This window comes from Pectobacterium brasiliense (assembly GCF_013449685.1).
GTDB lineage: Bacteria > Pseudomonadota > Gammaproteobacteria > Enterobacterales > Enterobacteriaceae > Pectobacterium > Pectobacterium brasiliense_A.
This window is the reverse complement of record NZ_JACDSF010000004.1, coordinates 530-58,025: the sequence shown is the minus strand read 5'-3', so window position 1 is coordinate 58,025 and position 57,496 is coordinate 530. Positions and strand designations below refer to the sequence as shown.

Genomic DNA, 57,496 nt, shown 5'->3' with positions numbered 1-57,496 from the left:
CTCGTTAGTGACGACCATGTCTGCAGGCAGACGGTGGGCGAACGTGCCGACCTCACGCGCGGTGCCGCAGGCAGACGGTTGACCGGTTAATGAGAACGGCCCGCAGCCCGGCTGAGAGATCTTGCCCGTCAGCAGGTGGATGTTATAAACCAGATTGTTCGCCCAGACGCCGCGTGTATGTTGGTTAAAGCCCATCGTCCAGTAGGAGATCACTTTCTTCTTTGGATCGGCGTAGAGTTTTGCCAGCGCTTCTAACTGATCGGCGGGAACGCCGCTGATCGCGACCGTTTTTTCCAGCGTATAGTCGGCGACAAAGGCTTTGTATTCTTCAAAACTCATCGGCTCAGACGCATCGGAACCCGGATTTTTCGCCGCTTTTTCCAGCGGGTGCGTCGGACGCAGCCCGTAGCCAATATCGGTCACGCCTCGGCGCAGGTTCACGTGGCGGGTAAAGAAGGCCTCGTTCACCGCATTGTTTTGGATAATGTAGTTGGCGATGTAATTGAGAATGGCCAGATCGGTTTGTGGCGTAAACACCATGCCGTTATCCGCCAGCTCAAAACTGCGGTGCTGATAGGTGGACAGCACGGCGACCGTAACATTGCTGTTCGACAGGCGGCGGTCGGTGATGCGTGACCAGAGAATCGGGTGCATCTCCGCCATGTTGGAGCCCCACAGCACAAACGCATCGGTCTGCTCAATGTCGTCGTAGCAACCCATCGGCTCATCCATACCAAAGGTACGCATAAAGCCGACGACCGCTGATGCCATACAGTGGCGCGCGTTGGGGTCAATGTTGTTGGAACGGAAGCCCGCTTTGAACAGTTTGGCGGCCGCATAGCCTTCCCAAATGGTTGATTGTCCAGAGCCAAACATTCCTATCGCGTTCGGGCCTTTTTCCTTCAGTGCGGTTTTGAATTTCTCCGCCATGATGTCAAACGCCTGATCCCAGGAGATCGGAGTAAATTCGCCTTCTTTATCGAATTTTCCGTCACGCATACGCAGTAAAGGCTGGGTCACGCGATCCTGCCCGTACATGATTTTTGGCAGGAAATAGCCCTTGATGCAGTTTAATCCGCGATTAACTGGCGCTTCGGGATCGCCCTGACTGGCGACGATGCGGCCATTTTGTGTTCCCACCAGCACACCGCACCCTACGCCACAGAAGCGGCAAGGCGCTTTATCCCAGTGGATAGCATCGGACTGTTCGGTCACGGCACGAACTGCGGTGGGTATGGTGATGCCTGCGACCGCGGCTGCCGCTGCAACCGCGTTCGCCTTCATAAAGTGTCGTCGACTGAGTTTCATGGTATTTCCTCACCCTGAGCTTGTTGATCAAGAGGTTGTTCATCGAAAGCAAAAGATTGTTCATCACAAGACGGTTCATCAAGCTGGTGATAAACCAGCGAAACCGCCAGTACGCCTGTAAGCTCGCGTATTGACGCTATTTGTTTTAACAGCGTGTCTTCTGAATCTGACTCCAGCACCACGACCATCTTTCCGGTATCGCTATCGCTGGCACCCACTTCTACATTGGGCTGCGTCGCTAACGCCTCGCCAACGGCTGCCATCTGCGCCGTGTTGACGTGAACCACTACACTGCAAACATGCCAGACTGTGCTCATCGGTTTTCCTGTTGCGTCGGCAGACGCGCTGGCGCGGTGTGATATCCCGCGGTGATTTTTTTCATCGACATGGCACCGACAGGGCACCCGGAAATGCATGCACCACAGGTAGTACAGGCGTCGTCATCGATGGACGGTGCGGCAACGCGCCCAATAGTGGGGCGGAATCGTATCGCGCCTGTTTCACAGGCATCCTGACAGCTGCGGCATTCCACCTGATGTAGCGATAAACAGACATCCTGAATCGTCAGGAGGTATTCCCACGGCGTGGTGTGACTCTCCGCGAACAGCGCTTGTGGACAGGCACGTGCGCAGTCGTAGCAGAACGTGCATTCGCCGCGCTGAAAATCGATGGTGGGAAAACCGCCCGAACCACGCTGGATAATCCCCGATCCGCAGGCATCTACGCAGACGTGGCAGCGTGTGCACTGGCTCAGGAACTGGCTTTCTGCACCGCTCCACGGCGGACGTAACGCGTTGTCTGCCCGCTGTAGGCCACCAGTCAGTAGGGAACGCCGGGAAAGGTTAGTCATGGCAGTTTTTCGCTCTGGCACGTAATGAAATATCCAATAAAAAACACGCTGTTTTTGTAGGGGTTACACTATTCCTCTTAGGCTGTATGCGATAATCACCCTTTAGAGGTAAATGGTGGTGCCGGATCAAGCTTGTGTGGGATTCGCGTCTCATTGGCTTGCGGGAGCCTGTGGGGATCGTGATAGTACGCTGAAATGCTGAGCTACTTATTTAGAGTAGGTATGACGTTAAAGAGGATTATTCGTTGTGATGGTTAAACGTCCTGTTTCTACCAGCCTAGCTCGCGCGTTTTTCTATATCGCGCTGCTTTCATTTCTGACGACGGGCATTGCGCTACTGACGTTAGCCAGCGGTTTACGCGATGCAGAAGCGATCAACGTTGCCGGTTCCATGCGCATGCAAAGCTATCGCATGGGGTATGACCTACAGGGCGATCGTGCAGAATTAGCATCGCATCGCCGCCTCTATGCGCAAACGCTGAATTCCCCGGTTTTTCACCTGTTGGATCGCTGGTATGTGCCGCGCGATGTGCGCGATCGTTATGCGGCGCTATTGCAGAGCTGGAAAACAATGGATGAGCGTCTGAACGCGGGGGATCGCGTGTGGTATCAGGACAATATTGTCGGCTACGTCACGCAGATCGATCGCTTTGTACTGGCGTTGCAGCATTATTCCGAACGCAAGATGATGATAGTCGTTGTGACATCAATAATTGGCTCGATCACTATCTATATACTGATCTTCTTTACGCTGCGCCGCATTCGCCGCCAGGTGGTGGTGCCGTTGAATAAGCTGATGGCGGCCTGTACGTCCATTGAGAAGGGGCGTTTTACCCATTCGCGGCTGGACGTCAATCTGCCTAACGAATTGGGATTACTGGCGCAAACCTTCAGTAGCATGACGGACGAACTGCAAAAGCTCTATCGTTCTCTGGAAGACAAAGTCCGGCAGAAAACGCTGCGCTTGCAGGAAGTGAACCGCATGCTGAAGGTGCTGTACAACTGCTCTCAGGCGATGAACGTCAGTACGATCGACAGACATTGTTTTCAGCAGATTCTGCAAATTGTTCGCCGCTATGAAACGGTCGGCTGTCTGGAAATGCGGGTCGGGGAGAACTGGCGGTTATGTGAAGGTCAGCCAGATGAACAGACGGCGTGGCAGGCCTTGCCCATCTGTTTGCAAGACGTTGAGTTTGGGCAACTACGGTGGCAGGCATCAACGCAGCAGCCGTCGGCACAGTTGATGGAAAGCGTCGCGAATATGCTGGGTCGCGGCCTCTATTTCAATCAGGCACAAAAGCACTACCAGCAGTTGTTACTGATGGAAGAGCGTGCCACGATTGCGCGTGAACTGCATGATTCGCTGGCTCAGGTGCTTTCTTATCTGAATATCCAGATGACGTTATTAAAACGTGCGGTAGCGGAAGAAAATGCGCAGGCCCGGCAGATCATCACTGATTTCGAGCAGGCGATCAGCGATGCGTATCGTCAGCTACGTGAACTGCTGGGCACATTCCGGCTGACGCTGCAACAGGCCGATTTGCCAGCGGCGATGCAGGAAATGATTGAGCCACTGCGTGCGCAGACCCCGGCGACCATTACAATTGACTGCCGAATTCCTACGCAGGCGTTGGATGCATCACAGCAGGTTCACCTGCTGCAAATCATCCGTGAAGCGGTGCTGAACGCCATTAAACATGCGCAGGCGACGGCGATTACCGTTAATTGCCGGACGCAGCCCGATGGTCGTCATTGTGTTGATATTCGTGATGACGGCTGTGGCATTATCAATCAGGAGGAACCTGCGGGACATTACGGCTTAAATATTATGCAGGAACGCGCCGAACGGTTAGGAGGAAAGCTCTCTATTGGCCTTCACCCTGAAGGGGGGACGCAGGTTAGCGTCTGTTTTTCGACGCCGACGACCGCGCGTGAACGCGATAAAACGAACAATCTCTACCCGGAATAAGTTGAGTGGGAAGCAGGCCGCTTGCAGTATGACGGGGATATATTCTAAATAAAAATAATAAGATCCATATTACATTGGGGCTGGGCATGTCAGAAAAACCATCTTATCGTGTGCTGATCGTTGACGATCATCCGCTTATGCGCCGGGGAATCCGTCAGCTACTGGCAACCGATGCCATTTTTGATGTGATCGGGGAAGCCAGTAATGGCATGGAGGCGCTGAGCCTCGCGAATCGGGATTCACCCGATATTATCTTGCTCGATCTCAACATGAAAGGATTGAGCGGGTTGGATACGCTCCACGCGCTGCGGCACGATGGGATCTGCGCCCGCGTGATTGTGTTGACGGTCTCCGATGCGCCCAGCGATATTTATGCGTTGATGGATGCGGGAGCCGATGGCTATCTGCTTAAAGACAGCGCCCCGGAACATTTGCTGGATGCTATTCGTAACGGTGATGCCTTCAGCGAACAGGTGCGGGACGTGCTGCGCCACCGTATCGCCATACAGGATACGCCGTCGCCCTTTACCGTATTGACGGAACGCGAACTGGATGTGTTGCAGGAAGTGGCCTCTGGGCTATCCAACAAGCAAATCGCGAGTGTGCTGTATATCTCAGAAGAGACGGTAAAAGTGCATATCCGCAACATGCTGCGCAAACTCAACGTACGCTCCCGCGTTGCCGCTACGGTGCTGTATCTGGAGACGCGCGGCCAGTAGTCTGCTGGCCGCTAAAACGGATGTGTGAATTGGGCTTCAGAATCATTGCCAGCCCCGCAGACTGCTATTCACGAAGGCGGGAAAAGGCTCAATATTACAGGGATCGTCAGTCGGAAATGCGCGCTGGAAACTGCTCGGTTTTCCTACTGAAAGGCGTTGGAACAATACAGGTATTGGTGTTCATAGGTTGTTTCCACGTCCGCTCAGCCGATTCTACCTTGTTGCTTCTGGCGATTCGTACGGTGGTATCTGGGGCTGTGTCGATTTGCTGGGCTGATCCAGGGTTGGCTCCTGGCCTAGGCGTTCGGCCATAAAGCTGATGAATGCACTAAGCTTTGGAGCCAGATGCCGTGTGGGGGGATAGAGCACCCAAGCCGCACCACAGTAGTTAGTCTTGAATTCCCAATCAGGAAGCACTTGCACGATCTGACCTTGTTGCAGAGCATACCGTGCAGTGAAATACGGTAAACTGCCAATTCCTAGGTGGTTTAGCACTGCATCAAGCCTCGCTCCTGTGTGATTCACGGCATAGCGTCCATGCACGTTGATACGCACAGACTTCCCATTGCGTTGGAATTTCCATCTGGAATCGCCTGGCTCTTCGCCCAAAAAGATACAGTTGTGTGTTTTTAAATCATGGGGATGGGAAGGCGTTCCGTAACGTGACAGGTACTCAGGCGTTGCACAGATCATGTGGCTGATGTCAATTAACCGCCTTCCCATCAATCCAGGAGATGGGCGATCCGTAATACGAATAGCCAAATCTACATATTCGTCGATCAAATCCACGTAGCGGTCATCTAGTTGCAGTTGCACGTTAATATTGGGATAGCGAACCAGGAAGTCTGCGATATGTGGATGGATCACGAAACGCCCTACAGCTTTCGGAACGCTAACCCGAAGCAGTCCCTGTGGCTCGGAATTGATTTGCCCAGAAATGGCCATCACCGCTTGTGCGGCGTTGACCATATCGACACAGCGTGCATGAACCTCATGCCCGTTTTCGCTTAGCCGCAATTTACGCGTCGTGCGCTGTAAGAGACGTGTGCCCAGCGCTTTTTCCAGACGAGCAACCGAACGACTGATCGCTGAGGGAGTCGCACCCAACTGGCGAGCCGTCTCGGAAAAACTGCCTGTTTCGACTACTTTGACGAAGACCGCCATTTCACCCATCAGGGTGATCATTTTATTTGTGCTCATGAGGAAAAAATTATTTGATTTTATGATGGATTGTGTCATCCAAGGCATATAAATACAATCGCGTTTTATTTAAAGGAATAACTATATGACGCGAAAATTGTATTGGAAAAGTGACATAACAGAGACAGAAGTTGAAGTTCTGGAGTGTAAGCAAGTAGCTGACGGTCGCTACGGTTTGCTCTTAGATGCCACACCTTTGTTTGTCGGCTACCGTGCTCTTGCAATGCCACTGACTTTCTGGAGCTGATATGGCATTTAACTACTTGGGGGAATTCCTTTCGCTTGCGGCTATACACTTTCTTGCTGTTGTCGCTCCAGGCCCTGATTTCGCTGTGACAATCCGTCAGAGCATACGTTATGGCCATAAAGCTGGAATAGGGACCGCAATAGGTATCGGTGCGGGTATCTCGGTACATGTCATCTATACCTTGTTGGGGATGGGGGCATTGATGCATGCCACACCTTGGCTGCTGCTTACAGCTGAGTTAGTTGGTGCAAGCTATTTATTTTACCTCGGTATGGCTTTCATCAGGCAGGCAGGCCAACAAACGCAAGAACCGTCTCCAGATACTGAAACTGGAACCAAGAGTTTTCGTGAGTCTTTTGTGTTGGGGTTCCTGACAAATGCCACCAATCCAAAAGCAACCTTGTTTTTTCTGGCCGTATTTACCACGGTGGTCAGTGCATCTACGCCCTTGAGTATTCAGGTGCTTTATGGCGGCTGGATGTGCCTTGTTAATGCAAGTTGGTTTGTACTGGTTAGCTTGATATTCGCCAATGAGACGATGCGCCAGAGATTTTGGCGTATCGGACATTGGTTTGAACGTTTCGTGGGGATATTGCTTCTCGGATTTTCGATACGTCTTTATTGGGTGGCATTTAGTGAGGTTATGGGGGTAATTAGTTAAAAACGTAATCACACGTCTTGATTGTCGTTATAAAATCAAAGGGCAATACGATGGCCAGTGCTTAAACCACTTCAGTTGAACATGCTGCTTTTTGAACTGCACCCCAAAAGTTGAAAACTCAACTGATTAAGGTGCATTTTTTATGAATAGCCCTTTGACGCTCCTGATTAGACACAGGGCTACATTTGGGTTCTCAATTGTATCGGTTAGCCGAAATAATCTTAACCTGAATCAATCAGTAGGGAGAATAGGTGAAAATATTGAATTTATTTTTATGATTTTACAAGATACGAGTAGGGAGAATTTCAATTCACATTCATTAACCTACGGGCGTAGGATAATATTTACAGAACATGAATTGGTACGACCGAGTGGACTCGAACCACCGACCCCCACCATGTCAAGGTGGTGCTCTAACCAACTGAGCTACGGTCGTACAGTAGATAACATCTTAATCAGTAACGTTTTGATTAGAATGCTTTTCTTCATTCCAGTGTTTGGAATGGGCGCTATTATGGACGGCTCTGGCGCTGGTGGCAAGCGCTTTATTTATCATGTCCTTTCAAGTGTCGAATGTTTAGCCGGATTTGCGTCCTTACTCAGTTCATACTCCGTTCGCCATCGCTGTAGTTTTTAAGGTAGCAAAAGAATCCGCGGCTTCTTGAAAGAGGCCGTGATGACAAGCGGACTCATTATCACAAGCGGTTCTATCGGCGAGATTATTGATGCAGATAGTAAAAATGTGCGATTGAACCGCTTTTCATCAGGTTAAGCTATCGCAGAAGTTAGCATATACAATTATAAATTATAGGGAGACTCTGGCACTGTCTTGCATCAAGAAGAAGGAATTGGTGAAGCGCTCTGTTGCCATAAGGCAAGGCTATCGGAGAACGACCCCACCTTCTTGCGCAGCGATTAAGGCAATGCAACATACTGGGAGATAATGATGGACGAGAATAAAACGAAACCAGCCGGCAAGTGTCCGGTTATGCACGGCGGAAACACTTCTACTGGCTCGTCAAACACGGACTGGTGGCCAAATGCCCTCAATCTCGACATTCTTCATCAGCACGATACCAAGACCAATCCGTTAGGCAGCGATTTCAGCTACCGTGAAGCCCTTAAAACCCTCGATGTCGATGCCCTCAAAAAAGACCTGCATGCACTGATGACCGACAGCCAGGAATGGTGGCCAGCGGACTGGGGTCACTACGGCGGCCTGATGATTCGTATGGCCTGGCACTCGGCAGGCTCCTACCGCACAACCGATGGTCGCGGCGGCGGTGGAACGGGTAACCAGCGCTTCGCACCGCTCAATTCCTGGCCGGATAACGTCAGCCTCGATAAAGCACGCCGTTTACTGTGGCCCATCAAAAGAAAATACGGCAATAAACTCAGTTGGGCGGACCTGATTATTCTGGCGGGTAATATCGCGTATGAATCCATGGGGCTGAAAACATTTGGCTTCGCCTTTGGTCGTGAAGACATCTGGCACCCGGAAAAAGACACCTACTGGGGCTCGGAAAAAGAGTGGCTGGCGAAGAGCACCGGGCGCTATGGCAGCGACGATCGTACCTCGCTGGAAAACCCGCTGGCGGCGGTACAAATGGGGCTGATTTACGTTAACCCAGAAGGCGTTGACGGCAAGTCTGATCCACTGCGTACCGCACAAGACATGCGCGTTACGTTTTCCCGTATGGCGATGAATGATGAAGAAACCGTCGCCCTGACAGCGGGCGGACACACGGTGGGTAAAACCCACGGTAATGGTGATGCCAGCCTGCTGGGCGCGGCACCAGAAAGTGCCGATGTTGAAGAGCAAGGTCTCGGTTGGCATAACCCGACCGGATCGGGCAAAGGGCGCTATACCGTCACCAGCGGGCTGGAAGGAGCCTGGACAACGCATCCGACGAAATGGGATAACGGCTTCTTCCACATGCTGTTGAATCACGAATGGGAACTGAGAAAGAGCCCGGCTGGTGCATCGCAGTGGGAGCCCGTCAGTATTAAAGAAGAAGACAAACCGGTTGACGTTGAAGACCCGTCTATTCGCTACAACCCAATGATGACCGATGCCGACATGGCGCTGAAAGTTGACCCGGAATATCGCAAGATTTCCGAGCGTTTCTATCAGGATCAGGCGTACTTCTCCGAAGTCTTTGCTCGGGCGTGGTTCAAACTGACGCACCGCGATATGGGGCCGAAAGCGCGCTACGTGGGTCCAGATGTGCCGCAGGAAGACTTGCTGTGGCAGGATCCGGTTCCGGCGGGGCGTACCGACTATGATGTTGATGTTGTCAAAGCACGCATTGCAGAAAGTAGCCTTTCCATCAGTGAACTGGTTGCAACCGCCTGGGACAGCGCCCGTACGTTCCGTGGTTCCGATATGCGTGGTGGTGCCAACGGCGCGCGTATTCGCCTCGCCCCGCAGAAAGACTGGGTAGGTAACGAGCCTGAGCGTCTGGCGCGTGTGTTAGTCGTGCTGGAAAGCATTGCCGCTGCAACGGGGGCCAGCGTGGCTGATACCATCGTGCTGGCGGGTAATGTGGGGATTGAGAAAGCGGCGAAAGCGGCTGGCGTACAGGTGACTGTGCCGTTTGCTCCGGGACGTGGCGACACCACCGATGCCTTGACCGACGCTGAATCTTTTGACGTCCTTGAACCTATCCACGATGGCTACCGTAACTGGCTGAAGAAAGACTATGCCGTGAGCGTGGAAGAGCTGATGCTCGATCGCACCCAACTGATGGGGCTGACGGCGAAAGAGATGACGGTGCTGGTTGGCGGCCTGCGTGTGCTGGGGACCAACTACGGTGGCACCAAACACGGCGTATTTACGAATCGTGAAGGCGCACTGACGAATGATTTCTTCGTCAACCTGACCGACATGAAATACACGTGGAAGCCATACCGTAAAGACCTGTATGAAATCCGCGACCGTAAAACGGGCGAAGTCAAATGGACAGCGACGCGCCTGGATCTGGTCTTTGGCTCCAATTCCATTCTGCGCGCCTACGCCGAGGTTTACGCACAGGACGACAGCAAAGAGAAGTTTGTGAATGACTTTGTTGCTGCCTGGGTGAAAGTGATGAATGCGGATCGCTTCGATCTGGCAGAGTAAGACGTCACGCTCCCCGCGCTGGTGTTTTCACGGCGCGGGGAGCATCATTTTTGCTGCGCGATCTTCTCTATCACTGCTTCTTGAGATTAAGCATGAATTCTCTGAACGGGGCGGCGAATTCCTTAAACAGCGGGTGCTTTCTATTCTGCATCATCACTTCACTAAATAGCTTCAAACCCACAATAAAGGCCTGAGTCTGTTCCGGCGTCATGTCCATCTTGCCATCGACTTTTTCCAGAATCTTGAACACATCATCGTGAATTGAGCATTCAAACGACAGCGTGCGCTGCTGGAAAAAATAGCGGCCAGCCGTTCTGCTCGCTAAGCCTTGCATTCGTACCGCCTCGTTGCACTGCCGTGAGGCGTACTCGCTGTGCTACTGCACCGGGATAGCGCGATAGCGGCGAGCTTCCCCGCATAATTCTCCCTATAAACGACAGCCGGACTGGTACTTTCTGTGCTGGCACGCCTTTTGCTTTTCTCTATTCGGGACAGCACCACGCATGGCGCTGAACAACCTGAATAGCTGGCTAGGGTTCCGATCCATATCTTATGGATGTCTGGTCCGAGAGCTGGCGACCTCCAGTTGAGGTTACACGGCGGGACAAAAGCCCGGGAGACAGCAACACCCATGGTGTCGCGCTGTTCCCGCTTTTTTCCTACTCAACCGGAGGTCTGGCATGAACCTATCTCGTTTACTGGGCGTTTGCGTCCTCAGTCTCTCAGCGCTGCTGAGTTTCCCTTCTCAGGCTGCGCCTAAAACGCAATTCAACGTATGCTGGACGATCTATGCCGGATGGATGCCGTGGGGCTTCATCGGCACGCAGGGTATTATCGATAAATGGGCCGACAAGTACGGCATCAAGATTAAGGTCACCCAACTTAACGACTACGTCGAATCGATCAACCAATACACCGCTGGGCAGTTTGACGGTTGCACGATGACCAACATGGATGCCCTGACGATTCCGGCGGCGGGCGGTGTGGATACCACGGCGCTGCTGCTCGGCAGTTTCTCCGCAGGCAACGATGGCATCGTGCTCAAAGGCAAAGGAAAAACGCTGAGCGATTTGCGCGGGATGAAGGTTAACCTGCCTGAACTCTCTGTCTCCCATTACCTGCTGGTACGCGGTCTGGAGACGGCCGGATTGCGGGAGCGGGATGTCACCGTTGTTAACACGTCGGATGCCGATATTGTCGCCGCCTTTGCCACCCGCAGCGTGCAGGCCGCTGTCGCCTGGAACCCCCAGCTCTCTGCCATCAAAAGCCAGCCGGACACCACGGAAGTCTTCCAGTCCGGTCAGATTCCCGGCGAACTGATCGACATGATGGTCGTGAACACGCAAACGCTACAGGACAATCCGGCGTTGGGCAAAGCGCTGGCTGGTGCCTGGTTTGAAATGATGGCGCTGATGAAAGCGGGCGACAAACCGGCGCTGGAGTCCATGGCGGCCGCCTCTGGCACCGATTTGGCCGGCTATCAGGCGCAGTTAAAAACTACCCATCTGTTTTATTCCGCACAGGACAATCTGGCGTTTCTGACCAGCCCGGATCTCCCTAACACCATGAAGCGAGTGGCTGATTTCTCCTTCGATAAAGGGCTGCTCGGCACTGGCGCACAGAGCGCGGATTTTATCGGTATGACGTTCCCCGGACAGGTAACACAGGGTGACAGCGCCAATGTGAAACTGCGCTTTGACGACACCTTCGTGCGTCTGGCCGCAGAGAACAAACTCTGACCCGCAAACTGGAGAGACTATCGTGCGCTTGATCAATCGCTACCCCAGTCGGGGCGGACGGCTGTTGCTGGTCCTGCTGCCGTTTGTTGTGCTGCTGGTGCTGTACCTCATCGGGTCGGCGCTGCGGTTGGAGGCTAACCCCAATGACAAACTCTTGCCGAGTCTTGGGCAAATGGCCGAGGCGATTCAGCGCATGGCATTCACCGAGGATAAACGCAGCGGTGATTACCTGTTCTGGCTGGATACGCAGGCCAGTCTGGTGCGTCTCGCGCTGGGGCTGGGGATCGCCAGCCTGTTGAGCCTGCTGTTCGGGATTGCGGCTGGGGCTTTTCCGCTGTTTCGCGCGTCGCTCTCGCCGCTGATGACGGTGCTGTCGATGATCCCGCCGCTGGCGATTTTGCCCATTCTCTTCATCGTCTTTGGGCTGGATGAACTCTCGAAAGTGATGCTGATCGTGATTGGCGTTACGCCGATGCTGGCGCGCGATCTCGAACAGCGCGCCCGCAACATACCGCAGGAAATGCTGATTAAAGCCCAGACATTGGGAGCGAACAGCTGGGTCGTGGTGCTGCGTGTCATCCTGCCACAGCTGCTGTCGCGACTGCTGATTTCACTACGGCTGCTGCTGGGCGCGGCGTGGCTATTCCTGATTTCTGCCGAAGCAATTTCGGCAACGGCAGGGCTCGGTTACCGCATCTTTCTGGTACGCCGCTATCTGGCGATGGATGTGATTCTGCCTTACGTCGTGTGGATCACGCTGCTGGCATGGCTCATGGATATGGCGCTGCGCTGGCTGCATCGCCGCGTGTTCCCGTGGTCAGAGGAAAGCAAAGCATGAGTTTTATTGAGATCGATAACATCTGGCAGGAATACGGCGACCACGTTGTGCTGGAACGGCTCAACCTGAACGTTGAGGAAGGGGAATTCTGCACGATGGTCGGGGCATCCGGCTGCGGTAAATCTACCTTTCTGCGTCTGCTGCTGGGGCAGGAAACGCCTAGCCGTGGCGAAGTGCGGCTCGAAGGGAAGCGGCTGCCCGCCGAACCGGATGCCAGCCGCGGCGTGGTGTTTCAACGCTATTCGGTTTTCCCACATTTAACCGTGCTGGAAAACGTGGTGATTGGGCTGGAGATACCGCGTTCCCCTTGGCTCGGCAGGCTGTTTGGGCAGCGCAAGCAGGTGGCGCGAGACGATGCCGCGCGGATGCTGGCGCGCGTCGGGCTGGGACACGCCATGCACAAATACCCTAACCAGCTTTCCGGCGGCATGCAGCAGCGGCTCGCTATTGCTCAGGCATTTATTGTCCAGCCACGCATCCTGCTGCTCGATGAACCGTTCGGGGCGCTGGATCCCGGTATTCGCGGCGATATGCACACGCTGCTGCTGGAGCTGTGGCGGGAAACCCGCTTAACGGTCTTTATGGTCACCCACGATTTGCCAGAAGGTTTCCACCTTGGCACGCGCTTGCTGGTGTTCGACAAAGTGCGCATCGACCCGCATGCGCCGGAAGCCTATGGCGCACGCATTACCTATGACATCCCGCTTAATCAGGAGCGTCTTGCCACACGCCAGCGTGCGCTTACGCTGGTGCCTCCTGTAGTCAGCGTGGCGACATCCCCTATTTAAGGAGCTTTCGGTTATGACAGCGATACAGACATCGACAAACACATCGACAGGCCGAACGACGTTTGATGAAGAAATAGTGCCGGGCGGAGGGCATACCTCTTTCATCCTCAAGCGTGGACAGATTCTGCGTATCGAAGATGTGGAAGGCGGCGGCAATGTGGGCCTGCTGCTGTTCAACGTCCACCAGACCAGCGAACGCCTGAACCTGCCGGATACCCTGAAAGGGCAACATACCGCCAGGCTGACGGTCGGGCACTGTCTCTATTCCGATATGGGACGCGTGCTGGCGGCGATTGTTGCCGACACGTGCGGCTGGCACGACAGCTTTGGTGGCGTGCTCAATGCACAGGAAGTGCAGGAGAAATATGGGCAGGGGCGCTATCAGGAATTGCGCAACGGCTTTTTCCGCAACGGCATGGATAACCTGTTGGTCGAAATGGGGAAATGGAACCTCAATCTGCAAGATCTGCTGATGACGATCAACCTGTTCAGCAAAGTCACCGTGGATGCGCAAGGTCAGTTTCACTTTCACGCCAATCATTCTCAGGCGGGAGACTATATCGAGCTGTATGCGCCGATGGATACGCTGGTGGTGCTGACCGCCTTGCAACACCCGATGGATCCTAACCCGACGTATGCGCCGCGCCCGATTGCACTCACCTGGAGCCGGGCGGAAGGCGAGGATGTCGCCGCGTACTGCCGTGCGTTTCGTGAGGAAAATGCACGCGCGTTTCACAATACCGAACGCTTTTGCCTGTAAGGAGGCCGGACATGACGTTAATTGCCAGTAATAAAACGGCCGAGGACGCGGTATTCCGCCATGTGATCCCTGCCGGAGAACCCTATCTGTTTGAGGTCAAGCAGGGGCAGACGCTGCGACTGCTGGATCTGGAAGGCAATCAGGCGGTGGATACGTTGTTCTATCGCGTCGATGACCCACGTGAACGCTACGATCCGCAACGTACGCTGCGTCGCCAAAATAGCGTCTACCTGACGACGGGCAGCGTGTTGTATTCCAACCTTGGTAATCCGTTGCTGACGATAGTCGCCGACACCTGCGGTCGCCATGACACGCTGGGAGGCGCCTGTGCGCAGGAGAGCAATACCGTACGTTATGCGCTTGACCGACGCTACATGCATAGCTGCCGCGATAACTTTCTCTGTGCCTGTCTGCACGATGGCCGCCTGAACAAAAAGGACATCGGCGCGAACATCAACTTCTTCATGAACGTGCCGGTGACGGCGGAAGGCGGACTGACCTTTGAAGACGGTATTTCCGCACCGGGTAAATATGTGGAGCTGCGTGCTGAAACGGACGTCATCGTGCTGATTTCCAACTGTCCGCAGTTGAATAACCCGTGCAACGGTTGGAACCCAACGCCAGCGGAGGTGCTGATATGGAACTGATGCCGCTGGATTGTGAAAAAGGCACGCGCTGGCAGCGGGTGAAAACGTGGCTGGTGAGCGTACTGGAGGCTCGGGCAAACCGCTATTATCTGCCGTCGACGAGTCGTTCTCAGCATGACAAAGCCTGATGATTTCGGTGTGGGGGCATGCCTCTACATCCTTTGACCGTTACCGCGATGGACGACCATCATGCGGATCGCATTTTGGCGGGACGACCCGCCCTTGCATGAGTCTAGCGTATGTTCGACAAACTTCTGATTGCCAACCGTGGCGCGATTGCGTGCCGTATTCTGCGTTCGCTACGTGAGATGAACGTCCGTGGCGTCGCGGTCTATTCTGATGCCGATATCAGTAGCCTGCATATTCAGGATGCCGATGAAGCCATTAGTCTGGGAGAGGGCGCGGCGGCTCATACCTATCTGGATGTAGAAAAAATTCTCTCTGCGGCGCAGCGCAGCGGCGCGCAGGCCATTCATCCCGGCTATGGTTTTCTGTCCGAGAATGCGGCGTTTGCCGAAGCCTGCGAAGCGGCGCAGATTGCCTTTGTCGGGCCGACGCCGCAGCAGCTACGTGTATTTGGTTTAAAGCATACCGCGCGCGCGCTGGCGAAGCAGCACAACGTACCGCTGCTGGAAGGCACCGAGCTGCTGGAAAATATTGATGCGGCCCTCGGTGCGGCGGCGGCAATCGGCTATCCGGTCATGCTTAAAAGCACGGCCGGAGGCGGTGGGATCGGGATGCGCGTCTGCTATAGCGCCACGGAACTGTCCGACGCGTTTGAAACAGTAAAGCGTCTGGGGCAGAACAACTTCAGCGATGCGGGCGTATTCATCGAAAAATATATCGAACGCGCCCGACATCTGGAGGTGCAGATTTTTGGCGATGGGCAGGGCGACGTGCTGGCGCTGGGTGTTCGGGACTGCTCGGTGCAGCGTCGTAACCAGAAAGTGATTGAAGAAACACCCGCGCCCAACCTGCCGGACGGGGTCGCCGATGCGCTGTGTGCGGCGGCGATCAGTCTGGCACAGGCGGTAAATTATCGCAGTGCCGGAACGGTGGAATTCGTTTATGACAGCGCGACGGACCGTTTTTACTTTCTTGAAGTCAATACGCGCCTACAGGTGGAACATGGCGTAACGGAACAGGTCTGGGGCGTGGATCTGGTGCGCTGGATGATCGAATTGGCTGCGGGGGATTTACCACCGCTGCGCGAGCTGTCTGCCGGATTGAAGCCGCAGGGGCATGCGATTCAGGCACGTCTGTACGCGGAAGATCCGGGCAAACAGTTCCAGCCGTCGCCGGGATTACTGACGGAAGTTGCGTTCCCCGCCGCAGAAGGACAGAGCCTGCGTATCGATACCTGGGTGACGGCCGGGTGCGAGATTCCCCCATTTTTCGACCCGATGCTGGCTAAGATCATCGCCTGTGCGTCCACCCGCGAACAGGCGATGGCGGGGCTGGATCGGGCGCTGGCGGACACGCGACTCTACGGTGTGGAGCACAACCGTGACTATCTGCGCCAGATTTTAGCGGCAGATCCGTTTGCCAGCGGTCAGCCGTGGACGCGCTGTCTGGATGCGTTGGTCTACCAGGCGACAACCTGCGAAGTGGTAAGCGCCGGTACGCAGACCACCGTACAGGATTATCCCGGACGTCTCGGCTACTGGGCGGTCGGCGTGCCGCCATCGGGACCGATGGACGATCGCGCGCTGCGTTTAGGCAACCGTCTGGTGGGGAATCCGGCGGGAATGGCGGCGCTGGAAGTCACGATGAACGGGCCGACATTACGTTTTAATACGGACGCTGTAGCGGCAGTCACTGGTGCGGCTATCGCTATCGAGCTGGACGGTCAACCTGTGCCGATGGATCGCGTATTTGCGATACCGGCGGGTGGCACGCTGCGGTTAGGTGCGGCGAGTGCGCAAGGGGTTCGCAGCTATCTTTGCCTGCGTGGCGGTATTGATGTGCCGGACTATCTCGGCAGTAAAAGTACCTTCACGCTGGGGCAATTTGGCGGCCACGCGGGCAGGGCGCTGCGGGCGGGTGACGTCTTGCACCTTGCGCCGCTGGCTGACCGACGTATTGGAGACCGCCTGCCGGACGCATTGCGCACCACATTGTCTGCGGTGCGTGAACTACGTGTGATTTACGGCCCGCATGCGGCACCGGACTATTTCACGCCTGCCTATATGGAAACGTTCCTCACCACCGAGTGGGAAGTCCATTTTAACTCCAGCCGCACGGGTGTGCGCCTGATTGGGCCGAAACCAGAGTGGGTGCGCGACAGCGGTGGAGAAGCCGGGCTACATCCTTCGAATATTCACGACAACCCGTATGCCATTGGCGCGGTGGATTTCACTGGCGATATGCCGGTTATTCTGGGGCCGGACGGCCCGAGCTTGGGTGGTTTCGTCTGTCCGGTGACGATAATCGAAGCCGACCTGTGGGTGCTAGGGCAGCTTAATGCGGGCGACCGTGTGCGCTTTATTCCTGTCGATCTCCCGACGGCGCGCGCATTGGCGCAGGCACGTCATGCAGAGGTGGAACAGCTTGCCCCGATCGCTGTCGAGTGGTCGCCTGCCGCGCTGATTTCTCCGGTAGTGTTGGATACCGGTGAGGAGGATAAACGGCTGATTGCACGGCTGTCCGGCGATACTCATTTGCTGCTGGAAGTGGGGGCGGCGGAACTGGATGTGGCGCTGCGTTTTCGTGTCCATGCGCTGATGCTGGCGCTGGAGCAACAGACGCTCGATGGCATCATTGACGTGACGCCGGGCATTCGCTCGTTGCAGGTGCACTATCGCCCCGAAATGCTTTCGTTACAGCACCTGTTGGATGTGCTTTCTACGCTATGGCAGGACGTTTGCACCCAGCAGAATCTGACAGTGCCATCACGAGTGGTTTATCTGCCGCTGTCCTGGGACGATCCCGCCTGCCAGTTGGCGATCCAAAAATACATGACCACGGTACGCAGCGATGCGCCCTGGTGCCCGAGCAACCTTGAATTTATCCGCCGTATTAACGAATTGGATAATCTTGATGAGGTTTACCGAACGGTCTTTGACGCCAGTTATCTGGTGATGGGGCTGGGCGATGTTTACCTCGGCGCACCGGTGGCAACGCCGCTGGATCCACGCCACCGTTTGGTCACCACCAAATATAACCCGGCGCGTACCTGGACGGCGGAAAACTCGGTGGGCATCGGCGGCGCGTACCTGTGCGTGTACGGCATGGAAGGGCCGGGCGGCTACCAGTTTGTCGGACGCACGTTGCAAATGTGGGATCGCTATCGCGGCGTTGGCGCATTTGACGGTAAGCCGTGGCTGCTGCGCTTCTTTGACCAAATTCGCTTCTATCCGGTGTCGGCCGACGAGTTGTTATCGATCCGACGGGATTTCCCGCTAGGGCGCTACCCGCTACGGATCGAGCAAAGCGAACTGGCGCTAAACGACTATCAGGATTTCCTGTCGCGAGAAGCGGAAGCGATCGAAACATTCCGTGTGCGTCAGCGGGCTGCGTTTGAGGCAGAGCGCGAGCGCTGGCGTATTGCCGGTCAATCAGTGACGGATAGCGTGGACGTGGTGATTGAAGAAGCGAGCGAAGTACCGATCCTGCCGGGACAGGCCGGCGTAGAAAGCCCGATTTCCGGTAATCTCTGGCAAGTGACGACGGAGATCGGCAAAACGGTAGCCGAGGGTGAAACGCTGATGATTCTCGAATCCATGAAAATGGAAATCCCGATTGTGTCGCCGCAGCGTGGCACGGTGCGGGAGATCCGCTGTCAGCCCGGCGCATCCGTTCGCGCGGGGCAATGCGTGGTGGTGATCGAATCACAAGCGGAATAACGGCGGCGCTCTGTCGTATTCATTCACAAATAGTCTAATTAGGTAATCAGCAATTCTGAAAACGCAGGCTGGAGGCATAAATGGCTTCTGGCCTGTTAATACAGACGCTGTGTTAATTAGCAGATATAGAGGGTAGCTACCCTGATAATAGCAGCACTAATCGAATATAAGAGACAATAAAGAAAGGACGTAATCGAAGAAAAAACAAGAAATGGTGCGTTCAATTGGACTCGAACCAACGACCCCCACCATGTCAAGGTGGTGCTCTAACCAACTGAGCTATGAACGCATTAAGATACCGTGCTGCCTGTCTGACAGCGAGGCGAATAGTAGCGAGCAAGGGGAAAACTGGCAAGAGGAAAAATGCAATTTTGTGCTCTTGCCAGTGCGATTGCTGGGGTTGTATCCATTATGTCGTTTTTTTCGACGTAAACTGGATGAAACGTTATCTAGCGAGCGGCGCGCGCTAAAATCCGTGCGGCGGGTTGGCGCTGGAGAAAACGAATCCGCGTCACCATCATCACGGCCGCTGCCGTCAGGCCAATGATGAAACCACACCAGAAGCCCGCAGGCCCCATGCGCGGCACGATAATATCCGTCAACGCCAGCAGATAGCCGCTCGGTAGGCCCAAGACCCAGTACGCCGTGAACGTAATATAGAAAATTGACCGGGTATCTTTATAACCGCGCAGAACACCACTGCCGATCGCCTGAACGGCGTCGGAAATTTGATAAACGGCAGCCAACAGCATGAGCTGAGAAGCCATTGCCACAACCAGCGGATCCTGATTGTAGAGCAGGGCGATAGGCTCACGCAGCAGTGTGGTGAAAATGGCCGTACAGCTGGCTAACGCCACGCCGGCCATGATACCGGTGTGTGCGGCGATACGGGCGTTTTCAACCGAACCTTCCCCTAAGCGGTGTCCGACGCGAATGGTGGTCGCAACGCCAACCGAGAGAGGAAGAACGAACATTAGCGAGCTGAAGTTCAGAGCAATCTGGTGACCCGCCACATCGACGACGCCCAGCGGCAATACCAGCAGTGCCACCACGGCAAACAGTGTTACTTCAAAAAGTAATGCCAGCGCGATAGGTAAACCGAGGCCAAAGAGGCGCTTCAGCACGGCAACGTCCGGGCGGAATGCGGGACGGTGCAGGCGGATATCGCGTAGCCAGGAAGCGCGTCGGGTATAAAGCATCATCAATAGCATCATGATCCAGTAAACCGAGGCGGTAGCCACGCCGCAGCCAACGCCGCCCAGTTCGGGCATGCCAAATTTACCGTGGATAAAGATGTAGTTGATCGGGATGTTGATTAACAGCCCGATGAATCCAATCATCATGCCGGGGTAGGTTTTGGACAGCCCTTCACACTGGCAGCGTAAAACCTGATAGAACAGATAGCCGGGAACGCCCCACAGCAGCGCATGCAGATAGCCGATGGCTTTTGCAGCCAGCTCGGGCGAACTGTCGCTCATCAGGTTAATGGCGTATTCCCCCTGATACAGCACCAGCATCGTAAGCACAGAAATGATGGCGGCGAGGAAGAAGGACTGTCGCACCTGATAAGAGATGCGATCGCGTCGGCCGGAACCGTTGAGCTGTGCGACAACGGGCGTCAGCGCCAACAGCAGGCCATGGCCAAAAAGAATGGCGGGTAGCCAGATAGAGGTTCCCACGGCGACGGCGGCCATATCGGTGGCGCTATAAGCACCGGCCATGACGGTGTCAACCACACCCATCGACGTTTGGGACACTTGCGCAATAATGACAGGAACAGCAAGCGCCGATAATTTACGCGCTTCTGTCAGATACTGTTGCACGGATACCTTCCTTGAATGACTTAATTTTGCTAGCGGGATGAATAATCTGGATATGAAAAACGTCAAGAATAAAATGAGAACGTTATTGTAACGACTTAATAAAAGTAAACCAGCTTGAAAGAGAATATATTCTTTTTGTTACGCTGCGGTTTCGATAACCTCTGACGTACCGTATTCCGGTTTGGTTTTCCGCGGAATATCGGGCACACTGCACAACGTCATTTCTTTGTTTTTAAGAGGCAAACCGCATGTTTACCGGTATTGTTCAGGGCACCGCGCCGGTGGTGTCGATTGAAGAAAAATCCAACTTTCGCACGCACATTGTCCAGCTCCCGCCCGACCTGTTGCCAGGGCTCGTGCCCGGCGCTTCGGTGGCGCACAACGGTTGCTGCCTGACGGTAACCGCCATTGACGGCGATCGTGTCAGTTTTGATCTCATGAAGGAAACGCTGCGGTTAACGAATCTGGGCGATATTCATGAAGGTGATGTCGTCAATATTGAGCGTGCCGCAAAATTCGGTGATGAGATTGGTGGACACGTCATGTCGGGCCACATCATGTGTACGGCGGAAGTGGTGAAGATTCAGGTGTCAGAGAATAATCATCAGATTTGGTTCCGCCTTGCGGATGAAGCGCTGATGAAATACGTGCTGCATAAAGGTTTCGTTGGGATTGACGGTATCAGCCTGACGGTAGGCGAAGTGACCCGTGGACGTTTCTGCGTGCATTTAATTCCAGAAACGCTGAACCGTACCACGTTGGGGCAGAAGCGTCTGGGCAATCGGATTAATATCGAAATCGACCCGCAGACACAGGCCGTGGTCGATACGGTCGAGCGCGTGTTGGCTAGCAAGCAGGCGAGCGAGCTCGGCAAGGAAGAGTAATTCCTACGTTGCACATTCTGGTAAACCGGACGGCGTTGCTACCGTCCGGTTTCTCTTTTCAGTCAGCACACGACTTTCTGTCAACACACAATGCTGTCAGCGCGCAACGCGCAATCCACCGTCGACTCCATCCGTGCTGAACAAGACCTGCCAGAGCTGAAGTTTCCTTGCTCTGAAAGCCCCTGCACAAAAGTTAAGATAGTAGCTGAACATCCGGCGGAAGCGGGCCGTGTAGCGTGTGGAAAGCCGTGGCCAGTTTTGCTGAAAGCGAGCGTGCCAAGCCATTCAGGACAACACTTATCGCCGCTGAGGTATCGGCTGTCACCAGAGAAAATGAAACACGGGATTAAATGTAGAACTGCTTCAGCCAGCATACAAGAGAATTGGCTGAAGCAGAGAGGGGAAGCAGCAGGAATAAAAAAATCGTCGGTACAGAATGGCTGCGGCTAGCGGCGATAGTCGAGGTAGGGGCCGTCTGCAACCGAGCGGCGTTCAATCAACGTCGGGTGCACTTCAATGACGTGTGCATCTTCCCGCTTACTGGTAATGCGATCCAGCAGCATCGCGAAAGCGGACTGTCCCAAACGCTCCTTTGGCTGGTGGATGGTGGTTAGCGCAGGCGTAAAGAAACGCGCGTGGCGCACGTTGTCATAACCGATCACCGAAATATCCTGCGGCACACGCAGACCCAGCTCATCAGCCGCACAGATAGCCCCCATTGCCATAATATCGCCACCGCAGAATACGGCCGTTGGACGCTGTTTCTGTGCGAGGATCTTGTGCATGGCTTTGTAGCCGGATTCCGGTTCGAAATCGCCCCGAACTACCCATTCGTCGCGTATGGTGATGTCGGCTTCCTTCAACGCTTTCAAAAAGCCGAGGTAGCGCCCGCTGCCGGTGTTGCGTTCTTGAGTGCCGGGGATGGCACCGATATCCCGATGGCCGCGTTCAATCAGGTAGCGACCCGCCATATAACCGCCTTCAAAGGCGTTATCGATAATCGTATCGGTAAAATCGCTATGCATCTGTCCCCAGTCCATAACGACCATCGGAATACTGCGATAATCTTCCAACATCGACAACAGCTCTGGTGGGTATTCAGCGCACATTACCAACAGGCCATCGACGCGTTTTTGCGCCAGCATGGAAAGATAGGCTCGCTGTTTGCCGATATCGTTATGCGAATTACACAGCACCAGCGTGTAGCCTTTGGCATAGCAGCTGTTTTCAACGGCTTCAATGATCTCGGCAAAATAGGGGGCTTCGCTGGATGTGGCTAGCAAACCGATAGATTTAGTGTGATTAACTTTGAGGCTGCGGGCGACGGCGCTGGGCGAATAGTGCAATTCTTTGATTGCCGCCCTGACGGCTGCCTTAGTCTCTTCGGCGACGAAACGTGTTTTATTGATCACGTGCGATACGGTTGTGGTGGAAACGCCAGCACGTTTTGCCACATCTTTAATCGTTGCCATCTAAAAATGACTCCTGAATTTACCTGTTGCAGACGTAAGTATATTGTTAATCGTTTGCCTACGTTTAATGTTCTTCTTCTAAGCTAAAAAACAGGATTTCAGAAGGAGAATGCCGAATGTTATACCGAAGGGATCTGGGTTGACGTTTTTCGACTGATACGCAGCGCTTTCATAAACAGCGGATTGTGTCCGATTTATCATGAAAGTTAAAGGGCTAATTTATACTATTAGTGATGCATTCGTCCGAGATTTTTCGCTACAATTATGAAAGAATCGTAATAACCCTATTATTTGTGGCTTTTACTACCTAAACGGGTTTGGCTGTGAATGGTGGTGTCTTTTCAGATGAAGTTTTCAGATAAAATTCGTTCGTTAATAAGGAGTAATTCATGGATACAGATCTGAAGATGTCTTTGCTGACAACTGTGGGTTCGTTGGCTGTGATCATCGCGTTTAGTTTTATTGCGGTGCTGAACTAACCGAACGGTGCCTCTGAGCGGGTTAGGTATTCAGACACGTTGATGATGCATAAAACGTGTCTGAATCACTTTTCTTCACAGCGCTTTTCTCTACTACGTACACCTGTCTCTTAACGAATCGTCTGCGGCGTCACCACGCGACGTGCGCCAACGTAGTGTTCCTGCCAATAATCTTCACTCAGCTTGCTGATACGAATATCTGAGCCTGTACGCGGCGACTGAATAAATTTTCCTTCACCCAGATAAACCCCGACGTGATCGGCTGCGCCACGATTATTGATGCGGAAGAAGACCAGATCGCCACTTTCCAGCTCGCTCTTTTTAATCGGAGCGGCGTCACGCAGGTGATACATTTCGTTTGCGGTGCGTGGGATTTGGATCTTAACGACATCTTTGTAGGCGTAATAAACCAGTCCGCTACAGTCGAATCCGGTAAAGGGAGACGAACCGCCCCAGTGATAAGGCTTACCTATCTGGCTCATCAACTTATTCATTGCGGTCGTTTTGGCATGCTGATAGCGTTTTTTATGTGCTGCACTTAGCGCCATTCCTTTTTCTGTCGGCGCTGGATTTTTATCCGCTTTCCCCTTGAGTGCGCTCTTCTTCAGTCCGGTTTTGACTCTGGCTTGTGCGGTGGTTTGTTTCTCTTCTTCAGGCTTCAGCTTTTTAAGATTTTTTTTCACGAGCGCGGGCGTGCTGCTTTGCGTCCGTGACAGCTTTTTTTCTGTCACTTTGCTCGGGGTGCGGGATTTGGTTTTATTGCTGACGGCGGTAGGTTCTGGTTTTTTGCTTTTGATCGGCGTCGGTGACTTAGCATTACCCTTTGTTTGGCGGCTTTTCTTATTCGTTTCTACCACGGCGCTTTTCTTTGGCGCAGAATGCGGGGTATGCGGCGCAGCCTGAACGATGTTCAGGGATAGATTACTGAAAAATAATATAAAAAGGGTAATAAATAAGCGCATAATAACAGTGACCGAACATAATCCTTAACTCGCTCAATCCGCACAGTATTCCTGAAAACGGCGTCATAAAAAAGTGGGCATGGTCGCTTTATTCATACAGAATAGTGAAAAAACGTTAATAGTTATTTTTTCGATTGATTTATCAGCGTTTTCTGGCGTTGATTTCATCAATGGTGAATATCTTCAAGGGAAAAATAACCCTACAAAAAATGGCGTTTTTTTGTGGCTAGTGGCATCGGTACAATATCCCTGAGTCAATGTCGCTGTCGTAGTACCTCTGACGGCGGCTCATGGCTAGCGTTTTGGACGTTAGCCATCCTATAGAATTAAGGAAGCAAGAAGATGACGACACCGACAATTGAAAAAATTCAGCGCCAAATTGCTGAAAACCCGATTCTGCTGTACATGAAAGGCTCCCCGAAATTGCCAAGCTGCGGCTTTTCCGCACAGACTGTTCAGGCGTTGTCTGCCTGTGGTGAACGTTTTGCGTATGTTGATATTTTGCAGAACCCAGACATTCGTGCTGAGCTGCCGAAATACGCGAACTGGCCGACATTCCCACAGCTGTGGGTTGATGGTGAGCTGATTGGCGGTTGTGATATCGTAGTTGAAATGTTTCAGCGCGGTGAACTACAGCCGCTGATCAAAGAAACTGCAGACAAATACAAAGCGCAGCAGGCTGATCAAGAATAATGCTTTCGCCTAGCGTGATGACGATGTCAAACGTTGTTACGCTGCGAGCGTAAATCCTGCCAACGGGTGCCTTTATGGCACCCGTTTTTTGATCTCGGCCTTTTTAGTCTTCGGCTGACGCGTCTTCCAGCGAATTTTCTTCCAGTGCAATCGGCCATCCGCCCAGACGTTTCCAGCGGTTAACCAACTCACAGAACAGCAATGCCGTCTGGTTGGTGTCATACAGCGCGGAATGCGCCTGGCTGGAATCAAACGCAATACCAGCGGTAATACAGGCTTTAGCAAGGACCGTCTGGCCTAACACCAGTCCGCTAAGTGCTGCGGTATCGAAAGTGGCAAAAGGGTGGAAGGGATTACGTTTCAGGCTACAGCGCTCGGCCGCCGCGGCCATAAAGCTATGATCGAATGTAGCATTATGGGCCACGATAATCGCGCGGTTGCAGCCCTGATCTTTAATGCCTTTACGCACGACTTTGAAAATTTCATGCAGTGCATCATATTCGCTCACGGCACCACGTAGCGGGTTGGTGGGGTCAATGCCGTTAAACGCCAGTGCGGCGGGCTCCAGAATCGCGCCCTCAAAAGGTTCGACATGAAAATGTAGCGTTTCATCTGGCTGTAACCAACCGTCTTGGTCCATTTTTAATGTTACCGCCGCAACTTCCAGCAAGGCATCGGTTTTCGCATTAAATCCGGCGGTTTCAACATCAATCACTACCGGGTAAAACCCACGAAAACGGCCGCTCAGGGCGTTCAGATCACTTTTATCAGCCATTTTTCTCTTAATTGTTAGCAAAACGCAGCGCGCATTATTGCAAATTTTGACCGGAGATGCAGCATGCCTGTGCTGTTTCAAACGGTGGAGATAGCTGAAGAGGGGGGAGAACAGGTGCCGATACAGCACCTGTAGAATACGGAGATTAGTGACCGATGCCGTTACCGGCGTGGGCGTTCTCGATCAATTCGATTTTATAACCGTCTGGATCTTCGATGAATGCGATCACGGTTGTACCGCCTTTGACCGGGCCTGCTTCGCGCGTGACATTGCCACCCGCTTTGCGGATGCGCTCGCAGGTTGCGGCAACATCGTCAACGCCCAGCGCGATATGACCATAGGCGTTGCCCAAATCATAGCTGTCGACGCCCCAGTTGTAGGTCAGTTCGATAACTGCGCCTTCGCTCTCTTCGGTATAACCGACGAAAGCCAACGTGTATTTGTACTCGGTATTCTCGCTGGTGCGCAGCACGCGCATGCCCAGGATTTGGGTATAGAAATCGATAGAACGTTGTAAATCGCCAACACGCAGCATGGTGTGAAGTAAGCGCATAGTGTCCTCGTTAAAAAATGCAACAAAGAGGAAAGTATAGCGTTGTGGCGCTACCGAGTCCAAGCTGTTGGGATGATGCTAAAAATGCGACACTACGGTGAGGTTTGTGTTAAAACGTACTCTCAGGAGGGGTAAATAGCGCGTTGGGGCAATTTTAGGCTGCCTGGCGTGTAAAAAAATCGTCAGTTATTACAATGGTTACCTAATTATTTTCATTGTGACTGTCCGTTTGGGCTTGCCAGCGGTAAAGAACAGGGCTTCAATAAATAGAGTTGTAGTAGGAGGTGTTGTGCCAGAGCAACTTGAACTCTTTGTTGTCCCTAATCCATGCCGTGGTATTTGTCAGGCGGGTGAAAGCGGATATTGTCGCGGTTGCTTTCGCAGTCGTAATGAGCGCTTTAGTTGGGGCCAAATGAGTGATGCGCAGAAACAGGATGTGCTGCGTTTGTGTCGGCAGAGAATGAAACGTTCACAGCGTTCAGAGAAATCCGATACACTAGCAGAGTCCCGTCAGCCATCGTTGTTCTAAGTTATCTTGTCTTAGATGATCTATTTACGTGAAATTTTGTTTAAGTAACGCAGGAGCGTTCGATTGAATAAAATAAGCCTGAGATCATTTTTAAAAGACTTTTATTTGATAGAATCCATTTCATATGGATCTATATTTACAACAAGAAAGTCATTTTTTATTTTTATAAATCAGAGTTGATTGCAATCCAGGGATATAACTTAGCGTGCTAACAATAAGGAGAGGTGATGGAATTGCCATTAGGATCTGATTTAGCCCGTCTGGTGCGCGTATGGCGTGCGCTGGTCGATCATCGATTAAAACCACTTGAACTGACTCAGACGCATTGGGTCACGTTGCATAACATATACCATCTACCTCCTGGGCAGTCGCAGATTCAACTCGCCAAAGCGATAGGTATTGAGCAACCCTCATTAGTCCGAACACTGGATCAGCTTGAGGAAAAAGGGTTAATCACTCGCCACGTTTGTGCGCACGATCGTCGGGCAAAACGTATTATGCTGACCGAATCAGCAGAACCAATCATACAGGCAGTCAATGGGGTAATTAGCCATACACGTAGTGAAGTCTTATTTGGTATTACGCCGGAGCAGGTGGATGAATTAGCGCTGCTGGTTTCGCGTCTTGAGAAAAATATATTGGCATTACATGAGAATCAAGCGTAGCTAAATTTGGGTTATGCAGAGGGAGAATTAAATCCCAGCAAGATTACCGGTATCGATTATTGGTTATTTATTCTGGGAGTTGATTATTCGTTGTGACGATCGCCGCCATCNNGCGATCGTCACACAGCATTAGCGTGGGGAAACGGTAATGCTGCGGCCATTGCTGGCCATGGCAACGCGTTGACCTGCGCTGAATTTCGTATCGCCTTGTTTCTGAACTACCATGATGGTACTGCCATCATCACGACGAATTTCCAATTCTACGCCCTGTGTACGGTTCAGCGCACTCGTAGCACTTTGACCTGCTACCCCACCGGCTACAGCACCCGCTGCCGTCGCCAAGCTACGGCCAGAACCACCACCGATAGTGTTGCCCAGGAAACCACCCAGCACAGCACCGCCGAGCGCACCGATCACGTTAGAATCTTCTCCCGCTTGAATTTGAACCGGACGCATAGAAACAATCGTACCGTAGGTCACGGTCTGCACTTGTTTAGCTTCGGATGCACTGTAAACATCACCTGAAAGCGTACTAGTATTAGCACAACCAGCCAGCGTGATACCAGCAAGGGTAACCACAAGTAAACGCTTCATCATAATACAAACTCCTTAATCACGAATATGTCGGGCTGGCTAAGCCTCGGCCGACGCAGTGTTATACCAATAAATTATGGTCTGGCTCAGTGTAGCATGCCACTCTTTTTACTCTTTTTTTCAGAATATAATAGTGCGCTTAAATTGCGTATAAACAGAGAAGTAAATAGTACGAGAAGTGGCTTTTTTTGTAGCAAATATTATCAAAAACCAATATTTGGTTAAAACCTAACCCGTGTGGAAAAAACATAAAAATTTTAATAATTCAGCGTGTTAACGTGCTACTTTTATTCTCGATGCAACGGTTGTTATCGGTGTTCTCTTTTTATCCCACAGGGGCAAAGACTATATAATGAGATCAGGCAGATATATTGGCGTAATGTCCGGCACCAGCCTGGATGGTGTGGATGTTGTGCTAGCCGCGATTGACGAGCATACGGTTGCTCAGCAGGCCAGCTATTGTCACCCGATACCGCAGGACATCAAACTGGCCATCCTGGGTATGTGTCAGGGGCAGGCGGTGACGCTGTCGGCGCTGGGGCAGTTGGATACCCGCCTGGGCATCTTGTTTGCCGAAGCAGTGCTGATGCTGCTTAAAGAGACGGCGTTGGGGGCGAAGGATATCACCGCGATTGGCTGCCATGGGCAGACGGTTTGGCATGAGCCCACGAGCGATGCGCCTTGTACGTTGCAGATCGGCGATAATAACCGCATTGCCGCCTTGACGGGCATCACAACCGTGGGGGATTTTCGTCGCCGTGATTTGGCTTATGGCGGGCAGGGGGCTCCGCTGGTACCAGCGTTCCACCATGCGTTGCTGTTGCATCCTGTCGAACGACGTATTGTGCTCAACATTGGTGGCATCGCCAATCTGTCGCTGTTGGTGCCGAGGGCACCCGTGCGTGGCTACGACACCGGTCCTGGCAATATGCTGTTGGATGCCTGGATCTGGCGGCACTGCGCGCAGCCGTATGATAAAGACGCCGTGTGGGCGATAAGTGGTCAGGTGAATCCGCTATTGCTACGCCGGATGCTGACCGATCCTTATTTTGCGTTGCGAGCGCCCAAAAGCACCGGGCGTGAGTATTTCAATCTGGGCTGGCTGGAAAGAATGCTGTCTGGCCTGTCGCCGATAGCGCCGCAGGATGTTCAAGCGACGCTGGCTGAGTTAACGGCGGTGAGCATCGCTGAACAAGTGCTGTTGGTCGGTGGGTGTGAACGCTTGCTGGTTTGTGGCGGTGGCGCGCGTAATCCGCTCATTATGGCGCGTCTCTCAGCACTGCTGCCGGGTATTGAAGTCAGCACGACGGATGAATGCGGCGTGAGCGGCGATGATATGGAAGCACTGGCATTTGCCTGGCTGGCGTCACGCACGCTATCAGGGTTGCCGGGCAATCTGCCGTCTGTCACGGGAGCGAGTCAGGAAACGGTGTTAGGCGCGATTTATCCGGTCAACGCGAATTAATCAGATTTTGCCGAGAGGCTCATTGTTATCCTCTTGTTAAACTTAAATGAGCGGCAGCGTCAGTTGCCGTCATCGACAAGAATGACAGGAGAAAAGAATGAAACGATTGCTGACAGGGACAGCGCTGATTCTGCTGAGTGGATGCAGTTATTTTGGTCATAAGCAGACGGTGGAAACGCTGCATTATCAATGCGGGACAATGCCGCTAACCGTGACGCTACAGCAGGGTGGTGAAGCGACTCCACAGGTGAGTTTCCTGCTGGACGGTGAACGTCTCACGCTCCCTCAAGTGGTGTCTGCTTCTGGCGTCAGATACAGCAATGACACCTACACATTCTGGAGCAAAGGCGATCGTGCATTTATCCAACGGGGTGAACGGGTTATCGTAGACGACTGCGTATTGGCACCAATGTAACTGACGCCGGACGCTAGTGATGTCGCTGCTGATTGCGATTTTTCGGGTACGGGAGCAAAATGGGATTTTCGCCCGCTTCTGGCCCGACATTGCGACAGCAGGATATTATGACTCAGGAACGCTCCCCTTCTGACGGTTCTCCTCTTATTCAACCCGCCGATATTGCTGACATCCGCCGTGAATACACGCGTGGCGGGCTTCGCCGTAGCGATCTTCCCGCGAACCCGCTGGATTTATTTGAACGCTGGCTAAAGCAGGCCTGCGATGCAAAACTGGCCGACCCTACCGCGATGTCCGTTGCGACCGTGGATGAGCACGGGCAGCCTTACCAGCGTATCGTTCTGCTGAAACACTATGATGAGAAAGGTATGGTGTTTTATACCAATATGGGCAGCCGCAAAGCCCATCATCTGGAAAACAATCCACGTATCAGCCTGCTGTTCCCTTGGCATATGCTAGAGCGGCAGGTCATCGTGCTGGGGCGCGTAGAGAAGCTGCCGGCGCTTGAGGTGCTGAAATATTTCCACAGCCGCCCGAAAGATAGCCAAATTGGTGCGTGGGTATCTAAGCAGTCCAGCCGGATTTCAGCGCGCGGCGTGCTGGAAAGCAAATTTTTGGAATTGAAGCAAAAATTCCAGAATGGCGAGGTGCCTTTGCCGAGCTTCTGGGGTGGTTTCCGCGTTGTTATCGATTCTGTCGAATTTTGGCAGGGTGGTGAACACCGTCTGCATGACCGATTTTTCTACCAGCGGCAGGACGAGGGGTGGCAGATCGATCGTTTAGCGCCTTAATCGCGAAATATCCGTGTTAAACGCTGGCGCTCCTATCATCAGCACTTTATCCTATGGAGTTTCGCGTTGGCTGGGCATTGCGCGGCGATATGGCGTTCATAGCCTGTTGCGTAAATCACGCAGCAGCGAAATCATCATGCGACAGCAGACAGGTATGCTGCGCATCTCTCACGGCGTTGTGCGTCAACCCAACGGGTACGTAACAGCCTGTTTTTTATAAAAATGGAGTTATCGATGGCGAGTAGTAACCTGATTAAACAATTGCAAGAGCGGGGCTTGATTGCCCAGGTGACGGATGAGGAAGCGTTAGCAGAGCGGCTGGCGCAAGGGCCAATTGCACTGTATTGCGGCTTTGATCCCACCGCCGACAGCTTGCATTTGGGGCATCTGGTGCCGCTGCTCTGCCTGAAACGCTTCCAGCTGTCTGGCCACAAGCCGGTGGCGCTGGTTGGCGGTGCCACGGGGCTGATCGGTGACCCAAGCTTTAAAGCCACAGAACGTAAGCTGAACACGGCTGAAACCGTGGGTGAGTGGGTAGAGAAGATTCGTCGTCAGGTTTCCCCATTCCTGGATTTTGACTGCGGCAAAAACAGCGCGGTCGCGGCTAATAATTACGATTGGTTCGGCAGTATGAACGTGCTGGATTTCCTGCGTGATATCGGCAAGCACTTCTCCGTTAATCAGATGATTAGCAAAGAAGCCGTTAAACAGCGTTTAAACCGTGATGATGTCGGCATTTCGTTCACCGAGTTTTCCTACAACCTGCTGCAGGGGTACGACTTTGCCTCGCTGAACAAGCAGCATGATGTCGAGCTGCAAATCGGTGGTTCTGACCAGTGGGGCAACATCACGTCAGGTATCGATTTGACACGCCGCATGAACCAGAAACAGGTTTACGGTTTGACTGTGCCGCTGATCACTAAGTCAGATGGGACGAAATTCGGTAAAACGGAAGGCGGCGCGATCTGGCTGGATGCCAGCAAGACCAGCCCTTACAAATTCTACCAGTTCTGGATCAACACGGCGGATGCCGATGTGTATCGCTTCCTGAAATTTTTCACGTTCATGAGCCTCGAAGATATCGATGCGCTGGAAGAAGAAGACAAAAACAGTGGCAAAGCTCCACGCGCGCAGTACGTGCTGGCGGAAGAGGTGACCCGTATGGTTCACGGCGAAGCCGGTCTGGAAGCGGCTCGTCGTATTACACAAAGCCTGTTCTCTGGCGCATTGCAGGATATGACGCAGGACGACTTTGCGCAGTTGGCGCAGGATGGTATGCCGATTATCGAACTGGAAAACGGTGCGGATTTGCAACAGGCGCTGGTCAGCGCTGAGCTCGTGCCGTCACGCGGTCAGGCTCGTACGATGATCTCTTCGAATGCGGTCACCATTAACGGTGAAAAACAGGCTGACCCTGAATATACCTTCAGCGATGCCGACCGTCTGTTTGATCGCTACACCTTGCTGCGTCGCGGCAAAAAGCACTACTGCCTGATCTGCTGGAAAGCATAAGCATTACCAATAAGGGAGCGTTAGCTCCCTTTCTTCTTGTAAGTTGAGGCGCACAGGCGCTGGCAAGGATCTGAGTCATAGCTAATGAAAAATATACTTTCCATCCAGTCACATGTCGTTTTTGGTCATGCTGGTAACAGCGCGGCAGAGTTTCCGATGCGTCGGATGGGCGCAAACGTTTGGCCGTTGAATACGGTGCAGTTCTCCAATCATACCCAATACGGTCACTGGACGGGGTGTGTGATGCCCGCCAGCCACCTGACCGAGGTGGTGCAGGGAATGGCGAACATCGACAAACTGAAGACCTGTCATGCGGTGTTGAGCGGCTATATCGGCTCTGCCGAGCAAGGGGAACATATTTTGGGCATTGTTCGTCAGGTGAAAGAGGCTAATCCTGACGCGCTGTACTTCTGCGATCCGGTGATGGGTACGCCGGAGAAAGGCTGTATCGTCGCGCCCGGTGTGTCTGATTTTCACTGCCAGCAGTCGCTGCTCGCGGCCGACATTATCGCGCCGAATCTGCCTGAACTGGAACTGCTGGGTGGCCGTACCGTGCATAACGTGGCTGAAGCTGTAGAGACCGCGCGTGCCCTGTGTGCAAAAGGGCCAAAAATCGTTCTGGTAAAACACCTGAGTCGTGCAGCCACGCGTGAAGACAGCTTTGAAATGTTGTTGGTGACGCCGACGGATGCCTGGCACATCAGCCGCCCGCTGGTAGAGTTTGAACGTCAACCTGTCGGTGTGGGTGATTTAACCAGTGGATTACTACTGGTGAACTTGCTGAAGGGCGTGGCGTTGGATAAAGCGCTGGAGCACACTACGGCGGCGGTCTATGAAGTCATGCTGGTGACGAAAGAGATGAATGAGTATGAGCTACAGCTGGTTGCGGCTCAGGATGGGATTGCCAATCCGCGTCATCACTTTCAGGCAACTCGCCTGTCGTAAAACGTATAACGCCCCGAATATTGGGGCGTTATTGCATGTCAACCTTTCAACCTTTCAACCTTAAGCGCGGTAACGACGGAAGGGCGTTCGGCAATATGGTCGAGGTAAGCGGTCAGCGCAGGGTAGCGGAACATATCCAGTTTTAGCGACTGCGCCCAGCGCATTACGGTAAACAGATACGCATCGGCGATACCGAAACGGTTGGCGACCAGATAGTTTTGTTCACTCAATATCATATTGATATAACGGAACTTAACCTGCAGATATTCCATCAACAACTCTTTATACGTTTCCGGTGTGCCGGGGCGAAAAAGTGGTGTAAAGGTTTTGTGTAGCTCAGCAGAAATGTAGTTCAGCCACTCAACCGTATGGTAGCGTGCTATACCCCCAGTAGGAGCGATAAGGTTACAGTGCGGAACCATATCTGCGATGTATACGGCGATGGCAACCCCTTCAGTCAGGATAGACCCATCATCCAGTTCTAATGCTGGCACCATCCCTTTTGGGTTGATGAACGTATAGTCGGTTCCACGCTCTGTCTTTTTCGTACGCAGATTGACCTTCTCCAGCTTGAATTCCAGTTTGGATTCGATCAAAACAATGTGTGTAAAAAGAGAACTGCTTTCGGCTTTGTAAAACAGTTTCATGGAGAACGCTTCCTATTCTTCTTCCATCAACACATGCGCTGATGATTGCTGCATAACGATATGTCGTTTTTTTACAACAAAACGTAACGGGAGAGTGTGAGGCTTCTTGCAAAATACGCCTTATGTATGATTTTTACATGAAATATGCGCGATTTTTGCGGCGAAAAGTTAAATTTTTATACGTTACTCTGGGGCAATCTTACCGGTGCTAACGGCGGCGATCGGTAAAGCCACATAGTGTGTGACAGAGGCCACTTTTGTTTGGGACAGAAACCGCAGCATTACGGATTGCGAGTGTGACTTCTGGGTTGGCAATAATCGGGATAGGCTGATGGAAGAAAGGGGAGGTCTGGGCGGTATTTTCGACGCATGATTTATCGTGGTTAATTAATCATTACTAAATTTGTTGATAAGAAAAATTTCATTAGTGACAGGTTTCGTATTTTTCATGACACCGTCGATTTAAGTTATTTACCCATGGTGAGCGTCTAATGAATATTCAAAAAATAAATAGGAAAAGGTATGAAGGGGAATTACTTCAAAGTGACATTGATTGAACCACCCCTTTATTTACCGCATATAATAAATGAGGGGTAGTTATGTCCAACGGTTATCGTAGGGTGCGTGCAATATTAATGAATAGCGACGTTTATAATTATACGTTACATCTCGTCGAGATTTTTTCTATCAGTGATGGAAAAACACATATGCTTCCCGAGTAACTATTATCATCACATCAAAACACATTATCACCACATCAAGACACAGAGAATACGCCGATAAAAATCGGATAAGTCGTCGTTTGCTTACGCCTATGTGTTAGTCGGCTCATGTTTGCTAATAATGCGTATTGTCTGATTCTATTCATTATCATGAGGTTACTATGAAAAAGAACAGGTTATTGTTTTTTATAGCCTTGGCTATTCTTCTCGGGATTATTGTTGGCGGTGCCTGTCATGCTTTATTAACAGTGCAGGAGGCCAAAGAGGTCGTCTCCTATTTTAATTTAGTGACCGATGTTTTTCTGCGCCTGATAAAAATGATTATTGCGCCATTGGTCTTCGCCACATTGGTTTCTGGCCTTGCTAGCATGGGGAACTCTTCTTCCGTTGGCCGAATAGGGCTGAAGGCGATGGTGTGGTTTATTTGCTCTTCCGTGGTTTCTCTTTTTATTGGCATGATGTTAGCAAATATTTTTGAGCCAGGCGTCGGAATGAATCTCGCCATTCCAAGTACACCAATAGCGGTAGAGACCGGCGTGAATACCGGTGGATTTACACTGAAAAGCTTCATTGCGCATATATTTCCACGCAGCATCGTCGAAGCGATGGCGAATAACGAAATATTGCAGATTCTGGTGTTCTCGATGTTCTTCGGTTCCGCGCTGGCTTTTGTGAAAGGCCAGAATAAACATGCCGTCACGATGGAATCGATGATCGAGGAACTGGCGAAAGTGATGTTCCGAGTGACGGATTATGTCATGCGGTTAGCGCCTCTGGCCGTCTTTTCCTCTCTGGCGTCGTCTATTACGACTGAAGGGCTGGGGCTGCTCCTCGATTTTGGCAAAGTCATTGGTGAGTTCTACCTTGGTCTGGCGCTGTTATGGGGGCTCATGTTTGGAGCTGGTGCACTGTTCCTCGGCAAGAAAGCAACCTGGGGTCTGATCAAACTGTTGCGCGAACCCAGTATGCTGGCGTTTGCCACCGCCAGCAGCGAAGCGGCCTATCCGAAAACGATGGAAGCGCTGAGCGAATTCGGCGTTCCCAAAAAAATCACCAGCTTTGTACTCCCATTGGGGTATTCCTTTAACCTTGTCGGTTCCATGATTTATCAGGCTTTTGCCATTCTGTTCATCGCGCAGGCTTACAATATCCACTTAAGTTTTACGGAGCAGACCCTGATTCTGCTGACGCTGATGATCACCAGTAAAGGTATGGCGGGCGTGGCACGCGCCGCGGTTGTGGTAGTAGCAGCCACCTTGCCGATGTTCAGCTTACCCGAAGCGGGCATTTTGCTGATTATTGGTATCGATCAGTTCCTGGATATGGGCCGCACGGCGACCAATGTGATTGGTAACGGCATGGCGACCGCGGTTGTGGCTAAGCTCGAACGAAACCACGATCTGGAAGAACCCGAGCATGAGCATGCCGACGAAGAAACACCGGTGATGGCTGCCGGGAATGTCTAAATTAACGTCAGGTTAATACACTGAGACAAGCGGCCTTCGGGCCGTTTCTCTCTTTGCTCTCCTCCATACGCGACCGTGACTGTTTTCCATCCTCTTCATATTCCCATTGGCGTTTATTCTGATTTGCTTCTTTTCAATAACTAACGGCTATCGCTGCGTTCATATCGCATTGTTGCAAAAACGTTATTTTTTGTTTGTGTTATCTTTAAACAAGACCGCAAGCTCAGGCTGGTTATTGATTAATCGCCCGATGCAGAATAACGAATATCCCCTAAATAATTCGAGTTTCAGGCAGGCGGCAAGAGAAGGCATCCCGATGAGCTTACTCNNCAACTTGAAGTATGACGGGTATAGCAAGTTAATTTGGGAGGAAGCATGTCATCACACCTTCGCGACACTTGTCTGGACACACTGACGGTACAGAAGCAGATTTACCATTACTACAGCCTGCCGAAGGCGGCGCAAACGCTTGGGAGCATCGATAAATTACCGAAGTCGCTCAAAGTGCTGCTGGAGAATTTATTGCGTCATCAGGACGGCGACACGGTAGAGCATGACGATCTTCAGGCGGTCGTAGACTGGCTGAAGACGGGCCATGTTGACCGAGAAATCGCCTATCGTCCCGCGCGTGTATTGATGCAGGACTTTACCGGCGTGCCTGCCGTGGTCGATCTGGCGGCAATGCGAGCGGCGGTGAAACGGCTGGGCGGCGATGTGAATAAGGTTAACCCGCTGTCGCCGGTCGATCTGGTGATTGACCACTCGGTGACGGTTGACCACTTCGGCGATCGTCAGGCACTCGTGGATAACACGCAGTTGGAAATGGCGCGTAACCGTGAGCGTTATGAGTTTTTACGCTGGGGACAAAATGCCTTTAGTTACTTCAGCGTCGTGCCGCCGGGAACCGGGATTTGCCACCAGGTGAATCTGGAGTATCTCGCCAAGGCTATCTGGTATGAAAAGCAGGGCGACAAACAGTTTGCCTATCCGGATACGCTGGTAGGAACCGATTCGCATACCACGATGATTAACGGTTTAGGTGTGCTCGGCTGGGGCGTCGGCGGGATAGAGGCCGAGGCCGCGATGCTGGGGCAACCTGTATCGATGCTGATCCCTGACGTGGTCGGCGTCAAGCTAAGCGGCAAGATGCGCGAAGGGATCACGGCAACCGATCTGGTTCTGACGGTCACGCAGATGCTGCGTAAGCACGGCGTGGTCGGTAAGTTTGTGGAATTTTACGGCGATGGACTGGATTCGCTGCCGCTGGCGGACCGCGCAACCATCGCCAACATGGCACCGGAATATGGTGCGACCTGCGGCTTTTTCCCTATCGATCAAATCACGCTGGATTACATGCGATTGACCAACCGCGCTGAAGAACAGATCGCGCTGGTGGAAGCCTACAGTAAGCAGCAGGGGCTGTGGCGTAATATGGGTGATGAACCGGTATTCACGAGCCAGCTCGCGCTGGATTTGTCGACGGTGGAAACCAGTCTGGCAGGGCCGAAACGTCCGCAGGATCGCGTGCCTTTAGCGGGCGTGCCGGAAGCCTTTAAAGCCAGTCGGGAGCTGGAAGTCAGCGCGGTGAAGAACCGTTCTAACTATGAAGAATTCACGCTGGAAGGCGAAACGCACCGTTTACAGCAGGGGGCCGTCGTGATCGCTGCGATCACCTCCTGTACCAATACCTCTAACCCGAGCGTGCTGATGACGGCCGGGCTGCTGGCAAAAAATGCCGTAGAGCGCGGTCTGAAAACCAAGCCGTGGGTCAAGACCTCGCTGGCGCCGGGCTCGCGTGTCGTGACGGATTACTATGCTAAAGCGGGATTGACACCGTTCCTCGACGAACTGGGATTCAATCTGGTGGGCTACGGCTGTACCACCTGTATTGGCAATTCAGGCCCGCTGCTGGATGCGATTGAAGCCGCGATAAAAGCCGGCGATCTGACGGTCGGCGCAGTGCTGTCAGGCAACCGTAACTTTGAAGGCCGTATTCATCCGCTGGTGAAGACGAACTGGCTGGCATCGCCGCCGCTGGTGGTCGCGTATGCGTTGGCAGGAAATATGAACGTCGATCTGACGCAAGAACCGCTGGGTGAAGATCGTGACGGAAAAGCCGTCTACCTGAAAGATATCTGGCCGTCGACGAAAGCGGTTGCGGACGCAGTATTGAACGTCAGCGCAGGCATGTTCCACAAACAGTATGCCGCCGTGTTTGAAGGCACGCAGGAGTGGCAAGATATTGAAGTCGACAACAATCCTACCTATCAATGGCCGGAAGAATCGACCTATATCCGCCAGACGCCTTTCTTCCTGGATATGGGGAAAGAGCCTGAGCCGGTTCAGGATATCCACAACGCACGCATTCTGGCGATGCTGGGTGATTCGGTGACAACCGACCATATCTCTCCGGCAGGCAATATCAAACGCGATAGTCCGGCAGGGAAATATTTGCTGGAGCGCGGCGTCGAAACGGCGGAGTTCAACTCTTACGGTTCACGGCGTGGTAACCACGAAGTGATGATGCGCGGGACGTTTGCCAACATTCGTATCCGTAATGAAATGGTGCCTGGTAAAGAGGGCGGCTATACCCGTCACATTCCGTCGCAGAATGAGATGACAATCTATGATGCGGCGATGCGCTACAAGGACGAAAATGTCCCTCTGGCACTGTTTGCTGGTAAAGAGTATGGTTCCGGTTCCAGCCGTGACTGGGCCGCGAAAGGCCCGCGTTTGCTGGGCGTCCGCGTGGTGATTGCCGAATCGTTTGAACGTATTCACCGTTCTAACCTGATCGGGATGGGGATTTTGCCGCTGGAGTTTCCTGACGGTGTGACGCGTAAGACACTGCAATTAACCGGCGATGAGCAAATTTCGATTACGGGGCTAAATCAGTTGACGCCTGGGGCGACGGTTGAGGTCAACATCACGGATACCAGCGGTAACACGCAGACCATCAGTACCCGCTGCCGCATCGATACCCGTAACGAACTGACCTACTACCAGAACGACGGCATCCTGCACTACGTGATCCGTAATATGCTGTAACGCCACTCCTGTTCAGACCTGCTGCGCTGGTGCTGGGTAACGGTTCAGAGCCTGCGTCGTTAGATCCGCATAAGGTGGAAAGCGATGTAGAAGGCCACATTATTAACGACTTTTTCGATAATCTGGTTCGCGTGGGCGATGACGGTGCTATTCAGCCGCGACTGGCCGAGCGCTGGGATAATAAAGACAACACGGTGTGGACGTTCCACCTGCGGCCTGATGCCAAATGGTCCGATGGTTCACCGATTACCGCAGATGATGTGGTGTACAGTTGGCGACGCCTTAGTGACCCTAAAACGCTGTCGCCTTACGGCACCTACGTCGCCAGTATGTATGTGAAGAACGCGGCGGATATTCTGGCGGGCAAAAAAGCGCCGGATTCGCTGGGTGTGAAAGCCTTGGATAGTCGCACGGTTGAAGTCACGCTGGAACACCCGCTGTCGTATTTCCTGGAAATGTCGGCGTACCATGTTCTGGTGCCTCTGCCGAAAGCGGTTCTCGAAAAACACCCTGATAACTGGACGCAGGTCGGAAATTTCGTCAGCAACTGCCCCTATACGCTGAGCGAATGGGTGGTTAACGAACGTATCGTCGGCAAGCGCAATAGCCAGTATTGGGATAACGCGCATACCGTGATTAACAAAGTGACGTATCTGCCGATCAGCTCGCAGGCGGCGGAGTTGAATCGCTATAAATCCGGCGAAATTGATGTCACGGGCATCTTGTCACCCGTTCAATTTGCATCGCTGAAAAAAGAATATCCTCAGGAGGTGAAAGTATCACCACTGTTGTCCACTTACTTCTACCGATTCAATATCCAGAAACCGCCGTTTGATGATGTAGGGGTGCGCCAAGCGTTAGATCTCAGCCTAGATAAAGCGGTCATTGCTGAAAAAGTCATGGGTATGGGGCAGACGCCTGCTTATAGCCTGATTCCCAAAAATGTAGGAGGCTTCCAGCGCAAGGATCCCGAGTGGGCAAACTGGACGCAGCAGCAGCGTAATGACGAGGCAAAGAAACTGTTGAAAGAGGCTGGGTTTGATGACAAGCATCCGCTGAAATTCAATCTGCTTTACAACACCTCCGAGTCGCATTTACGCGTGGCGATTGCCGCCAGTTCAATGTGGAAGAAGAATCTTGGGTCGGAAGTGACGTTGCAAAATCAGGAATGGAAAACGATGCTGGATACCGTACGTACCGGTAACTTTGAGGTGGTCAGACAGTCTTGGACGGGGGATTACAACGAAGCCAGTACGTTTTTGAATACGCTGGAAACGAATGACAGCAACAACAACGGTAAATTCAGTCACGCACAATATGATGCGTTATTGCAAAAGGCGCTGACGGCGAAGGATAAGCAGGAGAAAGAGGCGATTTATCAACAAGCGTCGGATATTTTAGATAGCAACGTCCCCTTGCTGCCTATCTACTACTATGTCCAGCCGCAGATGGTTAAGACCTACATCGGTGGTTTTTCCCCCAACGTGCGTGGCGATTATTACACGCAAGACATGTACATCCTCAAGCATTGATCCCAATAAAACAGCCGGTTAAAAACCGGCTGTGAGCATGGAAAGAAATGAAGCGGGATCGCTATTTCATATCCAGCAAGTGCCCCATTTTGGCCGCCTTGGTCGCCAGATAGTGCTCATTCTTCGGATTACGTCCGACGATTAATGGCACGCGCTCAACGATATTGATGCCTGCCTCGTTGAGTATTTTCACTTTCTGCGGGTTATTGGTCAGCAGGCGAACTTCATCAACGTCGAGCAGCTTGAACATATCGGCGCACAGCGTGAAATCGCGCTCGTCGGCGGCGAACCCAAGCTGATGATTGGCTTCCACCGTATCAGCCCCCAGATCCTGCAACGCATAAGCGCGGATCTTATTGAGCAACCCAATATTACGGCCTTCCTGACGGTGGTATAGCAACACGCCGCGACCTTCTTCGGCGATGTGGCTCAGTGCCGCTTCAAGCTGGAAACCACAGTCGCAGCGCAGGCTAAACAGGGCATCCCCCGTCAGACACTCGGAGTGCACGCGAGCGAGTACGGGAACTGAACCGGAAATATCACCATAGACCAGAGCAAGGTGATCGTGACCCGTGGCGATCTCTTCGAAACCTACCATCAGGAAATCGCCCCACGGGGTGGGCAACTTGGCTTCCGCCACCCGTTTTAGCTGCATACTTTTCTCCAAAAAATCTGTATCCAAAAAGCTGTGTCCAAAAAACGTGTCTAAAAACGCTGTGTCCACAAACAAGAATGCTGAGGCGAATCCTACTGCGACCCATCGCGCTTGACCAGCAAAAAAGCCTGCCTAAGAACGTCACAAAAATTGAATTACAACGTCACCAGACTGCCATCTGGTTTTAGGTTTGTTGACAGAACTGAGCGCTATTTTACGCCATACTGACAGTTCATGTCGGATTTTCTGATAGAATTGTGAAAGTTTTGTTGCATGGCATCATACTGAATTATGGGAAGAAATTATGTACGAAATTGCCAAACGAACCACCATTGGTGCAGCGCTATTACTGATTATGCCAATGATTATCTGGATGAGCGGTTGGCAGTGGCAACCGGAGTATGACGGGCTCTGGTTACGCGTACTCTTCTGGATTACAGAAACGGTGACGTCGCCGTGGGGCATTCTGACCAGTATCGTGCTGAGCATCTGGTTTCTCTGGTGCCTGCGTTTTCGTCTGAAGCCCGCACTCGGTCTGTTGGTCATCATGGCGATGACGGTGCTGATGGGGCAGGGTATTAAATCGGTCATTAAAGAGTGGGTGCAGGAATCTCGGCCCTATGTCGTTTGGCTGGAAAAAAATCATCAGGTGGACGACAGCTATTTCTATTCGTTGCCGCGCAAGGAACGTTCGGAACTGGTGAAAACACAGTTGCAGGATCAAACGCAGATTCCACAGTGGCTGCGCAGCCACTGGCAGTTTGAAACCGGCTTTGCTTTCCCCTCTGGGCACACTATGTTTGCTGCAACCTGGGCGTTGCTGGGTGTCGGGCTGCTGTGGGCACGTCGGCATTATAAAACAGTGGTGATCCTGATGCTGTGGGCTAGCGGCGTTATGGGCAGCCGTCTGGTACTCGGCATGCATTGGCCGCAGGATTTGGTGGTGGCGACGTTAATTAGCTGGCTGCTGGTGGTGCTCGCCAGTTGTCTGGCGCAGCGCTGGTGCGGCCCGCTCTCGCTCCAGTATGAAGAAATTAAAGAACAGGCGGAGGAGGATGCCGCTGAAAATAAATCCTCGTAGCCTTTGAGTTGCCGTTCCTGTTGTAGGTTGTACTCCATAGATAATCCCCTGTAGTGTGTATCCTGCGGATGACCTCGGTCATCCGCATTTTTATGACGCCGCCTTGTCCGTCCCCCTACGTACCTCTGTTGACGCAACGTTAAAAATTTCTCTCGACTCTGTTTTTTCCCGACTCTCACCGCTGTCGCCTCGCGCAAAATGTAAACAATTTGTGAGCTGCTTCGCTATTCCTGTTTTTGCTGTTGGACAATTTTTCGGTTGGTTGTAAAACTCCATCTGAATGTTAATTCAATATTGAATATATATTCAAACAGGAGAATAACAATGAAACCTTACCGTCTGAAATCCTCCCTGCTGGCCATCATGTTTTCCTTCTCTGCCGGTGTGTTCGCCGCAGATAACGGGTTGATCGCCATAATTACCCCTTCACACGACAACCCGTTCTTTAAAGCCGAAGCCGAAGGTGCCAGAACCAAAGCCATCGAACTGGGCTACACCACGCTGGTGGCATCGCATGACGATGACGTCAGCAAGCAAAATCAGCTGATTGAAACCGCCATTGCCCGCAAGGCGAAAGCCATCATTCTGGATAATGCCGGGGCCGATGCGACCATTGGCCCGTTGAAGAAAGCGAAAGCTGCCGGTATTCCCGCCTTCCTGATCGACCGTGAAATCAATGAAACCGGCGTGGCCGTGGCGCAGATCGTTTCCAATAACTATCAGGGTGCGCAGCTCGGTGCGGAGAAGTTCGTCGAACTGATGGGGCACAAAGGCAAATACGTCGAGCTGATTGGCCGCGAGTCAGACACCAATGCGCACGTCCGTTCGCAGGGCTACCACGATGTGATCGACCAATATAGCGACATGAAGCGCGTCGCCAGACAAACGGCGAACTGGAGCCAGACGGAAGCCTTTACCCGCATGGAAGCCATCTTGCAGGCAAATCCGGATATCACCGGCGTGATTTCCGGCAACGACACCATGGCGTTAGGTGCCGAAGCAGCGCTGAAAGCGGCGGGGCGTCACGACGTCATTGTGGTGGGCTTTGATGGCAGCGACTACGTGCGCGATTCCATCATCAATAAAGGCAATATCAAGGCCACGGTGCTGCAACCGGGCTGGCAACAGGCGCAGATGGCGGTCGAACAGGCGGATTACTACCTGAAGAACGGCAAGGCACAGCATGAAGAGAAACAGCTGATGGACTGCATTCTGATCGACGAATCTAACGCGAGCAAACTTAACACCTTTGCGTTGAAACCGTAATTAAGGCGAGAGGAGCGTTAGCTCCTGCTGATAAAGGAGTCGTTATGCTGTTTGATGAACGATACCGCGCCTGTTGGGTTGGGCTCTGTGCCTTGCTGCTGTCGGCCTGTACGGTGGTCGATCTGGATGAAAACGGTAAACCGATCATTCCGGTCGACCCAGCGGCTACGCCGGGCTATAGCACCATGACGCCAGAGAACATCGCGACAGCGCTGTGGCAGGCAAAGCTGCTTCCAACCGCGCAGCAGCAGGCGCTGTCTTGGGACGAGGTGAAGAAAACGCAGGCCGCGCTGGAGGAGTCAGGTCGTAAAACCGTCTATGCACGGCTTCAGGGCATGGTAAGCGGGATTGACCGAGAAAGCCGCGAAGGAAAATTGACGGTTGATGTGCAAGGTGACGCCGTCACGCTTCAACTTGGGCCCATCGTCAAAGGCAATGCCATTCGCGATGCGGCTGGGTTTATTCGCTTTGATGACTTCAAAAATCAGGTGCAGTTTGCCCAATTGGCTCGCGCGCTGAATAACAAAGCGCTCGCGTCATTGCCGGAGCTGGATGCGGGCGTGCAGGGTAAACCCGTTAACGTACTGGCGGCATTGGTGGTGACCAAACAGGGCATCAGCGAAGCGGTGCCGATGACGTTAAACCTGACCGAAACGAGCGGCGGAGGGGCGCAGTGATGGAAAAACCAGACACTTCTCTGCAATCAAACGCGGTGAACCGACCCGATATCGTCATGGCGACCCGCGGCATCACCATGTTGTTTCCTGGCACCAAAGCGCTGGATAACGTCGATTACAACGTTTATCGCGGCAAGGTCAACGTGATTATCGGTGAGAACGGGGCGGGTAAATCGACGCTGATGAAGATTCTGGCTGGCGTGCAGCAGCAGACCTCCGGCCAGATTCTGCTGAATGGCGAAGCGGTGCGCATTGCGGATACGCGTGATGCAGCGGCAAAAGGCATTGGCATGGTGCATCAGGAACTCAACCTATCTGAGAACCTGAGCGTGGCGGAGAACATCTTTCTGGGCCGAGAATTGCAAAAGGGCGTTGCGCCTATCGACTATCTGGCGCAGGAGCGGATTGCGGCGGAGCTGATGGCGCGCCTCGATCAGGATATTTCGCCGCGTACCGAGGTTGCCAGTCTGAAAGTCGGCCAGCAGCAACTGGTGGAAATCGCCAAGGCGCTGGCGGATCAGGCTGACATTCTGATTCTGGACGAACCCACCTCCGCGCTGAGCAAAACGGAGGTCGAGATTCTGTTCCGCGTGATCCGCGAGCTGACTCGCCAGAATGTGTCGATTATCTACATTTCACACCGGCTGGAAGAGCTGATGGCGATTGGTGACTACATCACCATCCTGCGCGACGGGTGTTTTCAGGCAGAGGCGGCCGTCAGCGATATTGACGTGCCGTGGATCGTGCGGGAAATGCTCGGCGGTGACCCTGTCACCAGCTTCCTGCATCCGGGCAGAACGTTTGGTGCGCCCGTGTTGGAAGCGGAACACCTTACCTGCCTCAATGATGCTGGGCATCAGGTGGTCAATGATGTGTCGCTGATGGTGCGTGAAGGGGAAATCGTCGGTATTTATGGGCTGATGGGGGCGGGTCGCACGGAACTCTTCGAGTGTCTCCTGGGGATTCAGAATGATTATCTGGGCAAGATTTATCTCGATAGCAAACCGGTTAATCCGCGGCTCTCTACCGCGCAGCGCATTCGTATGGGCATGAGTCTGGTGCCGGAAGATCGTAAAAAAACCGGCATCTTTCCGCTCTCGTCGGTGGCTTCCAATCTCACCATCGCCAGCCTGTGGCGGCGGCTGAAATACGGCATGGCGATCTTCCAGCGGCAAGAGCAGGAGGTGGTTGCCAGCACGATTGGGCAACTGGCGATCAAAGTCTCTTCGCCCGAGGTCGAAATTCAGGCGCTCAGCGGCGGCAATCAGCAAAAAGTGGTGATTGGTCGCTCGTTGCTGACCAGCCCCAAGGTGCTGCTGCTGGATGAACCCACGCGAGGCATTGATGTGGGTGCCAAAGCCGACGTCTTTGAAATGATGGTCGGGCTGTCCGAACAGGGTATCGGCGTGCTGTTTTCCACTTCGGATCTGAAAGAGATTATGGCGGTATCGGACCGTATTTTGGTGATGTCGAATGGCAAGCTGACGGCGAATATCGTGCGTCAGTCGGCCAGCGAGTCGGCATTGGTTTCGGCAAGTGCACAAGGGTTCTGACATGAAAACGACTCACCTTCCGGCGGCGTCAGGCGCGCTATCACCGGGTAAGTTTGTACGCTCACGAGAGAGCATCCTGCTGTTGATTCTCAGGCTGCGCACGTTTATCGCGCTGTTCCTGATTCTGGGGTTCTTTGCCTTCACGGTGCCCGGATTTTTGGCCACAGGCAGCCTGATCATCATGGTGAAGCACATTGCCATCAATGCGTTTCTGGCACTGGGGATCACGTTTGTCATCATCACCGCCGGGATTGATCTGTCAATCGGTGCCACGTTAGGGCTGTGCGGCATGGTGGCGGGCTACATGATTACTCAGGGAATTGTGCTGCCCATGTTCGGCGTCGCGATTTTCCCCAGCGTGTGGGTCATCGTGCCTGTCGTGCTGCTGATTGGCGCGCTCATTGGTGCCATCAACGGCTGGATCATCACGCGGTATAACGTTGCGCCCTTTATCTGCACACTTGGAACGATGTACATCGTGCGTGGGGCATCGATGCTGATTTCTGGTGGGGAAACGTTCCCTGGCTTGGGTGGTAACCCGCAGTTGGGCAACACCGGTTTTGAGCTGATCGGCTCTGCCACGATCCTGGGATTACCGCTGGCCATCTGGCTGATGCTGGTGCTGGCCGTGGTGATTGCCTATGTGGCGCGCCGCCTGCCGTTCGGCCGTCATGTCTATGCGATTGGTGACAACGAACGTGCTGCTGAACTTTCCGGCGTCAAAGTACGTCAGGTCAAAGTCTGGGTCTACACCATTTCCGGCTTCTGCGCCGCTATCGCGGGCATCGTGGTGTCCTCTCAGTTGGTTGCCAGCCATCCGGCAACCGGCACCGCCTTTGAAATGAACTCGATTGCTGCTGTGGTGCTCGGCGGAACGTCGCTGGCAGGCGGGCGCGGCACGATTCTGGGCACGCTGATTGGCGCGTTTGTTATCGGGATTCTTGCCGATGGGCTGGTGATGATGGGCGTAAGTGAATTCTGGCAGATGGTGATTAAAGGCATCGTCATCATTGTGGCGGTGATTATCGACCAGATGCAAAACCGTATGCAGCACAAGGCCGCCATTGTGTCACAGAAGGCCGCGGTGGAAGGGACGTAGTTAAGCGTAGATAGCAGCAGGTTAAGCGTAACGAGCACGGGGCGTTGAGTTGTGGCGAGAACGATGTCGGTAGGCATACCGAGGCCCGATTTGAGCGCAATTTTTTTTGATTTGAAATGAATAAATATTCGTTTTTGAGTAAAAATTCAAGCGAGGTGAAGTATGAATCCGTACGCATTGTCGGTGGAGGCGCTGACGCATAAAGCCCGCGCTATTCGTCGCCGCATTATTCATCTGAATGCCAATAGCCCGGCTGGCGGGCACACGGGCGCCGATCTGTCACAGGTTGAGATACTGACGGCGCTGTATTTTCGCATTCTGAACTGTGCACCGGATCGCCTTCAGGATCCGCAGAGGGATATTTACATCCAGTCAAAAGGTCATGCGGTCGGCGGCTATTACTGCTGTCTGGCGGAAGCGGGCTATTTCCCAGAAGCGTGGCTGGAGACCTATCAGCACCCCGACTCGCATTTGCCGGGGCATCCGGTCAAGCACAAAACGCCGGGGATTGAACTGAACACCGGCGCGCTGGGGCACGGCTTGCCGGTTGCCGTCGGCATTGCGTTGGCGGCGAAGCGCGATAACAGCCCGCGTCGGGTATTTGTCCTGACGGGGGATGGCGAGCTGGCGGAAGGCAGTAACTGGGAAGCGGCGCTGGCGGCGGCGCATTACCAACTGGATAACCTAGTCATCATCAACGACAAGAACAAACTGCAACTGGCGGGAACGACCTGCTCCATCATGAACACCGATCCGCTGGCGGAAAAGTGGCAGGCTTTTGGCCTACAGGTCACGGAATGCGCGGGTAATGACATGCGCTCGGTGGTGGAAACGCTGGAGAACCTGCCGCGCAACGGCAAACCGAATGTGGTGATTGCGAATACGGAAAAAGGCGCAGGCGTGTCGTTTATTCAGGGGCGGGCTGAATGGCATCACCGGGTGCCGAAAGGCGAGGAAATTGCACTGGCGCTGGAGGAATTAAAAGATGAGTAACGCAGAGCATCTGGCAACCGTCATGGTCGAGCAGTTCATCAAGGCCGTCGAACAGGGGATTGATGTAGTTCCGGTGTTGGCGGATTCGACCTCTACGGCGAAGATTTCACCGTTCATACAGCGTTTCCCCGACCGCATCGTCAACGTGGGGATCGCAGAACAAACCATGGTGGGGACAGCGGTAGGGCTGTCCATCGGCGGCAAGATTGCGGTGACCTGTAACGCGGCTCCGTTTTTGATCTCCCGTGCGAATGAACAGCTCAAAGTCGACGTCTGTTACAACAACAGCAACGTCAAACTGTTTGGGCTGAATGCCGGCTGTAGCTATGGTCCGCTCGCCAGCACGCACCACAGTATTGATGACATCGCGGTGCTGAGAGGGTTTGGCAATATTGAGATCTACGCGCCGTCCAGCCCTGAAGAGTGCCGTCAGATTATCGATTATGCGTTTGAACATCAGGGGCCAGTCTATATCCGGCTCGATGGGAAACCGCTGCCTGCCTTGCACGATGAGCGGTATCGCTTTGTGCCGGGGCAGATCGATGTGCTGCGCAAAGGTCGCGATATCACGCTGGTCGGGTTGGGGTCGACCGTGCATGAAATTGTGACGGCGGCTGAATTATTAGCAGAAAAAGGACTTTCCGCTACGGTGGTTAATCTTTCCTCTATCCGCCCGTGCAATACTCAGCAATTGCTTGAAATTCTGAGTGAAACACCTCGAGTCATCACAGTCGAGGAACATAACGTCAACGGCGGTGCAGGCAGTCTGGTAGCGGAAGTGCTGGCGGAAGCGGGCAGCGGAATTCCTCTTGTGCGGTTGGGAATTCCCGATGGCCAATACGCGATTGCCGCCGATCGGAGCGCGATGCGAGCGCATCACGGGCTGGACGCGACGGGCATTGTCAACGCAGCACTGCGTCTTTGCCCGGGAGGCTGATGATGTTTACGCCGGTTATTTTGGCAATCGATGAAGGGACGACGAACGCCAAGGCGATTGCCGTCGATGAGCGGGGGCGCATTCTGGCTAAAGCGGCAGTCGCTTTGCAGGTGACGCACCCGCAGCCGGGCAGAGCCGAGCAGGACGCAATAGCGATCTGGCATGCGGTTTGTCAGGCGGCAGAAGCCTGCCTGTCGTCATTACACCGGGCTCAGGTGGTGGGTGTGGCGATCAGTAATCAGCGTGAGTCGGTGCTGATTTGGGACAGGCGAACCGGAAAGCCGCTGACGCCGCTGGTCAGTTGGCAGGATCGCCGTGCCGAGAAATTCTGTCAGGCATTGCAGGGCAGTGCAGAAGCGCGTCTGATCGAATCCCGTACCGGGCTACAGGTCGATCCGCTTTTTCCCGCCGCCAAACTGCACACCATGCTGGCAGAACTGCCGGACGGTGTCGCCCGGGCGATGCAGGGGGAGCTGTGCATCGGAACGGTGGATTGCTGGCTTAACTGGCAGTTTAGCGGTGGGCGAGCGTATTCCACCGACTATTCCAACGCGGCAAGAACCCAACTGTTCAATATCCACCGCGGCTGCTGGGATGAAGATTTACTGGCATTGTTCGGTATTCCCAGCGTGTGCCTGCCTGCTGTCACGCCGTCCTCGGCGTTACATGGCCACACCGGCGTTACGGGCATCAGCGGCCTTGCCGCTGGCGTACCGATTATGGCGCTGGTTGGCGACTCTCATGCGGCGCTGTACGGTCAGGGCAGCACCCAAAGCGGTGAAATCAAGGCGACATACGGCACCGGCTCGTCGCTGATGACTACCATCAACACGCCGCATCAACAGGCCGCAGGGCTTAGCACCACGATCGCCTGGCACGATGGCGAACTGCGCTACGCGCTGGAAGGCAACATTACCCACACGGGTTCAGGATTTGCCTGGATTGGTCAGATGCTGGGCATCCCTTCTGTTACGCAACTTACCGAGTTGGCGCTCAGCGCCGAGTCTAATCAAGGCGTCTTTTTTGTTCCGGCGTTATCCGGACTGGGTGCGCCCTATTGGGATGTACAAGCGCGTGGCCTGCTGTGTGGATTATGCGATGCCACCACGCCCAACATCATCGCCCGTGCGGGGCTGGAAGCCATCGCGTACCAGATTGCCGATGTCTTTTTTGCGATGGAACAGGCATCGCAGGCCGCATTACCCGCGCTACGCGTTGACGGTGGTGCGACACAAAACCGCTGGCTGATGCAGTTTCAGGCCGACCTCTTGCAGCGCCCATTGATTCGCAACCATAACGCGGAAGTGTCGGCGCTGGGCGCGGCGTATCTGGGCGGGAAAATGCTGGGGTGGTGGGAGCACAACGAACAGATCGCTGCGCTGCCCAGAGAAGTGGAGGTCATCGAACCGTCGACGACAAACCACGGGGTTTTGGAGAGCTATCAACAGTGGCGCACGGCGGTAGCACGTGCACGTCTGCGGCCCGAGTCATAACCATTTTTAACCGTAAGCATTTTTAGCAGTAAGAAATGTTAGCAGTAAGAACCTATCCGATACGAAAGAAAAGATAAGCAGCTCAATACCATCAGAAATCAATGAGGTGACTTTTATGGCAACGTATAACTACCCTAAATTTGGTGCCGGTTTGTGGCATTTTGCGAATTATATCGACCGCTACGCGGTGGACGGCTACGGTCCAGCATTGAGCACGATCGATCAGATCAAAGCGGCGAAAGAGGTCGGCGAACTTTCCTATGTCGACTTGCCTTATCCCTTCACGCCGGGCGTGACGCTCAGCGAAGTAAAAGATGCGCTGAAAGATGCGGGACTGAAGGCGATTGGTATCACGCCGGAAATTTATCTGCAAAAGTGGTCGCGCGGTGCTTTTACCAACCCCGATCCAGCGGCCCGAGCGGCGGCGTTTGAATTAATGCACGAATCTGCGGGCATTGTGCGTGAACTCGGTGCGAACTATGTCAAAGTCTGGCCGGGTCAGGATGGCTGGGATTACCCGTTCCAGGTCAGCCATAAAAACCTGTGGAAGCTGGCGGTGGACGGCATGCGCGATCTGGCAGGCGCTAACCCCGATGTGAAATTCGCCATCGAGTACAAACCGCGTGAGCCGCGCGTGAAAATGACCTGGGATTCAGCCGCGCGAACGCTGCTGGGTATTGAAGATATCGGGCTGGATAACGTCGGCGTGCTGCTGGACTTCGGGCATGCGCTGTATGGCGGCGAATCACCGGCCGATTCCGCCCAATTGATTATCGATCGCGGTCGTCTGTTCGGCATGGATGTGAATGACAACCTGCGCGGCTGGGATGACGATCTGGTGGTTGGCACCGTGCATATGACCGAGATCTTCGAATTTTTCTACGTGTTGAAAATCAACAACTGGCAAGGTGTCTGGCAGCTCGATCAGTTCCCGTTCCGTGAGAACCACGTTGAGGCGGCACAGTTGTCTATCCGTTTCCTGAAACACATCTATCGCGCGCTGGACAAGCTGGATATCCCGGCGCTTCAGGCGGCACAGGAAGCGCAAAATCCGTTACAGGCGCAGCGGATTGTGCAGGATGCGCTACTGTCATCCATTAACGTTAACGAATAATCACGCCACGGTTCGTCAGGCGCGGAGCAGGGGAAGCATTCCGCGCCTTACGTTGCTCTTATTGCTCACCGCGAGTGGTGAGTACGTTAGATCAACGTCTCGGCGGTTAATCGATCGGTAATCAATACATCAACGTAGTGCCCGGTTAAGGCACCGCGAATCGCAGCACTTTTCTCGACGCCGCCCGCTAACGCCACCACGCGCGGACACTGACGCAGCTGTGGCAGCGCCATACCAATCACCGGATCTTCATCGTCCTGCAACACCGGTTCGCCTTCCGCGTTGTAATAATGCAGGCATAAATCGCCCACGGCACCGCGTTCGGCCAGCTGTTGCAGCATCGCTTCGTGATAGTAGTTACCGGAATTTTTCAGCAGTTGCGAGGGCTCCAGCACGCCAATACCGACAAGCGCCAGACTCACCTCGCTGAATTTATCAACCACGCTGGAAACCTCATCGCTGGTCACCAAACGGGCGCGATCTTCCACCGACCGTTCGATGCTCTGCGCGGGCAAAAGGTAAGCGGGGCAACTGAGCTGATTGGCTAAGGTTTGCGTCAGGATCGTCGCCTGCACATTACCATTCGGTCCGACGCCGCCCAACAGTTGGATGACGCCCTGAGCCTTGACGCTTTGCGGATGCAGGCTGTCCACCATCGCCCGTAGCGTGCTGCTCCAAGACGAGATACCAACCAGATCGTCAGGGCGGATACTGGTTTGGACGTAGTGGGCGGCCGCAGAGCCAATCGCCTGCTTGATTTGCGCCAGTGTAGCGTTATCGGCGACATCCACCACGATAGCCTGATCGATGCCGTAGCGCTTTTGAATCGCCGCTTCCAGCCCCATGAACATGTTCGGGGGTTGAATTACGCTGATTTTGACCACACCTTCTTTAACACAGCGCGTGATAGCGCGGGAGACAAAAGACTGTGACAAATGGAGTGAGGCGGCAATTTCTGCTTGTTTCATCCCTTCGCTATAATAGAGTGTAGCGATCTTGACCAATAATCGCTGTTCGTCCTGCTTTGACATGACTTTTCCCCTTGCTGACTTGCTGCTGTCATTTTTATTCAGCACAGAATAAATAACAAGCGCAGACGGCAGTGGCGCATGGTTCTTGTTTTTGACTTTTGTACCGTGGAAGTGTGGTGATAAGTGCGGCGACAAAAAATCGGGTTGACGCCGTGATTTCCCTGTCTGCGCCGGACATGGTAATTTAATGGGGTTTGTCGCCAAAATTTGGCATAATTCATCCGGTTACTGGATATCACAGGAAGGACAATGTGAAATATTTGCTGATTTTTTTACTCGTGCTGGCGATATTCATCATTTCTGTCACACTGGGTGCGCACAACGATCAGGTTGTGACATTTAACTACCTGCTGGCACAGGGGGAGTATCGTATCTCCACACTGCTTGCCACGCTGTTTGCCTTGGGTTTTGCCCTTGGCTGGGTTATCTGTGGTCTGTTTTATCTGCGTCAGCGCATTGCGCTTGGCCGTGCACAACGTAAAATTAAGCGTCTGGAACAACAGCTTTCTACCTCCACCGAGGAGAACGTGGCGCCAGTGCAGACGGTCACCCACTAAGGAATTCTCTCTATGTTAGAACTGCTGTTTCTGTTGCTGCCCGTGGCCGCCGCGTACGGCTGGTACATGGGTCGCAGAAGTGCGCAGCAGGACAAAGAGCAGGAATCCAACCGCCTGTCCCGAGAGTATGTCACCGGGGTTAACTTCCTGTTGTCCAATCAGCAGGATAAGGCGGTTGAGCTGTTCCTCGACATGCTCAAGGATGACAGCAACACCTTTGAAGCCCACCTCACGCTCGGCAACCTGTTCCGTTCGCGCGGCGAAGTTGACCGTGCGATTCGCATCCATCAGGCGCTGACCGAAAGCGCATCGTTAACCTTTGAACAGCGCCTGCTGGCGGTGCAACAGCTGGGCCGTGACTATATGGCCGCAGGGCTGTATGACCGCGCCGAAGAAAGTTTCAACCAGTTGGTGGATGAAGAAGATTTTCGACGCAGCGCCTTGCAGCAGCTCTTGCAGATCCATCAGGCGACCAGCGATTGGCCGACGGCGATTGATGTGGCGGAAAAACTGGTCAAGATGGGAAAAGACCAGCTTCGCGTGGACATCGCGCATTTTTACTGTGAATTGGCGCTGTTGGCGATGGGCAGCGACGATCTGGATAAGGCGCTAACGCTCCTGAAAAAAGGGGCGACGGCGGACAGTCAGTGCGCCCGTGCGTCTATCATGATGGGGCGCATCTACATGGCGCAACAGGATTATGCACGCGCCGTGGAAGCCTTGCGACAGGTTCTCGAGCAGGATAAAGAACTGGTTAGCGAAACGCTGCCGATGCTGCAAGAGTGCTATCAGCATTTAGATAAGCCTTTGGATTGGGCGAATTTCCTCAGACGCTGCGTAGAAGAAAATACCGGTGCGACGGCAGAATTGATGCTGGCCGACATCCTCGAAAGAGAAGAGGGGGCCGAGGTGGCACAGGCTTATATTAACCGCCAGCTTCAACGCCACCCCACGATGCGCGTGTTCCACCGCCTGATGGATTTTCACCTGCATGAAGCGGAAGATGGACGAACAAAAGAGAATCTTCAGGGATTGCATGACATGGTCGGCGAACAGATTCGCACCAAACCCCGCTATAGCTGCCGCAAATGTGGCTTCACGTCGCAATCGCTCTATTGGCAATGTCCTTCCTGCCGCACCTGGGCAAGCATCAAGCCGATCCGTGGGCTCGACGGCCAGTAACGTTTTACGATATCGAGTTAATGCTGTTTAGCGCGTTTTAGTTACAACATACTAATAACTGCATATGATTTCGGTTCCAGCCAGCGTCTTTAATCGCATTGGTCTTCAGGCGGCTGGGATTTCAGGGGCGGGGCATGTAGAATGCGGCGGAAATTTTGGCTTCGCAAGAGACTGGGTGACGAATGAAAAACGAGAATCTACAGCAAAAGAATCAAACGGTATCCTCCCCGATTGTGGTCGCGCTGGACTATGCTAGTCAGCAGGCGGCGCTGTCGTTTGTTGACCGTATCGATCCGCAGGATTGCCGTTTGAAGGTAGGCAAAGAGATGTTTACCTTATTTGGCCCACAGTTCGTGCAGACGCTACAACAGCGCGGCTTTGATGTGTTTCTCGATCTGAAATTCCACGATATCCCAAACACCGTCGCTCACGCCGTCGCGGCAGCGGCCGATCTTGGCGTGTGGATGGTAAATGTCCACGCCAGCGGTGGCTCACGCATGATGACTGCGGCGAAAGAAGCGCTGGTGCCGTTTGGTAACGATGCGCCGCTGCTGATTGCTGTGACCGTGTTAACCAGCATGGACGAAGACGATCTGCGCGGGCTCGGCATTACCGTTAGTCCGGCGGAGCAGGCGGAACGGCTGGCGGTGTTAACGCATAACAGCGGGCTGGATGGCGTAGTGTGTTCCGCGCATGAGGCGCAGCGGTTGAAGCTGGTATGCGGTCAAGCATTTAAGCTGATCACACCAGGCATTCGTCCCGCTGGCAGCGACGTTGGCGATCAGCGCCGCATCATGACGCCGGTTCAGGCACAGCAGGCTGGCGTCGATTATATGGTGATTGGACGTCCGATCACCCAATCGGCGGATCCGGCACAGACGCTGCGTGAGATTCGCGCGTCATTGTTAAACGGTGCGGCATCATGAGCCTGCGTCGCGACGATAATAGCCAACTGGTTTACTCCACGGAAACCGGACGAATTACGCCGGAAGAAGAGAAGGTGGTTAGGCCAAAAGGTGATGGCATCGTGCGCATCCAGCGTCAGACCAGTGGACGTAAAGGAAAAGGCGTTTGCCTGATTAGCGGTCTCGATCTTGACGATGCTGCACTGGATAAGCTGGCGGCCGAATTGAAGAAGAAATGTGGCTGCGGCGGGTCGGTGAAAGACGGCGTGATCGAAATTCAGGGAGATAAACGCGACCTGCTAAAACAGCTTCTGGAAGCGAAAGGCATGAAGGTTAAGCTGGCTGGCGGCTAATCATCGTAGATATACTCTAAATAATTCGAGTTGCGTGAAGGCGGCAAGAGAGGGAATCCCGATGAGCTTACATAAGTAAGTGATTCGGGTGACAAATCTGCTGGGAGCAGATTTGAACGCTGCTTGCAGCGGCCCTTCAGGGTGAGGCCCACGACGGGCCGAGTATTTGAACGTAGCCAACGTACATGCAGCTTGAAGTATGACGAGTATAAAAGCAGCAGGTTTACTCCCGTGAACCTGCTGCTATAAATTCGTTATTTATCGACCTGACGGCCAATCAGCCCACCGATAGCGGCTCCGCCCAGCGTTCCTAATGTTCCACCATTCGTTAAAATAGCCCCACCGACTGCACCGGCACCGGCACCAATCGCGGTATTACGATCACGTTTGGACATGTTTGAACAGCCCGCGAGTGTTACAGCAAGCGTAATGGCCAGTGCGGCTGTCGCAAAACGTTTGTTTAATTGCATTTTATTCCCCTTTCTGCTTTTGGTCTCACGTTTCTTGTGAGGAAAATATCGAACAACGTGATTTTTACAGTATTAAATAAAGAAACCTGCCTTCTACTGTTTGATGACAAGTATAATCATCGGAAAAAACTGCAACAGGTAAAAACTCTTAATTCCCTAGCGTTATGTTAACGATAGCAATAATTGATAAAACTGACTATTTTTTGACCAATCTTGTGGGGTGTCTCTTTCTTTTTCCCATAGCAGAACACCGCTAGGTCTTTAGCGATTTAGCCCATAGCGACCAACTCGTCAGGCCGCGAAAATGGTGTCATCGCGTCGAGGGGAGGCTTATATGTTAGAAACGCTAAAAAAACAGGTGTTGGACGCCAATCTGGCCTTGCCGCAGCACAATCTGGTGACGTTTACCTGGGGAAATGTCAGTGCGGTCGATCGGCAACGTGGCCTGATGGTGATCAAACCTTCTGGCGTGGAGTATTCGGCCATGACGCTGGAGGATATGGTTGTCGTTGAGCTGGAAAGTGGAAAAGTAATCGAGGGGACGAAGAAGCCGTCGTCAGATACCGATACGCACCGTGTGCTGTATCTAGAATTTGCCGAGATCGGCGGTATTGTGCATACCCATTCTCGCCATGCCACGATCTGGGCGCAAGCAGGTAAAGACATTCCCGCTTGGGGAACGACACATGCGGACTACTTTTATGGTCCCATTCCTTGTACACGCCTGATGACGGACGAGGAAATCAACGGCCGTTATGAGTGGGATACGGGAACGGTGATCGTCGAAACGTTCCGCCAGCGCGGCATTTCTCCGGTAGATGTCCCCGCCGTATTGGTTAATTCGCATGGCCCCTTTGCGTGGGGGAAAGATGCAGACAACGCGGTGCACAACGCGGTTGTTCTGGAAGAGCTTGCCTACATGGGGATTTTCTCACGCCAGTTAACGCCTCAGTTGGGTGAGATGCAGCAAACGCTGTTGGATAAACACTACTTACGCAAACACGGCAAGAACGCCTATTACGGACAATAAACCATCGTGCTGTCGGGGTCATTGTTTGGAAATATCCCGGCATTTTAAATAATGAAAGGATGATCTTACCCTGCCAGCATATTGCTTGCGGGGTGTTCCCCTATTTTAAAATAAATTTTTATTCTTTTTCCGGCAGACAGTAATAAAATGTGAGCACTCTCACGCCGCGCAGGGCATAGCAGATTATTACTGGTCGCTAGCGAGACATTCATGACTGCGCGTTCTATTACAGGGTAACGTTGCTCGCATCAATACGGGCATATTTCCGGTAATGAGAACGCGAGGGCACCATGATAGATTCAAATAAAAATTATTATATGAGCTATTTGTTTTTCCTTTTTTTCTTCATCGGTTGGGGGTGCTGTTTCCCTTATTTATCATTATGGCTAACGGAGACCATTGGCATTAGCTATGGCAGGGCGGGATTCCACTTTGC

54 protein-coding genes, 2 tRNA genes, 1 pseudogene and 1 riboswitch (1 of these 58 only partly in view) are annotated in these 57,496 nt (G+C 53.2%); of the genes and pseudogenes, 39 read left to right on the top strand and 18 right to left on the bottom strand.

The window, feature by feature from the left end; translation table 11 throughout:
* The 3 genes in view from napA to napF are tightly spaced (each overlapping or abutting the next) and all read right to left on the bottom strand, a layout consistent with a single transcriptional unit that may run on beyond the window.
* Positions 1-1,308 carry the 5' portion of a nitrate reductase catalytic subunit NapA gene (gene napA, locus H0248_RS01960; protein WP_180784466.1) on the bottom strand. Its footprint begins 1,179 nt before the window's first position, so only the first 1,308 of its 2,487 coding nucleotides appear in the window; its start codon is at positions 1,306-1,308; its stop codon lies beyond the left edge, outside the window.
* A complete protein-coding gene (napD, locus tag H0248_RS01955) occupies positions 1,305-1,625 on the bottom strand; it encodes a chaperone NapD (RefSeq protein WP_180784465.1) in 321 nt (106 codons plus the stop codon). Before napD ends, napA begins: the two co-directional genes overlap by 4 nt.
* On the bottom strand, positions 1,622-2,158 hold the full coding sequence (gene napF / locus H0248_RS01950) for a ferredoxin-type protein NapF (RefSeq protein ID WP_180784464.1): 537 nt from the start codon (positions 2,156-2,158) through the stop codon (positions 1,622-1,624). The genes napD and napF overlap by 4 nt, the downstream gene beginning before the upstream one ends.
* Before the next feature lie 250 nt (positions 2,159-2,408).
* On the opposite strand from napF, the gene narQ reads away from it, so the two are divergent.
* Positions 2,409-4,127 carry a nitrate/nitrite two-component system sensor histidine kinase NarQ gene (narQ, locus tag H0248_RS01945; protein WP_180784463.1) on the top strand — a complete coding sequence of 573 codons (1,719 nt, stop codon included), beginning with the start codon at positions 2,409-2,411 and terminating at the stop codon, positions 4,125-4,127.
* An 86-nt stretch (positions 4,128-4,213) separates the two neighbouring features.
* Entirely contained in the window at positions 4,214-4,846 is a 633-nt protein-coding gene (narP, locus tag H0248_RS01940) for a nitrate/nitrite response regulator protein NarP (RefSeq protein ID WP_180784462.1), read from the top strand.
* A 213-nt stretch (positions 4,847-5,059) separates the two neighbouring features.
* Here narP and H0248_RS01935 read toward each other — a convergent pair whose 3' ends face one another.
* Positions 5,060-6,046 (bottom strand): LysR family transcriptional regulator, encoded by a 987-nt coding sequence (locus H0248_RS01935; protein WP_180784486.1) that lies wholly within the window; start codon positions 6,044-6,046, stop codon positions 5,060-5,062.
* 248 nt (positions 6,047-6,294) lie between these two features.
* Between H0248_RS01935 and H0248_RS01930 the strand changes: the two genes are divergently transcribed.
* Positions 6,295-6,954: a LysE family translocator gene (locus H0248_RS01930; RefSeq protein WP_180784461.1), complete on the top strand. Its 660-nt coding sequence runs from the start codon at positions 6,295-6,297 to the stop codon at positions 6,952-6,954.
* A 359-nt stretch (positions 6,955-7,313) separates the two neighbouring features.
* Here H0248_RS01930 and H0248_RS01925 read toward each other — a convergent pair.
* Positions 7,314-7,390: transfer RNA gene (locus H0248_RS01925), tRNA-Val, on the bottom strand.
* A 510-nt stretch (positions 7,391-7,900) separates the two neighbouring features.
* On the opposite strand from H0248_RS01925, the gene katG reads away from it, so the two are divergent.
* Entirely contained in the window at positions 7,901-10,075 is a 2,175-nt protein-coding gene (gene katG / locus H0248_RS01920) for a catalase/peroxidase HPI (protein ID WP_180784485.1), read from the top strand.
* A 70-nt stretch (positions 10,076-10,145) separates the two neighbouring features.
* Here katG and H0248_RS01915 read toward each other — a convergent pair whose 3' ends face one another.
* Entirely contained in the window at positions 10,146-10,409 is a 264-nt protein-coding gene (locus H0248_RS01915; protein ID WP_180784460.1) for a DUF3861 domain-containing protein, read from the bottom strand.
* Positions 10,410-10,594: 185 nt separating this feature from the next.
* Positions 10,595-10,696, top strand: a riboswitch (guanidine-I (ykkC/yxkD leader).
* Positions 10,697-10,755: 59 nt separating this feature from the next.
* Between H0248_RS01915 and H0248_RS01910 the strand changes: the two genes are divergently transcribed.
* From H0248_RS01910 to uca, 7 genes are all read left to right on the top strand, one after another.
* Complete coding sequence (locus H0248_RS01910; protein WP_180784459.1) at positions 10,756-11,814, top strand: putative urea ABC transporter substrate-binding protein; 1,059 nt, start codon at positions 10,756-10,758, stop codon at positions 11,812-11,814.
* A gap of 22 nt (positions 11,815-11,836) precedes the next feature.
* Positions 11,837-12,652 (top strand): ABC transporter permease, encoded by an 816-nt coding sequence (locus H0248_RS01905; protein WP_039503326.1) that lies wholly within the window; start codon positions 11,837-11,839, stop codon positions 12,650-12,652.
* Positions 12,649-13,440: an ABC transporter ATP-binding protein gene (locus tag H0248_RS01900; RefSeq protein WP_180784458.1), complete on the top strand. Its 792-nt coding sequence runs from the start codon at positions 12,649-12,651 to the stop codon at positions 13,438-13,440. Before H0248_RS01905 ends, H0248_RS01900 begins: the two co-directional genes overlap by 4 nt.
* A 13-nt stretch (positions 13,441-13,453) precedes the next feature.
* Positions 13,454-14,200, top strand: coding sequence for an urea amidolyase associated protein UAAP1 (locus tag H0248_RS01895; protein WP_180784457.1), 747 nt, complete (start codon positions 13,454-13,456; stop codon positions 14,198-14,200).
* 11 nt (positions 14,201-14,211) lie between these two features.
* Complete coding sequence (locus H0248_RS01890; protein WP_039467800.1) at positions 14,212-14,847, top strand: urea amidolyase associated protein UAAP2; 636 nt, start codon at positions 14,212-14,214, stop codon at positions 14,845-14,847.
* On the top strand, positions 14,838-14,975 hold the full coding sequence (locus tag H0248_RS01885) for a hypothetical protein (RefSeq protein ID WP_180784456.1): 138 nt from the start codon (positions 14,838-14,840) through the stop codon (positions 14,973-14,975). The genes H0248_RS01890 and H0248_RS01885 overlap by 10 nt, the downstream gene beginning before the upstream one ends.
* 111 nt (positions 14,976-15,086) lie before the next feature.
* Positions 15,087-18,692: an urea carboxylase gene (gene uca / locus H0248_RS01880; protein WP_180784455.1), complete on the top strand. Its 3,606-nt coding sequence runs from the start codon at positions 15,087-15,089 to the stop codon at positions 18,690-18,692.
* 212 nt (positions 18,693-18,904) lie between these two features.
* On the opposite strand, the gene H0248_RS01875 is transcribed toward uca, so the two are convergent.
* Together H0248_RS01875 and H0248_RS01870 are read right to left on the bottom strand one after the other, a co-directional pair.
* Positions 18,905-18,981, bottom strand: a tRNA-Val gene (locus H0248_RS01875).
* A 160-nt stretch (positions 18,982-19,141) separates the two neighbouring features.
* The gene (locus H0248_RS01870) at positions 19,142-20,515 is read right to left on the bottom strand and encodes an MATE family efflux transporter (RefSeq protein ID WP_180784454.1); all 1,374 of its coding nucleotides are present in this window, start codon (positions 20,513-20,515) and stop codon (positions 19,142-19,144) included.
* A gap of 248 nt (positions 20,516-20,763) precedes the next feature.
* Between H0248_RS01870 and H0248_RS01865 the strand changes: the two genes are divergently transcribed.
* Positions 20,764-21,399, top strand: a complete 636-nt coding sequence (locus H0248_RS01865) for a riboflavin synthase (protein ID WP_039289006.1) — start codon at positions 20,764-20,766, stop codon at positions 21,397-21,399.
* Between the two features lie 96 nt (positions 21,400-21,495).
* On the opposite strand, the pseudogene H0248_RS01860 reads toward H0248_RS01865, so the two are convergent.
* A pseudogene (locus H0248_RS01860) lies at positions 21,496-21,684 on the bottom strand (class I SAM-dependent methyltransferase); the annotation flags it as partial.
* Positions 21,685-21,845: 161 nt separating this feature from the next.
* Entirely contained in the window at positions 21,846-22,871 is a 1,026-nt protein-coding gene (gene purR / locus H0248_RS01855) for an HTH-type transcriptional repressor PurR (protein ID WP_180784453.1), read from the bottom strand.
* Positions 22,872-23,260: 389 nt separating this feature from the next.
* Between purR and cydH the strand changes: the two genes are divergently transcribed.
* Positions 23,261-23,350 carry a cytochrome bd-I oxidase subunit CydH gene (gene cydH / locus H0248_RS01850; protein WP_014915740.1) on the top strand — a complete coding sequence of 30 codons (90 nt, stop codon included), beginning with the start codon at positions 23,261-23,263 and terminating at the stop codon, positions 23,348-23,350.
* Positions 23,351-23,460: 110 nt separating this feature from the next.
* Here the strand turns inward: cydH and H0248_RS01845 are convergent, their stop codons facing one another.
* Complete coding sequence (locus tag H0248_RS01845) at positions 23,461-24,312, bottom strand: C40 family peptidase (RefSeq protein ID WP_110163970.1); 852 nt, start codon at positions 24,310-24,312, stop codon at positions 23,461-23,463.
* Positions 24,313-24,654: 342 nt separating this feature from the next.
* Here H0248_RS01845 and H0248_RS01840 point away from each other — a divergent pair, with 342 nt between their 5' ends.
* On the top strand, positions 24,655-25,005 hold the full coding sequence (locus H0248_RS01840) for a Grx4 family monothiol glutaredoxin (RefSeq protein ID WP_010276591.1): 351 nt from the start codon (positions 24,655-24,657) through the stop codon (positions 25,003-25,005).
* Between the two features lie 103 nt (positions 25,006-25,108).
* Here the strand turns inward: H0248_RS01840 and rnt are convergent, their stop codons facing one another.
* Both rnt and gloA read right to left on the bottom strand, forming a co-directional pair.
* A complete protein-coding gene (rnt, locus tag H0248_RS01835) occupies positions 25,109-25,780 on the bottom strand; it encodes a ribonuclease T (protein WP_039279581.1) in 672 nt (223 codons plus the stop codon).
* A gap of 145 nt (positions 25,781-25,925) precedes the next feature.
* The gene (gene gloA, locus H0248_RS01830; protein ID WP_010276601.1) at positions 25,926-26,333 is read right to left on the bottom strand and encodes a lactoylglutathione lyase; all 408 of its coding nucleotides are present in this window, start codon (positions 26,331-26,333) and stop codon (positions 25,926-25,928) included.
* Positions 26,334-26,622: 289 nt separating this feature from the next.
* On the opposite strand from gloA, the gene H0248_RS01825 reads away from it, so the two are divergent.
* Together H0248_RS01825 and slyA are read left to right on the top strand one after the other, a co-directional pair.
* Positions 26,623-26,862 carry a DUF1289 domain-containing protein gene (locus H0248_RS01825; protein WP_180784452.1) on the top strand — a complete coding sequence of 80 codons (240 nt, stop codon included), beginning with the start codon at positions 26,623-26,625 and terminating at the stop codon, positions 26,860-26,862.
* Positions 26,863-27,089: 227 nt separating this feature from the next.
* Positions 27,090-27,527, top strand: a complete 438-nt coding sequence (slyA, locus tag H0248_RS01820) for a transcriptional regulator SlyA (RefSeq protein ID WP_010276609.1) — start codon at positions 27,090-27,092, stop codon at positions 27,525-27,527.
* A gap of 129 nt (positions 27,528-27,656) precedes the next feature.
* On the opposite strand, the gene H0248_RS01815 is transcribed toward slyA, so the two are convergent.
* Entirely contained in the window at positions 27,657-28,124 is a 468-nt protein-coding gene (locus H0248_RS01815) for an outer membrane lipoprotein (protein WP_116163340.1), read from the bottom strand.
* Between the two features lie 349 nt (positions 28,125-28,473).
* On the opposite strand from H0248_RS01815, the gene anmK reads away from it, so the two are divergent.
* From anmK to pdxY, 5 genes are all read left to right on the top strand, one after another.
* Positions 28,474-29,586, top strand: a complete 1,113-nt coding sequence (anmK, locus tag H0248_RS01810; RefSeq protein WP_180784451.1) for an anhydro-N-acetylmuramic acid kinase — start codon at positions 28,474-28,476, stop codon at positions 29,584-29,586.
* A 97-nt stretch (positions 29,587-29,683) separates the two neighbouring features.
* On the top strand, positions 29,684-30,001 hold the full coding sequence (locus H0248_RS01805; protein ID WP_039359311.1) for an MliC family protein: 318 nt from the start codon (positions 29,684-29,686) through the stop codon (positions 29,999-30,001).
* A 107-nt stretch (positions 30,002-30,108) separates the two neighbouring features.
* The gene (gene pdxH, locus H0248_RS01800) at positions 30,109-30,792 is read left to right on the top strand and encodes a pyridoxamine 5'-phosphate oxidase (RefSeq protein WP_039471966.1); all 684 of its coding nucleotides are present in this window, start codon (positions 30,109-30,111) and stop codon (positions 30,790-30,792) included.
* A gap of 234 nt (positions 30,793-31,026) precedes the next feature.
* Complete coding sequence (gene tyrS, locus H0248_RS01795; RefSeq protein WP_180784450.1) at positions 31,027-32,304, top strand: tyrosine--tRNA ligase; 1,278 nt, start codon at positions 31,027-31,029, stop codon at positions 32,302-32,304.
* Between the two features lie 84 nt (positions 32,305-32,388).
* Complete coding sequence (gene pdxY, locus H0248_RS01790; protein WP_180784449.1) at positions 32,389-33,249, top strand: pyridoxal kinase PdxY; 861 nt, start codon at positions 32,389-32,391, stop codon at positions 33,247-33,249.
* A gap of 38 nt (positions 33,250-33,287) precedes the next feature.
* On the opposite strand, the gene gstA is transcribed toward pdxY, so the two are convergent.
* Complete coding sequence (gstA, locus tag H0248_RS01785) at positions 33,288-33,896, bottom strand: glutathione transferase GstA (RefSeq protein ID WP_180784448.1); 609 nt, start codon at positions 33,894-33,896, stop codon at positions 33,288-33,290.
* 883 nt (positions 33,897-34,779) lie between these two features.
* Between gstA and H0248_RS01780 the strand changes: the two genes are divergently transcribed.
* From H0248_RS01780 to H0248_RS01770, 3 genes are all read left to right on the top strand, one after another.
* Positions 34,780-36,084 carry a dicarboxylate/amino acid:cation symporter gene (locus H0248_RS01780; protein WP_180784447.1) on the top strand — a complete coding sequence of 435 codons (1,305 nt, stop codon included), beginning with the start codon at positions 34,780-34,782 and terminating at the stop codon, positions 36,082-36,084.
* A 375-nt stretch (positions 36,085-36,459) separates the two neighbouring features.
* Positions 36,460-39,132 (top strand): aconitate hydratase AcnA, encoded by a 2,673-nt coding sequence (gene acnA, locus H0248_RS01775; RefSeq protein ID WP_180784446.1) that lies wholly within the window; start codon positions 36,460-36,462, stop codon positions 39,130-39,132.
* Positions 39,133-39,158: 26 nt separating this feature from the next.
* The gene (locus H0248_RS01770) at positions 39,159-40,664 is read left to right on the top strand and encodes an ABC transporter substrate-binding protein (protein WP_257981527.1); all 1,506 of its coding nucleotides are present in this window, start codon (positions 39,159-39,161) and stop codon (positions 40,662-40,664) included.
* A gap of 61 nt (positions 40,665-40,725) precedes the next feature.
* Here the strand turns inward: H0248_RS01770 and ribA are convergent, their stop codons facing one another.
* Entirely contained in the window at positions 40,726-41,319 is a 594-nt protein-coding gene (gene ribA / locus H0248_RS01765) for a GTP cyclohydrolase II (protein ID WP_180784445.1), read from the bottom strand.
* A gap of 304 nt (positions 41,320-41,623) precedes the next feature.
* On the opposite strand from ribA, the gene pgpB reads away from it, so the two are divergent.
* The 9 genes from pgpB (at position 41,624) to H0248_RS01720 (ending at position 51,532) form a co-directional block, all read left to right on the top strand.
* A complete protein-coding gene (gene pgpB, locus H0248_RS01760; RefSeq protein ID WP_180784444.1) occupies positions 41,624-42,400 on the top strand; it encodes a phosphatidylglycerophosphatase B in 777 nt (258 codons plus the stop codon).
* Positions 42,401-42,724: 324 nt separating this feature from the next.
* Positions 42,725-43,666, top strand: coding sequence for a D-ribose ABC transporter substrate-binding protein (locus H0248_RS01755; RefSeq protein ID WP_180784443.1), 942 nt, complete (start codon positions 42,725-42,727; stop codon positions 43,664-43,666).
* A gap of 44 nt (positions 43,667-43,710) precedes the next feature.
* Positions 43,711-44,343, top strand: coding sequence for a DUF2291 family protein (locus tag H0248_RS01750; protein ID WP_180784442.1), 633 nt, complete (start codon positions 43,711-43,713; stop codon positions 44,341-44,343).
* A complete protein-coding gene (locus H0248_RS01745; protein WP_180784441.1) occupies positions 44,343-45,896 on the top strand; it encodes a sugar ABC transporter ATP-binding protein in 1,554 nt (517 codons plus the stop codon). The genes H0248_RS01750 and H0248_RS01745 overlap by 1 nt, the downstream gene beginning before the upstream one ends.
* A gap of 1 nt (position 45,897) precedes the next feature.
* On the top strand, positions 45,898-46,995 hold the full coding sequence (locus H0248_RS01740; RefSeq protein ID WP_180784440.1) for an ABC transporter permease: 1,098 nt from the start codon (positions 45,898-45,900) through the stop codon (positions 46,993-46,995).
* 162 nt (positions 46,996-47,157) lie between these two features.
* Complete coding sequence (locus tag H0248_RS01735; protein WP_039496666.1) at positions 47,158-47,988, top strand: transketolase; 831 nt, start codon at positions 47,158-47,160, stop codon at positions 47,986-47,988.
* Positions 47,981-48,925, top strand: a complete 945-nt coding sequence (locus tag H0248_RS01730) for a transketolase family protein (protein WP_014915718.1) — start codon at positions 47,981-47,983, stop codon at positions 48,923-48,925. Before H0248_RS01735 ends, H0248_RS01730 begins: the two co-directional genes overlap by 8 nt.
* A gap of 2 nt (positions 48,926-48,927) precedes the next feature.
* Positions 48,928-50,418: an FGGY-family carbohydrate kinase gene (locus H0248_RS01725; RefSeq protein WP_180784484.1), complete on the top strand. Its 1,491-nt coding sequence runs from the start codon at positions 48,928-48,930 to the stop codon at positions 50,416-50,418.
* Positions 50,419-50,533: 115 nt separating this feature from the next.
* Positions 50,534-51,532 (top strand): sugar phosphate isomerase/epimerase family protein, encoded by a 999-nt coding sequence (locus H0248_RS01720; RefSeq protein WP_010276669.1) that lies wholly within the window; start codon positions 50,534-50,536, stop codon positions 51,530-51,532.
* A gap of 86 nt (positions 51,533-51,618) precedes the next feature.
* Here H0248_RS01720 and H0248_RS01715 read toward each other — a convergent pair whose 3' ends face one another.
* The gene (locus H0248_RS01715; protein ID WP_014915716.1) at positions 51,619-52,563 is read right to left on the bottom strand and encodes a sugar-binding transcriptional regulator; all 945 of its coding nucleotides are present in this window, start codon (positions 52,561-52,563) and stop codon (positions 51,619-51,621) included.
* Between the two features lie 251 nt (positions 52,564-52,814).
* On the opposite strand from H0248_RS01715, the gene H0248_RS01710 reads away from it, so the two are divergent.
* The 4 genes from H0248_RS01710 to yciH all read left to right on the top strand — a co-directional run bounded on the left by H0248_RS01710 (position 52,815) and on the right by yciH (position 55,560).
* Positions 52,815-53,120: a LapA family protein gene (locus tag H0248_RS01710; RefSeq protein ID WP_010276674.1), complete on the top strand. Its 306-nt coding sequence runs from the start codon at positions 52,815-52,817 to the stop codon at positions 53,118-53,120.
* A gap of 12 nt (positions 53,121-53,132) precedes the next feature.
* Positions 53,133-54,302: a lipopolysaccharide assembly protein LapB gene (gene lapB / locus H0248_RS01705; protein ID WP_180784439.1), complete on the top strand. Its 1,170-nt coding sequence runs from the start codon at positions 53,133-53,135 to the stop codon at positions 54,300-54,302.
* A 182-nt stretch (positions 54,303-54,484) separates the two neighbouring features.
* Complete coding sequence (gene pyrF / locus H0248_RS01700) at positions 54,485-55,228, top strand: orotidine-5'-phosphate decarboxylase (RefSeq protein WP_180784438.1); 744 nt, start codon at positions 54,485-54,487, stop codon at positions 55,226-55,228.
* A complete protein-coding gene (yciH, locus tag H0248_RS01695; RefSeq protein ID WP_180784437.1) occupies positions 55,225-55,560 on the top strand; it encodes a stress response translation initiation inhibitor YciH in 336 nt (111 codons plus the stop codon). Before pyrF ends, yciH begins: the two co-directional genes overlap by 4 nt.
* A 254-nt stretch (positions 55,561-55,814) precedes the next feature.
* Here yciH and osmB read toward each other — a convergent pair whose 3' ends face one another.
* Positions 55,815-56,030, bottom strand: coding sequence for an osmotically-inducible lipoprotein OsmB (gene osmB, locus H0248_RS01690; RefSeq protein ID WP_180784436.1), 216 nt, complete (start codon positions 56,028-56,030; stop codon positions 55,815-55,817).
* A gap of 334 nt (positions 56,031-56,364) precedes the next feature.
* Between osmB and araD the strand changes: the two genes are divergently transcribed.
* Both araD and H0248_RS01680 read left to right on the top strand, forming a co-directional pair.
* Complete coding sequence (gene araD / locus H0248_RS01685; protein WP_180784435.1) at positions 56,365-57,060, top strand: L-ribulose-5-phosphate 4-epimerase; 696 nt, start codon at positions 56,365-56,367, stop codon at positions 57,058-57,060.
* Positions 57,061-57,350: 290 nt separating this feature from the next.
* Positions 57,351-57,496 (top strand): MFS transporter (locus tag H0248_RS01680; protein WP_180784483.1); only part of this gene is annotated, 146 nt, incomplete at its 3' end.

What these genes read in the sequence shown, in the direction of transcription:
- napD (WP_180784465.1), bottom strand. Translation starts at nt 1,625, where the DNA reads ATGAGCACAGTCTGGCATGTTTGCAGTGTAGTGGTTCACGTCAACACG.
- napF (WP_180784464.1), bottom strand. Translation starts at nt 2,158, where the DNA reads ATGACTAACCTTTCCCGGCGTTCCCTACTGACTGGTGGCCTACAGCGG.
- narQ (WP_180784463.1), top strand. Translation starts at nt 2,409, where the DNA reads ATGGTTAAACGTCCTGTTTCTACCAGCCTAGCTCGCGCGTTTTTCTAT.
- narP (WP_180784462.1), top strand. Translation starts at nt 4,214, where the DNA reads ATGTCAGAAAAACCATCTTATCGTGTGCTGATCGTTGACGATCATCCG.
- H0248_RS01935 (WP_180784486.1), bottom strand. Translation starts at nt 6,046, where the DNA reads ATGAGCACAAATAAAATGATCACCCTGATGGGTGAAATGGCGGTCTTC.
- H0248_RS01930 (WP_180784461.1), top strand. Translation starts at nt 6,295, where the DNA reads ATGGCATTTAACTACTTGGGGGAATTCCTTTCGCTTGCGGCTATACAC.
- katG (WP_180784485.1), top strand. Translation starts at nt 7,901, where the DNA reads ATGGACGAGAATAAAACGAAACCAGCCGGCAAGTGTCCGGTTATGCAC.
- H0248_RS01915 (WP_180784460.1), bottom strand. Translation starts at nt 10,409, where the DNA reads ATGCAAGGCTTAGCGAGCAGAACGGCTGGCCGCTATTTTTTCCAGCAG.
- H0248_RS01910 (WP_180784459.1), top strand. Translation starts at nt 10,756, where the DNA reads ATGAACCTATCTCGTTTACTGGGCGTTTGCGTCCTCAGTCTCTCAGCG.
- H0248_RS01900 (WP_180784458.1), top strand. Translation starts at nt 12,649, where the DNA reads ATGAGTTTTATTGAGATCGATAACATCTGGCAGGAATACGGCGACCAC.
- H0248_RS01895 (WP_180784457.1), top strand. Translation starts at nt 13,454, where the DNA reads ATGACAGCGATACAGACATCGACAAACACATCGACAGGCCGAACGACG.
- H0248_RS01890 (WP_039467800.1), top strand. Translation starts at nt 14,212, where the DNA reads ATGACGTTAATTGCCAGTAATAAAACGGCCGAGGACGCGGTATTCCGC.
- H0248_RS01885 (WP_180784456.1), top strand. Translation starts at nt 14,838, where the DNA reads ATGGAACTGATGCCGCTGGATTGTGAAAAAGGCACGCGCTGGCAGCGG.
- uca (WP_180784455.1), top strand. Translation starts at nt 15,087, where the DNA reads ATGTTCGACAAACTTCTGATTGCCAACCGTGGCGCGATTGCGTGCCGT.
- H0248_RS01865 (WP_039289006.1), top strand. Translation starts at nt 20,764, where the DNA reads ATGTTTACCGGTATTGTTCAGGGCACCGCGCCGGTGGTGTCGATTGAA.
- purR (WP_180784453.1), bottom strand. Translation starts at nt 22,871, where the DNA reads ATGGCAACGATTAAAGATGTGGCAAAACGTGCTGGCGTTTCCACCACA.
- cydH (WP_014915740.1), top strand. Translation starts at nt 23,261, where the DNA reads ATGGATACAGATCTGAAGATGTCTTTGCTGACAACTGTGGGTTCGTTG.
- H0248_RS01845 (WP_110163970.1), bottom strand. Translation starts at nt 24,312, where the DNA reads ATGCGCTTATTTATTACCCTTTTTATATTATTTTTCAGTAATCTATCC.
- H0248_RS01840 (WP_010276591.1), top strand. Translation starts at nt 24,655, where the DNA reads ATGACGACACCGACAATTGAAAAAATTCAGCGCCAAATTGCTGAAAAC.
- rnt (WP_039279581.1), bottom strand. Translation starts at nt 25,780, where the DNA reads ATGGCTGATAAAAGTGATCTGAACGCCCTGAGCGGCCGTTTTCGTGGG.
- gloA (WP_010276601.1), bottom strand. Translation starts at nt 26,333, where the DNA reads ATGCGCTTACTTCACACCATGCTGCGTGTTGGCGATTTACAACGTTCT.
- slyA (WP_010276609.1), top strand. Translation starts at nt 27,090, where the DNA reads ATGGAATTGCCATTAGGATCTGATTTAGCCCGTCTGGTGCGCGTATGG.
- H0248_RS01815 (WP_116163340.1), bottom strand. Translation starts at nt 28,124, where the DNA reads ATGATGAAGCGTTTACTTGTGGTTACCCTTGCTGGTATCACGCTGGCT.
- anmK (WP_180784451.1), top strand. Translation starts at nt 28,474, where the DNA reads ATGAGATCAGGCAGATATATTGGCGTAATGTCCGGCACCAGCCTGGAT.
- H0248_RS01805 (WP_039359311.1), top strand. Translation starts at nt 29,684, where the DNA reads ATGAAACGATTGCTGACAGGGACAGCGCTGATTCTGCTGAGTGGATGC.
- pdxH (WP_039471966.1), top strand. Translation starts at nt 30,109, where the DNA reads ATGACTCAGGAACGCTCCCCTTCTGACGGTTCTCCTCTTATTCAACCC.
- tyrS (WP_180784450.1), top strand. Translation starts at nt 31,027, where the DNA reads ATGGCGAGTAGTAACCTGATTAAACAATTGCAAGAGCGGGGCTTGATT.
- pdxY (WP_180784449.1), top strand. Translation starts at nt 32,389, where the DNA reads ATGAAAAATATACTTTCCATCCAGTCACATGTCGTTTTTGGTCATGCT.
- gstA (WP_180784448.1), bottom strand. Translation starts at nt 33,896, where the DNA reads ATGAAACTGTTTTACAAAGCCGAAAGCAGTTCTCTTTTTACACACATT.
- H0248_RS01780 (WP_180784447.1), top strand. Translation starts at nt 34,780, where the DNA reads ATGAAAAAGAACAGGTTATTGTTTTTTATAGCCTTGGCTATTCTTCTC.
- acnA (WP_180784446.1), top strand. Translation starts at nt 36,460, where the DNA reads ATGTCATCACACCTTCGCGACACTTGTCTGGACACACTGACGGTACAG.
- ribA (WP_180784445.1), bottom strand. Translation starts at nt 41,319, where the DNA reads ATGCAGCTAAAACGGGTGGCGGAAGCCAAGTTGCCCACCCCGTGGGGC.
- pgpB (WP_180784444.1), top strand. Translation starts at nt 41,624, where the DNA reads ATGTACGAAATTGCCAAACGAACCACCATTGGTGCAGCGCTATTACTG.
- H0248_RS01755 (WP_180784443.1), top strand. Translation starts at nt 42,725, where the DNA reads ATGAAACCTTACCGTCTGAAATCCTCCCTGCTGGCCATCATGTTTTCC.
- H0248_RS01750 (WP_180784442.1), top strand. Translation starts at nt 43,711, where the DNA reads ATGCTGTTTGATGAACGATACCGCGCCTGTTGGGTTGGGCTCTGTGCC.
- H0248_RS01745 (WP_180784441.1), top strand. Translation starts at nt 44,343, where the DNA reads ATGGAAAAACCAGACACTTCTCTGCAATCAAACGCGGTGAACCGACCC.
- H0248_RS01740 (WP_180784440.1), top strand. Translation starts at nt 45,898, where the DNA reads ATGAAAACGACTCACCTTCCGGCGGCGTCAGGCGCGCTATCACCGGGT.
- H0248_RS01735 (WP_039496666.1), top strand. Translation starts at nt 47,158, where the DNA reads ATGAATCCGTACGCATTGTCGGTGGAGGCGCTGACGCATAAAGCCCGC.
- H0248_RS01730 (WP_014915718.1), top strand. Translation starts at nt 47,981, where the DNA reads ATGAGTAACGCAGAGCATCTGGCAACCGTCATGGTCGAGCAGTTCATC.
- H0248_RS01725 (WP_180784484.1), top strand. Translation starts at nt 48,928, where the DNA reads ATGTTTACGCCGGTTATTTTGGCAATCGATGAAGGGACGACGAACGCC.
- H0248_RS01720 (WP_010276669.1), top strand. Translation starts at nt 50,534, where the DNA reads ATGGCAACGTATAACTACCCTAAATTTGGTGCCGGTTTGTGGCATTTT.
- H0248_RS01715 (WP_014915716.1), bottom strand. Translation starts at nt 52,563, where the DNA reads ATGTCAAAGCAGGACGAACAGCGATTATTGGTCAAGATCGCTACACTC.
- lapB (WP_180784439.1), top strand. Translation starts at nt 53,133, where the DNA reads ATGTTAGAACTGCTGTTTCTGTTGCTGCCCGTGGCCGCCGCGTACGGC.
- pyrF (WP_180784438.1), top strand. Translation starts at nt 54,485, where the DNA reads ATGAAAAACGAGAATCTACAGCAAAAGAATCAAACGGTATCCTCCCCG.
- yciH (WP_180784437.1), top strand. Translation starts at nt 55,225, where the DNA reads ATGAGCCTGCGTCGCGACGATAATAGCCAACTGGTTTACTCCACGGAA.
- osmB (WP_180784436.1), bottom strand. Translation starts at nt 56,030, where the DNA reads ATGCAATTAAACAAACGTTTTGCGACAGCCGCACTGGCCATTACGCTT.
- araD (WP_180784435.1), top strand. Translation starts at nt 56,365, where the DNA reads ATGTTAGAAACGCTAAAAAAACAGGTGTTGGACGCCAATCTGGCCTTG.